The 57671-nt window shown below is 46.9% G+C and carries 46 protein-coding genes (2 of these 46 cut by a window edge); 36 read left to right on the top strand and 10 right to left on the bottom strand.

Going from position 1 to position 57671, the window contains the following annotated elements; translation table 11 throughout:
• The 14 genes from ACE04G_RS19310 to ACE04G_RS19245 form a co-directional block, all read left to right on the top strand.
• Positions 1 to 1520: the end of an SDR family NAD(P)-dependent oxidoreductase gene (locus tag ACE04G_RS19310; RefSeq protein WP_449003991.1), read on the top strand. 2509 nt of this gene lie to the left of the window's left edge; only the last 1520 of its 4029 coding nucleotides appear in the window; its start codon lies off the left edge, out of view; its stop codon occupies positions 1518 to 1520.
• Between the two features lie 14 nt (positions 1521 to 1534).
• On the top strand, positions 1535 to 10642 hold the full coding sequence (locus tag ACE04G_RS19305) for an SDR family NAD(P)-dependent oxidoreductase (protein WP_449003990.1): 9108 nt from the start codon (positions 1535 to 1537) through the stop codon (positions 10640 to 10642).
• Positions 10643 to 10689: 47 nt separating this feature from the next.
• Positions 10690 to 11535 carry a 3-hydroxyacyl-CoA dehydrogenase family protein gene (locus ACE04G_RS19300; RefSeq protein WP_449003989.1) on the top strand — a complete coding sequence of 282 codons (846 nt, stop codon included), beginning with the start codon at positions 10690 to 10692 and terminating at the stop codon, positions 11533 to 11535.
• An 83-nt stretch (positions 11536 to 11618) separates the two neighbouring features.
• Complete coding sequence (locus tag ACE04G_RS19295) at positions 11619 to 11861, top strand: acyl carrier protein (protein WP_076212934.1); 243 nt, start codon at positions 11619 to 11621, stop codon at positions 11859 to 11861.
• A 79-nt stretch (positions 11862 to 11940) separates the two neighbouring features.
• The gene (locus tag ACE04G_RS19290; RefSeq protein ID WP_449004006.1) at positions 11941 to 13098 is read left to right on the top strand and encodes an acyl-CoA dehydrogenase family protein; all 1158 of its coding nucleotides are present in this window, start codon (positions 11941 to 11943) and stop codon (positions 13096 to 13098) included.
• Positions 13095 to 14120: an HAD-IIIC family phosphatase gene (locus ACE04G_RS19285; RefSeq protein ID WP_076212928.1), complete on the top strand. Its 1026-nt coding sequence runs from the start codon at positions 13095 to 13097 to the stop codon at positions 14118 to 14120. Before ACE04G_RS19290 ends, ACE04G_RS19285 begins: the two co-directional genes overlap by 4 nt.
• 30 nt (positions 14121 to 14150) lie before the next feature.
• Positions 14151 to 15410 carry an ACP S-malonyltransferase gene (gene fabD, locus ACE04G_RS19280; RefSeq protein ID WP_449003988.1) on the top strand — a complete coding sequence of 420 codons (1260 nt, stop codon included), beginning with the start codon at positions 14151 to 14153 and terminating at the stop codon, positions 15408 to 15410.
• A gap of 85 nt (positions 15411 to 15495) precedes the next feature.
• Positions 15496 to 19152 (top strand): amino acid adenylation domain-containing protein, encoded by a 3657-nt coding sequence (locus ACE04G_RS19275; RefSeq protein ID WP_486094571.1) that lies wholly within the window; start codon positions 15496 to 15498, stop codon positions 19150 to 19152.
• Positions 19153 to 19422 (top strand): acyl carrier protein, encoded by a 270-nt coding sequence (locus ACE04G_RS19270; protein ID WP_221820660.1) that lies wholly within the window; start codon positions 19153 to 19155, stop codon positions 19420 to 19422. It abuts the gene before it with no gap.
• A complete protein-coding gene (locus ACE04G_RS19265) occupies positions 19409 to 19882 on the top strand; it encodes a hypothetical protein (RefSeq protein WP_076212917.1) in 474 nt (157 codons plus the stop codon). The genes ACE04G_RS19270 and ACE04G_RS19265 overlap by 14 nt, the downstream gene beginning before the upstream one ends.
• 11 nt (positions 19883 to 19893) lie before the next feature.
• Positions 19894 to 21639 (top strand): ABC transporter ATP-binding protein, encoded by a 1746-nt coding sequence (locus tag ACE04G_RS19260; protein ID WP_339305718.1) that lies wholly within the window; start codon positions 19894 to 19896, stop codon positions 21637 to 21639.
• A complete protein-coding gene (locus ACE04G_RS19255) occupies positions 21636 to 23402 on the top strand; it encodes an ABC transporter ATP-binding protein (RefSeq protein WP_339305716.1) in 1767 nt (588 codons plus the stop codon). Before ACE04G_RS19260 ends, ACE04G_RS19255 begins: the two co-directional genes overlap by 4 nt.
• 32 nt (positions 23403 to 23434) lie before the next feature.
• Positions 23435 to 23998 (top strand): hypothetical protein, encoded by a 564-nt coding sequence (locus ACE04G_RS19250; protein WP_449003986.1) that lies wholly within the window; start codon positions 23435 to 23437, stop codon positions 23996 to 23998.
• Positions 23995 to 25017, top strand: coding sequence for a BtrH N-terminal domain-containing protein (locus ACE04G_RS19245; protein WP_221820670.1), 1023 nt, complete (start codon positions 23995 to 23997; stop codon positions 25015 to 25017). The genes ACE04G_RS19250 and ACE04G_RS19245 overlap by 4 nt, the downstream gene beginning before the upstream one ends.
• An 82-nt stretch (positions 25018 to 25099) precedes the next feature.
• On the opposite strand, the gene ACE04G_RS19240 is transcribed toward ACE04G_RS19245, so the two are convergent.
• On the bottom strand, positions 25100 to 26467 hold the full coding sequence (locus tag ACE04G_RS19240; RefSeq protein ID WP_221820672.1) for an MFS transporter: 1368 nt from the start codon (positions 26465 to 26467) through the stop codon (positions 25100 to 25102).
• Positions 26468 to 26672: 205 nt separating this feature from the next.
• On the opposite strand from ACE04G_RS19240, the gene ACE04G_RS19235 reads away from it, so the two are divergent.
• The 6 genes from ACE04G_RS19235 to ACE04G_RS19210 all read left to right on the top strand — a co-directional run bounded on the left by ACE04G_RS19235 (position 26673) and on the right by ACE04G_RS19210 (position 31013).
• Positions 26673 to 26996 (top strand): ArsR/SmtB family transcription factor, encoded by a 324-nt coding sequence (locus ACE04G_RS19235; protein ID WP_221820674.1) that lies wholly within the window; start codon positions 26673 to 26675, stop codon positions 26994 to 26996.
• A 316-nt stretch (positions 26997 to 27312) separates the two neighbouring features.
• Positions 27313 to 27501, top strand: a complete 189-nt coding sequence (locus ACE04G_RS19230) for a hypothetical protein (RefSeq protein ID WP_449003985.1) — start codon at positions 27313 to 27315, stop codon at positions 27499 to 27501.
• A gap of 83 nt (positions 27502 to 27584) precedes the next feature.
• Positions 27585 to 28505 (top strand): helix-turn-helix transcriptional regulator, encoded by a 921-nt coding sequence (locus ACE04G_RS19225; protein WP_221820676.1) that lies wholly within the window; start codon positions 27585 to 27587, stop codon positions 28503 to 28505.
• Positions 28506 to 28533: 28 nt separating this feature from the next.
• On the top strand, positions 28534 to 29532 hold the full coding sequence (locus ACE04G_RS19220) for a hypothetical protein (protein WP_260632708.1): 999 nt from the start codon (positions 28534 to 28536) through the stop codon (positions 29530 to 29532).
• Positions 29533 to 29555: 23 nt separating this feature from the next.
• On the top strand, positions 29556 to 30575 hold the full coding sequence (locus tag ACE04G_RS19215) for a hypothetical protein (protein ID WP_221820678.1): 1020 nt from the start codon (positions 29556 to 29558) through the stop codon (positions 30573 to 30575).
• A 246-nt stretch (positions 30576 to 30821) separates the two neighbouring features.
• Positions 30822 to 31013 carry an aspartyl-phosphate phosphatase Spo0E family protein gene (locus ACE04G_RS19210; protein WP_221820680.1) on the top strand — a complete coding sequence of 64 codons (192 nt, stop codon included), beginning with the start codon at positions 30822 to 30824 and terminating at the stop codon, positions 31011 to 31013.
• A gap of 45 nt (positions 31014 to 31058) precedes the next feature.
• Here ACE04G_RS19210 and ACE04G_RS19205 read toward each other — a convergent pair whose 3' ends face one another.
• Both ACE04G_RS19205 and ACE04G_RS19200 read right to left on the bottom strand, forming a co-directional pair.
• Positions 31059 to 31937, bottom strand: coding sequence for a carbohydrate ABC transporter permease (locus ACE04G_RS19205; protein ID WP_211084928.1), 879 nt, complete (start codon positions 31935 to 31937; stop codon positions 31059 to 31061).
• Positions 31938 to 32069: 132 nt separating this feature from the next.
• Positions 32070 to 33005 carry an ABC transporter permease gene (locus ACE04G_RS19200; RefSeq protein ID WP_260632716.1) on the bottom strand — a complete coding sequence of 312 codons (936 nt, stop codon included), beginning with the start codon at positions 33003 to 33005 and terminating at the stop codon, positions 32070 to 32072.
• 303 nt (positions 33006 to 33308) lie between these two features.
• On the opposite strand from ACE04G_RS19200, the gene ACE04G_RS19195 reads away from it, so the two are divergent.
• From ACE04G_RS19195 to ACE04G_RS19185, 3 genes are all read left to right on the top strand, one after another.
• A complete protein-coding gene (locus tag ACE04G_RS19195) occupies positions 33309 to 35069 on the top strand; it encodes a sensor histidine kinase (protein ID WP_221820682.1) in 1761 nt (586 codons plus the stop codon).
• Positions 35044 to 36636: a response regulator transcription factor gene (locus ACE04G_RS19190; RefSeq protein ID WP_449003984.1), complete on the top strand. Its 1593-nt coding sequence runs from the start codon at positions 35044 to 35046 to the stop codon at positions 36634 to 36636. The genes ACE04G_RS19195 and ACE04G_RS19190 overlap by 26 nt, the downstream gene beginning before the upstream one ends.
• Positions 36637 to 36756: 120 nt before the next feature.
• On the top strand, positions 36757 to 38409 hold the full coding sequence (locus tag ACE04G_RS19185; RefSeq protein WP_036668098.1) for an extracellular solute-binding protein: 1653 nt from the start codon (positions 36757 to 36759) through the stop codon (positions 38407 to 38409).
• Positions 38410 to 38628: 219 nt separating this feature from the next.
• Here the strand turns inward: ACE04G_RS19185 and ACE04G_RS19180 are convergent, their stop codons facing one another.
• Positions 38629 to 38874 carry a DUF7662 domain-containing protein gene (locus ACE04G_RS19180; protein ID WP_221820689.1) on the bottom strand — a complete coding sequence of 82 codons (246 nt, stop codon included), beginning with the start codon at positions 38872 to 38874 and terminating at the stop codon, positions 38629 to 38631.
• A 290-nt stretch (positions 38875 to 39164) separates the two neighbouring features.
• Between ACE04G_RS19180 and ACE04G_RS19175 the strand changes: the two genes are divergently transcribed.
• From ACE04G_RS19175 to ACE04G_RS19165, 3 genes are all read left to right on the top strand, one after another.
• Positions 39165 to 40880, top strand: a complete 1716-nt coding sequence (locus ACE04G_RS19175) for a DUF6138 family protein (RefSeq protein WP_221820691.1) — start codon at positions 39165 to 39167, stop codon at positions 40878 to 40880.
• 85 nt (positions 40881 to 40965) lie between these two features.
• The gene (locus ACE04G_RS19170; RefSeq protein ID WP_221820694.1) at positions 40966 to 42018 is read left to right on the top strand and encodes a hypothetical protein; all 1053 of its coding nucleotides are present in this window, start codon (positions 40966 to 40968) and stop codon (positions 42016 to 42018) included.
• Positions 42019 to 42053: 35 nt separating this feature from the next.
• Positions 42054 to 42710: a hypothetical protein gene (locus ACE04G_RS19165; protein ID WP_221820697.1), complete on the top strand. Its 657-nt coding sequence runs from the start codon at positions 42054 to 42056 to the stop codon at positions 42708 to 42710.
• Positions 42711 to 42830: 120 nt separating this feature from the next.
• On the opposite strand, the gene ACE04G_RS19160 is transcribed toward ACE04G_RS19165, so the two are convergent.
• The gene (locus ACE04G_RS19160; protein WP_449003983.1) at positions 42831 to 43940 is read right to left on the bottom strand and encodes a stalk domain-containing protein; all 1110 of its coding nucleotides are present in this window, start codon (positions 43938 to 43940) and stop codon (positions 42831 to 42833) included.
• Between the two features lie 199 nt (positions 43941 to 44139).
• Entirely contained in the window at positions 44140 to 44346 is a 207-nt protein-coding gene (locus ACE04G_RS19155) for a hypothetical protein (protein WP_017692174.1), read from the bottom strand.
• Positions 44347 to 44682: 336 nt separating this feature from the next.
• On the opposite strand from ACE04G_RS19155, the gene ACE04G_RS19150 reads away from it, so the two are divergent.
• From ACE04G_RS19150 to ACE04G_RS19125, 6 genes are all read left to right on the top strand, one after another.
• Positions 44683 to 46305 (top strand): copper amine oxidase N-terminal domain-containing protein, encoded by a 1623-nt coding sequence (locus ACE04G_RS19150; protein WP_221820844.1) that lies wholly within the window; start codon positions 44683 to 44685, stop codon positions 46303 to 46305.
• Positions 46306 to 46495: 190 nt separating this feature from the next.
• Positions 46496 to 46945 carry a disulfide oxidoreductase gene (locus ACE04G_RS19145; RefSeq protein WP_124118173.1) on the top strand — a complete coding sequence of 150 codons (450 nt, stop codon included), beginning with the start codon at positions 46496 to 46498 and terminating at the stop codon, positions 46943 to 46945.
• 19 nt (positions 46946 to 46964) lie between these two features.
• Positions 46965 to 47408, top strand: a complete 444-nt coding sequence (locus ACE04G_RS19140) for a FixH family protein (RefSeq protein WP_221820699.1) — start codon at positions 46965 to 46967, stop codon at positions 47406 to 47408.
• A 170-nt stretch (positions 47409 to 47578) separates the two neighbouring features.
• Positions 47579 to 49066: an alpha/beta hydrolase family protein gene (locus ACE04G_RS19135; RefSeq protein WP_221820701.1), complete on the top strand. Its 1488-nt coding sequence runs from the start codon at positions 47579 to 47581 to the stop codon at positions 49064 to 49066.
• A 26-nt stretch (positions 49067 to 49092) separates the two neighbouring features.
• Positions 49093 to 49494, top strand: coding sequence for a MerR family transcriptional regulator (locus ACE04G_RS19130; RefSeq protein WP_221820703.1), 402 nt, complete (start codon positions 49093 to 49095; stop codon positions 49492 to 49494).
• Between the two features lie 158 nt (positions 49495 to 49652).
• A complete protein-coding gene (locus ACE04G_RS19125; protein WP_221820705.1) occupies positions 49653 to 50708 on the top strand; it encodes a serine hydrolase domain-containing protein in 1056 nt (351 codons plus the stop codon).
• A gap of 88 nt (positions 50709 to 50796) precedes the next feature.
• Here the strand turns inward: ACE04G_RS19125 and ACE04G_RS19120 are convergent, their stop codons facing one another.
• From ACE04G_RS19120 to ACE04G_RS19105, 4 genes are all read right to left on the bottom strand, one after another.
• Positions 50797 to 51474, bottom strand: a complete 678-nt coding sequence (locus tag ACE04G_RS19120; protein WP_076212848.1) for a succinylglutamate desuccinylase/aspartoacylase family protein — start codon at positions 51472 to 51474, stop codon at positions 50797 to 50799.
• Between the two features lie 96 nt (positions 51475 to 51570).
• Positions 51571 to 52539 carry an ABC transporter ATP-binding protein gene (locus ACE04G_RS19115; protein ID WP_221820845.1) on the bottom strand — a complete coding sequence of 323 codons (969 nt, stop codon included), beginning with the start codon at positions 52537 to 52539 and terminating at the stop codon, positions 51571 to 51573.
• 22 nt (positions 52540 to 52561) lie between these two features.
• The gene (locus ACE04G_RS19110) at positions 52562 to 53362 is read right to left on the bottom strand and encodes an ABC transporter permease (protein ID WP_221820707.1); all 801 of its coding nucleotides are present in this window, start codon (positions 53360 to 53362) and stop codon (positions 52562 to 52564) included.
• On the bottom strand, positions 53359 to 54135 hold the full coding sequence (locus ACE04G_RS19105) for an ABC transporter permease (protein WP_036606839.1): 777 nt from the start codon (positions 54133 to 54135) through the stop codon (positions 53359 to 53361). The genes ACE04G_RS19110 and ACE04G_RS19105 overlap by 4 nt, the downstream gene beginning before the upstream one ends.
• Before the next feature lie 304 nt (positions 54136 to 54439).
• On the opposite strand from ACE04G_RS19105, the gene ACE04G_RS19100 reads away from it, so the two are divergent.
• The 4 genes from ACE04G_RS19100 to ACE04G_RS19085 form a co-directional block, all read left to right on the top strand.
• Entirely contained in the window at positions 54440 to 55291 is an 852-nt protein-coding gene (locus ACE04G_RS19100) for a DegV family protein (RefSeq protein ID WP_076212843.1), read from the top strand.
• A 203-nt stretch (positions 55292 to 55494) separates the two neighbouring features.
• Entirely contained in the window at positions 55495 to 56160 is a 666-nt protein-coding gene (locus tag ACE04G_RS19095) for a winged helix-turn-helix domain-containing protein (protein ID WP_397376254.1), read from the top strand.
• On the top strand, positions 56157 to 57089 hold the full coding sequence (locus tag ACE04G_RS19090; protein WP_221820708.1) for a sensor histidine kinase: 933 nt from the start codon (positions 56157 to 56159) through the stop codon (positions 57087 to 57089). The genes ACE04G_RS19095 and ACE04G_RS19090 overlap by 4 nt, the downstream gene beginning before the upstream one ends.
• A 126-nt stretch (positions 57090 to 57215) precedes the next feature.
• A protein-coding gene (locus tag ACE04G_RS19085) for an ABC transporter ATP-binding protein (protein ID WP_221820711.1) crosses the window boundary here: on the top strand, positions 57216 to 57671 show its start. It continues 468 nt past the right edge of the window; the window shows 456 of its 924 coding nt (coding positions 1–456); its start codon is at positions 57216 to 57218; its stop codon lies beyond the right edge, outside the window.

Below are 57671 nucleotides of genomic sequence, written 5' to 3'. Positions count from 1 at the left end.
TCTACGAAGTTACAACGGATGAGAGTCGACTTTCTCCTGAAGCAGCCTCGTTATACGGTTTGGGTAAAGTGCTCGCCTTGGAATATCCGCATATTACCTGTCGAAGCATTGATCTGGACGAAAGCGCAGGGGCAGATGAACTGTTTCAGGAAATGGGTTCCCAAGATCAGAGTTATACCTCTGCCTATCGTAGTGGGGTCCGTTATATCGAGGAATTGGGTGAGGTTCAAGCCGATGAGCTGACAGATTCTCCTGTCCATATTCAACAGGGTGGTGTGTATGTCATTACTGGAGGTACAGGCGGGATTGGTCAGGAAATGGCAAAATTTTTCGCTTCCCAAGCAGAGGTCAAACTTGTGTTAATTGGGCGTACCCCAGTGCCTGCAAGATCGGAATGGGAGACACTGCTTAATGACCCTGAGCTTGAATCCAAGACGGCTGCTCGTCTCCGCAATTTCCTGGAGATTGAACAACAGGGTTCAGAAGTATCCTGTTATGCAGCGGATGTATCGGATTATGAAGCGATGCAGGATGTACTGGCCGATGTCAGGGAAAAGCATGGGTCCATCACAGGAGTGATCCACGGTGCAGGTGTACCGGCGGTTGGATATTTGATCCGCAAAACGCAGGAAACGTTTGACGAAGTCCTTCATCCAAAAGTGCAGGGAGCCTGGATACTGGACCAACTGACCCGTCAGGATGAGCTTGATTTCCTGGTCTTTTTCTCTTCCGGTCTGTCGCTGTCAAGTGAGGTTGGACAAGGAGATTATTCAGCGGCCAATGCATATCTGGATGCTTTGTCTTACTCGCGCAGCAAAAGCGGCCTGAAGACCTTGTCTATTAACTGGTCTTCGTGGAAAGAAGCGGGCATGTCTGTGGATTATGGTTTTAATGTGGACGCCATTACAAAAGCCCTTCCGACCGAACAGGCAACGGCCGGATTTTTTGCAGCATTGAACAAAGAGGTGCCGCGTGTGTTGATCGGGGAATTTACATACCACCCACGGTTTGCCAAAGCACTGTTGACCAAATTTCCATTCCGATTCTCCGAAGAGATGACGAACAGACTGAAAGAAGCCGAGAAGTTGGAAGAGTCGCGTCAGGTGGCTCCTGCTGCAGCTAAACGAAACAAATCGGCGAATGCACATGTTGAACTCAAAGGAAAAGACGGCGAGGATTACAACAGCATCGAAAGGCAGATTGCAGGCATGTATAACGAAGTGCTTGGTTTTGAAGAGCTGGATATCCACGATAGCTTTTTTGATCTGGGCGGAGATTCTATTCTGTTAAATCGGTTATTCTCTCTGCTCGAAGAAGTCTATCCAGGCAAAATGAAACTAATCCATCTGTTTTCGTACACCAGTGTACATGCACTATCCCAATTTGTCATGACCAAGCTGGATATAAAACCGGCTGCTGAGCCAGCCCCACCGGTGGATGATTTTGAACAACTGTTTAAGGATATTGAAGCTGGTAACCTGAGCATTGACGATGCAGTCAAGAGCTTCGAGGATCGTTGAGGAAGGAGAACCCGATGAACCAAACAAGCCAGATGCTGAGAATCATTATTGAGAATGCAGCTGCGGGCAAGATTGATAAGCAAGTTGCCGCCCAACTGCTCAAAGGATTGAAATCGGAGGGGAAGCGAAGCGACTCTGAGGGAATCGCCATTGTTGGCATATCGGCCATGCTTCCGTCTGCGGATAATATCGGCGAGTTTTGGGACAACATCCGTGATCGCTGTGATTCCATTGCCAATTTTCCAGACTCTCGTCGTCAAAATATTGATGCGTACCTCCGATATGCGGGCTATGGAGAGGACATCAAATATAGTGATGGTTCCTATCTGAAAGACATCGATCAATTTGATTACAAATTATTTCGGATACCCCCACGGGACGCGGCACTAATGGATCCTTTTCAGAGGCTGTTCCTGCGAACGGCCTGGAGTGCTCTTGAGGATGCGGGATATGGTGGGAAAAGCCTGGCTGGCAGCCGGACAGGTGTGTACCTGGGATTTGCCAGCAATATTAAGGACAGCTACTTGCGAATGATCCAGGATATTGATATCCAGTTAACTTCGGATGCGGCCGTGGGCAATATTTCTGCCATGATGCCTGCACGAATCTCGTATCTTCTGGATCTGAAAGGCCCTTCGATGGTGGTGGACACCGCCTGTTCATCCTCATTGGTGGCCGTGCATCTTGCCTGCCAGTCCATTCGGAATGGTGACTGTGATATGGCACTTGCTGGTGGATTGCGTGTGAACCTGATGCCTCTGGATACGGAATATTACCGCGGGGGACTTGAAGCATCGGATGGACGGACCAGAGCCTTTGATCATTCATCGGATGGGGCTGGAATCAGTGAAGGGGTTGCTACCGTATTACTGAAACCGTTGAGTAAAGCGCTCAAGGACAAGGACCAGATCTATGCAGTCATCAAAGGCAGCGCCATTAATCAGGACGGAGCTTCCATTGGAATCACTGCTCCCAATCCGGAGGCCCAGGCTGATGTGATATCTAGAGCATGGGATCAGGCGGGAATTCACCCCGAGACCTTGTCCTACATTGAGACCCATGGAACGGGTACTAAACTGGGAGATCCGCTGGAACTTGAAGGCTTGGAGCTTGCTTTTCAGAAGTACACGGATAAGAAGCAGTTTTGTCCGATTGGTACTGTGAAATCGAATATGGGTCATCCCTATGAAGCGGCAGGTCTGGTCAGTCTGATCAAGGCGGCACTGGTTATCAAAAACCGTGAAATCCCGCCGTCACTTCATTTTGACAGGCCCAATGGACAGATCGATTTCAAGACATCGCCCGTGTATGTCAACACCAGGCTCCGCAAATGGGAAGGAAAAGAGTCTCCGATGCGCTGTGCGGTCAGTAGTTTTGGTTTTAGCGGAACGAACTGCCATCTGGTGCTGGAAGAAGCACCGGTTGCCACGGTTGCTGACGCTTCTTATGCGAAAATAGGTCTGGTCGTGTTGTCCGCCAAGTCTGAGCCAGCTCTGCGGGACCTTGTCACAACATATAGCCGTTTAATACAGGAAAAACCGCCCGCATGCCATCTGCAGGATCTGTGTTATACCGCGAGTGTTGGCAGAGGACACTATAACTTCAGATTGGCTATAGTGGCAGCGAATCTTGCGGATCTTGGACTGAAGCTGCAAGTGCTATCCTTGGCGGAAACGTGGAATGAACCTGAGTCATGGTTCAGTTATGGGGAGCACAAGATTGTACCTGCCAGCAAATCACAGCTGGAACCTGGTGACATGACAGCAGCGTCACGGAAGAAGCTCGATCGACGGGTACAGGAGATTACACAAGGCATTAACCTTTCCGAGTGGAATGATGAGGCAGGCGTATCCGAACTTGGTTCGTTATACGTCCAAGGGGCCGATGTGGATTGGGTGGAACTGTACAAAGGTACGGAGGTGCGTAGGGTCAGTCTACCTGTGTACCCTTTCGAATCTCATCGCTGCTGGATTGATCTCCCTGACGAATTGGTATCCAGACGTATCGACAGAGGCGCGGCAGTGTCTGAACAAGACACAGAAGAATTTCATTATACGATGCAATGGAGAACTGATGAGTGGAAACGTACAGGTAGCGGGATCTCCGTTTTACCGGGAACGGTATTGTTGATGGAAGGCAGGTCCGGTGCAGCTGATTCTGTAGCCCATGTGCTTGCACGTACTGGAGTGAAGGTGATCCGGGCAGCCCTGGGCTCTGTTTATGCAGACTTGAGTGATAATCGATATACACTTGGTGATCAGGAGTCAGATTATGACCTTCTCTTTGCAAGCCTTCGGGGCAAGTCGGTGGATCACATCATTCATGTTGGCTGTTCTCTGGATACCGGGCAGTCGGGTATTCAAAGTCTGAATGAATTGCAGAACAGTCAGCGCCGAGGTGTGTACAGTGTGTATTATTTGGTACGTGCTCTGATGAGAAGTGACTTTGCCGAGATTGCTGGTATGACACTGATTGCAATGAATGCTCACCATATTACGGGAGATGAATACGCTCAGCGGCCAGAACATGCGCCATTCCTGAGCTTAAGCAAGGTGTTGAACCGTGAGCATCCGTCCATTTCTTTCCGCTCCTTTGACATAGATGCTGATACCCCTGCAGATGTCTGGATCGAGGAAGCACTGGGGACAGAAGATCAGGGGGACTATCTGATCGCGTATCGTGGTGGACAACGTTACGTTGAAGAATTTACGCGTGTGCAGGTTGCAGGGGATACCCCAATATCTGTACGCCCTCAGGGCGTGTACCTGATTACAGGTGGTGGCGGTGGTATTGGTCTGGAAACAGCGCGTTTCCTGGCTTCCAAAGCTCCCGTGCGTCTGGCTCTGATCAATCGCACCCCGATACCGGAGCGTGTACATTGGGATAACCTGATGAATCAGCCCGGTCAAGCCAAGCTTTGCCGTTTCATTACAGCTGTTACGGAGCTGGAGGCCGCAGGTTCGGAAGTCTCCTGGTACAGTGCGGATGTGGCTGACCGGGAAGCGATGGATCGGGTAATTCGGGATATGCGTACACGTTATGGTGCTATTCATGGAATCATTCATGGTGCGGGTGTTGGTGGAGATCAACTTCTGGTAGATCGAAGTGAAGAACGATTCAGCGAAGTGCTGGCATCCAAAATATATGGTACCTGGAATCTGGACGAACTGACTCACAGTGACGATCTGGATTTCTTTGTGATGTATTCTTCTGTAGCGACGATGTTCAGTGGCGTAACGCAAGCAGACTACGTGGCGGCTAATGCCTACCTGGATGCCTTCGCCGATGAACGTTCCTTGAGAGGAAAACGAACACTCACCGTGAACTGGACAACATGGAAAGAGACTGGCATGTCGGTGGATGCTGGTTTCACCGCAGATACCATCTTCAAAACAGTCCTTACAGCACAGGCGATAAGAGGTTTGGAACAAGCCATGAACTCCTCCATTCGCAGGGTGCTGATCGGGCAACTGAACTTCAGTGGCGGCGGCGTTCGTTTGCTGGATAAAATGCAGGTTCGATTGTCCACAGAACTCAGTGGCAAAGTGGCTGAATATCTGCAAAGTGCTGCTTCCAAAACGAGGTCGACCAAGAAGGCTGGAAGTACTTCAAGCGGTGAAGTGAAATTATCAGGCAAGATCGAGGGAGGATATACGGCTACTGAACGGCATGTTGCCAGCGTATGCAAAGAAGTTCTGGGATTTGACGAGATCGATATCTATGAGAACTTTTTCGAGCTTGGTGCTGATTCCATTCTGCTGTTGAAAATTCACGCGGGACTTTCCAAAAGATACCCTGGCGTTCTTGCCGTAACGGACTTGTTTGAATTTTCGACGATTCACAAGCTGGCTGAATATATATTCAAGGAACATGGTGAATCGGAAGAAGATACGGTTACTGTACTGGGCGACATGGATGCTTCTGCAACCAGTGAAGAACAGACATCACCGGAAAATGCGAAGCAAGCAGAGACGTGTCCTCAAGATCAGCAGCATACAGGGCAGACGGCTTCTGGGCCATTGTCCGGGGATTTAGCCATTGTAGGGATGGCTCTGAATGTGGCTTCCACAACCGATGTATTCGAATTCTGGGAGCATATTCAAGGCAAGGTGGATCATATCCGTCCTCTCCCGGAACGACGACAACAAGATCTGGACTGGTATTTGCAAAATACAAGGCTGGACCTCCCGGAACTGGATTCCAAAGCGGGAGCTTTTATAGAAGACATTGACTTATTCGATTATTCATTCTTTAAATTATCACCGAAAGAAGCGAGTCTGACAGATCCCAATCAGCGTCTCTTCCTGGAGACCGTGTGGAGGGCCATTGAGGACGCGGGTTACGGCGGCGGGAAACTGGCTGGTTCGGATACCGGGGTCTATTTGGGTTATTCAACAAACACGGTTGATATGTATTCACGATTTATATATGAGACGGATTTGGGCGCTCTGCCGGATGCCGTGGTGGGTAACACACCATCCATCATTCCTGCTCGCATATCGTATTTACTGAACTTGAAAGGGCCAAGCATGTTGGTGGATACGGCCTGTTCTTCATCCCTTACAGCGGTGCATATTGCTTCGCGTGCCCTGTTAAGCGGAGAGTGCAGCATGGCCGCAGTGGGTGGAATCAAAATCTCAACCATGCCGATCACCAAAAAGAACGAAAACATGCTCCAGGGTCTGGAGTCTGGTGACGGAAAGACCAGAGCATTTGATGATGACTCTGATGGTGCCGGGCTTGGTGAAGGCATCGGAGTAGTCATGCTAAAAAGACTGGAGGACGCGCTTAGGGATGGGGATCAGGTGTACGCTGTTCTCAAAGGCACTGCCATGAATCAGGATGGCAGTTCAGCCGGCATTACGGCTCCCAATCCAGCGGCTCAACAGGAAGTCATTACGAAGGCCTGGAAACAGGCAGGTATTCATCCCGAAACGATCACGTACATGGAAACGCATGGCACAGGAACCGCACTGGGTGACCCAATTGAAATTAAAGGCATCCAAAATGCGTTCCGACAATTCACGGATCGACGTCAATTCTGTGCGGTCGGTTCCATTAAAACCAATCTGGGTCATACCTCTGAGGCAGCAGGTATGATCAGCCTGATCAAGGCGGCACTTGCTGTCAGGCATGGTGTGATTCCGCCGAATCTTCATTTTAACCGTCCAAACCGAAATATTGATTTTCATGCTTCGCCTGTATATGTGAATACACGATTACGACCGTGGAAGGTGAAGGACGGACCTCGTCGCTGCGGTGTCAGCGCATTTGGCATCAGTGGAACGAATTGTCATGTCATCCTGGAAGAACCACCAGTGATTAAACCTGTATCTGCACCAGCACGTCCTCATTTGCTGGTATTGTCTGCTCGATCCGAAGAGGCACTTCAGCGGCTGGTTGCTGAATATGTTCGTCTGCTGGACCGAAACGAGCGATATGAACTCGTAGATATGTGCAGTACAGCAAGCACAGGACGGGGGCATTACCCGTTCCGGTTATCACTTATGGTACGGGATACGGAAGGTTTGCTGAATACGCTAAGACAGCTGGAGAACAGATCATTCCAATCCATTGCACTGCCGGGAGTTGAGTTCGGTGAACATCGTACTGTTCCCAAGAGTAAGAAGGATAGGGCAGCTGGTGAAATGACCGAATCGGAAAAATTGGGTCTGAGCCAATTAATGCGTTCGGCCATTCAGAGCTTTGTACAGGATGGACGCGAGTCGGAGTATTTGTTAAAGCAGATTGCCCATCTGTATGTACAGGGAGCAGATGCGGACTGGGAAGAACTGTACGCAGGTGAACATGCTCGCAAAGTCAGCTTGCCCGCGTATCCGCTGGAACGGAAGCGCTGCTGGATCCATATTCCCGAACGTCCACAGCTGCGCGAGGTCTCTATAGAAGAGGCCGCGGCTCCACTGCATTATGCGGCTATGTGGAAAGAAATGAATCGAATATCAATGGATCAGCATGGAGGCAGTACAGAGCCAGTTGTGATATTGATGGATAGAAGTGGTATTGCCTCATCCGTAGCCGGGAAACTGGAAGCGGAAGGGCGGCTCGTGATCAAGGTTTACCGCGGAGAGTCCTATACCAATCAAGCCAACGCCGAATTTACCATTCGATCATGTGAAGAAGATTATGAACGGTTCATTCGAGCGGTGGAGCCTTATAAAATCTCGCAGCTCCTTCATTTCTTTGCACTGGATCAGCATGCGGATGAAGGTACTGTGGGCGAATTGGAGGAGTCGCTTGATCGCGGCGTGTATAGTCTGTTTTATCTGTCCAAAGCGATGTCCAAGATTCATTTCAAACGACCAGTCGATCTGGTACTGGTGACATCTTGTACACAAAGCGTTACAGGCAGTGAGCCGTACATTCGTCCAGAGCATGCACCCATGGTTGGGCTTGGCAAGACTATCTGCCATGAGATGAATCAATTCCGCTGTCGAAGCATTGATATCGATGACGAGACACCACTAGATCAATGGTTGCAGGAAATTCGTGATCCTGACACGTTATATCTTGCCGCTTATCGTAAGGGGCGTCGATATGTCCAGGAGATGGGTGAAATCCCAATTTCCTTGCTGCCCGACCAACCGATACACATGCGTGAAGGTGGTGTGTACCTCATCACTGGAGGGACAGGCGGGATTGGACTGGAGACGGCGAGTGCATTATCTTTAGCGCCGGAGAAAATCAAACTTGTGTTGATGAATCGTTCACCGTTTCCAGAACGGGCAACATGGGAAGATGTGCTGTCCTCAGGTGAGGAAATCAAGTTAACTGCTCAGATTGGGCGGATCAAAGAGATGGAAGCTCGGGGCGCAGAAGTACATCTATACAGCGTAGATATTGCTGATCCTCTTCAGCTCGCATCGGTGCTAAGCAAGATCAGACAGCAGCACGGACCCGTGTCTGGTATCATTCACGGTGCTGGTGTGGCTGGAGAAGGTTTCCTGATGAACAAAGAACGTGAAGCCTTTGAACGTGTCATGCGGCCTAAAGTGCTGGGGACATGGAGTTTGGATCAACTGACACGTGCGGACCATCCGGACTTCTTTGTCATGTTCTCAACGGCTACAACGTTCTTTAGTGAACCTGGACAAGGAGACTATACTGCTGCCAATGCCTATATGGATTCGTTTGCGGCACATCGCAGGCAGGCAGGTCTGTCCACCCTTGCCGTGAACTGGACCGCGTGGAAAGAAACCGGCATGGCCCGGGATTTTCATGCCAATTCAGATGGGGGATTCAAGGCGATTACGACGGCCAGAGGTATACAGGGACTGCAAGAAGCCATGGGCAAGGATGTAACCCAGGTTCTGATCGGGGAACTTAACCGGGAGGGAATCTATCAGCATGTCTCTGATGACATGCCGCTCATGCTGTTCTCTTCTGACATTAGCGAAGCTATTGAAACCGGAAGCAAGGGGAATGCCAGTCGTGCACAGGAAGAATCGGGCGACATGAAGTTGTTGGGCAGGACAGACGAAGATTATTCCATCATTGAGAGCGCCTTAGGTCGATTATGGAGTAAGTCACTTGGGGTCAATGAACTCAGTATTTATGATGATTTCTATGAGCTGGGTGGAGACTCCATCTTGGGTCTCAAGATCGCCAATGGTCTCACCAAAGAGTTGTCGATCCTGGTGAATACAGCAGAGATCCTGATGTATCCAACCATTGCGGAATCGGCTGCTTATCTGGAAGAGTCTTATGGTGTCTCCATCAGCGGAGATTCCGAGGGAACACTGCCTGTGCTGACTCGTGTGGAGCCCCAACCGTATTACCCGGTTTCTTCTGCGCAGAAGAGATTCGTAGTTCTGGACCGGCTTGAGGGTCAAAATACCAATGCAAACATCCCAAGAGCCTCCATCATGGAGGGAGATTTTGAGCACGGGGCATTTGAACAGATCATTCGCAAGCTGATTCAACGTCATGAATCTTTCCGGACTTCCTTTGAATTTCTGGACGGAATTCCATATCAGAAGGTGTGGGACCAGGTCGACTTCAACGTCGGTTACTCGGAGTCCACTCGGGAACAACTCACCGAGAAGCTCCTTGGTTTCGTGAAACCTTTTGAGCTGGATCAGGCGCCTTTGTTCCGCTTTGAGGTGGTTAAGCTTGATGATCGTGTACACGCCGTATTTTTTGACATGCACCACATTATTACGGATGGCATGTCGATGGACATCATTATGCAGGAGATCATAGATCTGTATGAAGGGCGTGAGCTGAAACCACTCACCATCCAGTACAAAGATTATGCGGTGTGGCATAATGCCTTGCTCTCTTCCGGTGCTCTGCTCAAACAGGAAGAGTATTGGCTGAATCTGTATGAGGATTCTATCCCGCAGCTCAAATTGCCTACCGATTATCCTCGTCCTTTGGCTAATGAATTCGAAGGAGATCAGGTTGTATTTATCGGCAATGAAACATTGACTATGGATCTGGATCGCATGGCTGCCAAGACAGGAACAACCTTGTTCATGTTGCTGCTTGCAGCGTACAACGTGTTGCTTTCTAAATATGCAGATCAGGATGATATCGTTGTAGGCTCTCCCATTGCGGGCAGATCTCACGCTGATCTGGAGGATGTTGTTGGTGTGTTTATTAACATCATCACGATTCGTACCAAACCAAAATTCGGGAAAACATTCCTGGAACTGCTGGCTGAAGTTAGGGAAGCTGCCTTGAAATCTTACGAGAATCAACAGTTTCAGTTCGAGGATCTGGTGCGGAAGCTTAACCTGAACAGAGACAGACACCGCAATCCTTTATTTGATGCGATGTTTGCACTTCAGAATGTAGGTACAGTGGACGTTACAGTCGGCAAATTCACCACAACTCCGTATGAGTTTGGAGCTGCGGAAAGCCGTTATGACGTGTATCTCGAAATCATCGAGAAACATGACAAGCTGCGATTTAATCTGGAGTATCGGACCAAGCTCTTCAAACGGGAAACGGCGGAGAAGATGCTTCACGATTATGTAGCGCTGCTGCAACAGTTATTGCTTCATCCGGAACAGAAGCTTGGTGAGATTGAACTGGAAAGCAGCAAGCATATGCTGGTTTCTTACGATTCAGCCGCAGAAGATCTTGATTTTAATTTCTGATCAGGGAGAGCACGGCTTCTCCCCCACAAACAGGAGGAACAGGGACGATGAAGAAGATCGGGGTAATTGGAGCAGGGGTGATGGGCCGCGGTGTAGCCCAGAGTTTTGCACAGACAGGTCATGAAGTTGTCTTGGTGGACATCAAGGATGAAGTGCTGGAGATCGCCGGAGAAGAGATCTATAACAATATCCGAATGCTGAAGTTATTCAAGAAAGTAGAGGGACTGGAAGACCCGGAGATTATTATGGAGCGCATCCATATGACGACGGAACTGGAGATGCTTCGTGAAGCGGATATCATCGTTGAAAATGTGAATGAACAGTGGGACATCAAAAAGGAAGTGTACGGCCGGATCGACTCGATCTGTCATGAGGCATGCATATTTCTGGTGAACACTTCATGTATCTCGATTACCAAAATTGCGGCATTAACCAAACGGCCTGATCGGGTCATTGGTACCCATTTTATGAATCCGGTTCCCTTGAAATCAGCCGTTGAAGTGATTAAGGGGATGCATACCTCGGAACGTACCATTGAAGAAGTAACTGAACTATTGTCATCGATCGGTAAAGAGACGATTCTGGTTAACGACTATCCCGGATTTGTCTCAAACCGCATTTCCCATCTGTTTATGAATGAAGCTGCTTTTGTTCTTCAGGATCAGGTGGCTACAGCACGTGAGGTGGATGATATTTTTGTTAAATGTTACGGCCATACGATGGGACCTTTGGAGACTGCGGATTTAATTGGCTTGGATACCGTTGTGGATTCTCTTGATGTGCTGTATCAGAGCTACCAGGACCCAAAATTCCGTTGTTGTCCTTTACTGAGAAAGATGGTGCACGCCGGACAGATCGGAAGAAAATCAGGGGAAGGTTTCTATAGTTACTAATCAACGACATGAATAATTCATGGCATAAACAAGCTTTATTGCGTATTCAAAACCATTTTAATGAGGGAAAGGGAGTTATACACATGGAAGAAGTTAAAGGTAGAGTTCGCAAGTTTTTGGGTCGTTTTTTCAAAAAGCATGAGCTTCAGGACGACGAGGACATCTTTGCCCTTGGTTTTGTGAATTCGTTGTTTGCGATGCAGCTGGTTATGTTTCTGGAGAAGGAATTCTCCATTCGTGTCGACAATAAAGATCTGGATTTGCAGAACTTCAAGTCCATTAATGCCATCGTTGAGCTTATTGAGAGCAAGACGGTCAGTTCCTAAAACCGCCGATTCTCTCCCCAGTACAGTGTGAAAAATGTGCATTCATCCGGTCCCATTATAGGAGGTTAACGTGTTGAAAATGGAATTGAGCGAACAGCAGTTACACTGCAAGCAGGATGCTGCATCATTTACCAATCAATATATCGTCCCGTACGCAGGCTTGCACGATAGAGAAGAACGGCTTCATCCAGAGGTGATCGACTCGCTGAAATCCTCAGGTTATCTGGGTTCTATGATTCCTCGGGAATATGGAGGTATGGGGCTTGATCCGATATCAGTTGGGGTGCTGAACGAGGAGATCGGAAGAGGATGTTCATCCGTACGAAGTCTGCTTACGGTTCACGGTATGGTTGCCATAGCCATTCAGAAGTTTGGTTCTGAAGAGATGCGTTCCTATTGGTTGCCACGTCTGGCCTCGGGTGAAGTCATTGGAGCCTTTGGTTTGAGCGAACCCGGAGTCGGTAGTGATGCCAAAAGCATCGAGACCGTAGCCGAATTCAATGGCGAAGGATATGTGTTGAACGGGAAGAAAAAGTGGATCACGATGGGTCAGCTTGCTGACCTATTTCTCATCTTTGCCCAGGTGAATGATAAACCAACCGCGTTCCTGGTGGAACGGAACAACCCAGGATTGAAGTTACAGCCGATCAACGGGATGTTGGGGGTTAAAGGCTCGATGCTGGCGGAACTGCATCTGGAGCATGTTTACGTTGAATCCGATCGTATGGTGGGGAGTTCAGGTATAGGTGTCTCTATGGTGGCCTTGCATTGCTTGGATTATGGTCGTTATACCGTAGCTTGGGGCTGTGTTGGACTGGGACAAGCCTGTCTGGATGCTTCGCTGAGTTATGCAGGCAGCCGCCGTCAGTTCGGAGTCCTCCTGCAGGAAAATCAGTTAATTCAGAAAATGCTGACGGAGATCATAGTGGATGTGAAAGCGGCGCGGCTTTTATGTTATCAATCCGGATATCTGAAAGAAGTGATGGACCCGGATTCCATTATGGAAACCTGGACGGCGAAATACTATGCGGCAGATATGGTCAACAAGGTAGCGCACCGTGCGGTACAGATTCATGGAGCCAAGGGCTGTAGTGCGGAGTATCCGGTGGAGCGATTTTACCGGGATGCTCGTGTGAATGAGATTATCGAGGGCACCACACAAATGCATGAGATGGTTATTGCTTCATATGCTGCGAGTACCTATGAATCCGTACAAGAGGAGGCTGTTCTGTCATGAAAAAAATAAAATGTGTAATCTGGGACTTGGACCATACGATTTGGAACGGAATTTTGCTGGAGGATGAACAGGTCACGCTGAAAGAAAATATTGTGGAAGTTATCTGTACTCTGGATGAACGAGGAATTCTGCAATCGATTGCCAGCCGTAACGATCATGAACTGGCGATGGCCAAGTTGGAAGAATTCGGTCTACGCGAATATTTTATCTATCCACAAATCAATTGGAATGCCAAATCCCGATCGGTGAAAACCATCGTGGAATCCATCAATATCGGAATGGACACGATTGCTTTTATCGATGATCAGCCTTTCGAACGTGAGGAAGTATTATTTACTCACCCCGACGTCCTCTGTATCGATGCGATGGCCTATCTTGAATTAACAGATATGGATGAGATGAAGCCACGTTTCATTACCGAGGATTCTGCCTTACGCAGAAAGATGTATATGAATGATATTGCCCGCAATGAGAAGGAGGAGGAGTTCGAAGGTACTCAGGATGAATTCCTGGCCTCCCTTGGCATGATCTTCACGATCTCTGAAGTGAAGGAAGGGGATCTACAGCGTGCAGAAGAACTGACGGTCAGAACACATCAACTGAACGCCACAGGTTATACCTACTCTTACGAGGAACTCGATCAATTCCGGTATTCTCCACGCCACAAACTGCTGATTGCGGGACTGGAAGACAAGTACGGTACGTATGGCAAAATCGGCCTGGCGTTGCTCGAATTAAATGACGAAGTGTGGACACTGAAACTGCTGTTGGTGTCCTGCCGCGTCATGTCCAGAGGAGCAGGTACATTGCTGCTGCATCATGTGATGCGTATGGCTAAGGAAGCGAATGTCCGTTTGCAGGCCGAGTTTGTATCAACAGATCGCAATCGTACGATGATGATCACTTACAAATTTGCCGGATTCCGTGAGATTGAGCAGAACGGAGATTTTTATTTGTTTGAGAGTGATCTAAGCATGATCCAGGATCAGCCTGCGTATGTGTCCATGGAAGTTATCGCGTAAACCCAATCTAAGAGGCGAGGTGTTTAATCAATGGAAAAAATAGCATTTCTGTTTCCAGGGCAAGGTTCTCAATATGTAGGGATGATGAAAAACTTCTATGATCAGTACGAGATTGCAAGACAAACGTATGAAGAAGCCAACCATATTCTGGGCTTTGATTTGGCCAAATTGAGTTTTGAAGGCAGCCTTTTTGATCTGAACAAACCTTCCAATATGCAGCCGGCATTGTTGACAGCGAGTGTGGTTGCCTATCGTGTCTACATGGAGGAGATCGGGATCAACCCGCAATTCTGCGTAGGCCACAGCCTGGGTGAGTATGCAGCTCTAGCGTGCTCCGGTGCTATGACATTTGGTGATGCTGTGCGGATCACCAAGCGACGCGGGGAATTGACGGAACTTATCGCAGATGAAGCAGATGGAGCCATGACCATCATTGATGGCGCCGATGAGGAGATGATCCGCAGAGCCTGCGAGCAAGTGTCAACCGATACGGCTTGGTCTGCGATTTCCTGTTACAATGCTTCGAGCCAGTATGCCATATCCGGTCATCAGGATTCGATTGAACAAGTGGAATCCATCCTGCTGGACCAGGATGCCCAGACAACCCCGTTGATGATGAGTGCGCCGTTCCATAGCCGCTTGATGGAGTCGGCTGGTGAACAGCTTGGGGTGGAACTTGCCAATTATCGTTTCCATCCATTCAAGTGGCCTGTCGTATCCAATGTTACCGCCACGCCATACACCGAAGCCGGGCGAATTACGGGACTTCTCCAAAGGCAGCTGTCCCAGCCGGTCAAGTGGGCACAGACGATGCAATATCTCAAGAAGCATGGAGTTACGCTGACGATTGAACTTGGACCCAAAAATGTCCTGAGCGGACTGGTAGAAATGGATAAGCTCGGTATGAAGTCTTTTGCCTACGGACAGAAAGAGGATCGTAAAGCACTGAAAGAGTTACTGGATCAGGCTGTTGTATCCAGACCGAGACCAACGGTAGTAACGAAATGTATGGCTGCGGCTGTAGCTACACCTAATCGGAATTGGGATCAGGAGGAATATCAAAAAGGAGTCGTTGAGCCATATAAACAGATTCAACAGCTTCAAGAGGAGCTTGAGGCGGCGGATCAGGCCCCGACTACGGAGCAGATGAAACAGTCGCTGGGATGGCTCGGAACGATATTCGAAACCAAACAAGTAGAGCAGGAAGAACGGGATGACTGGTTCCACCAGATCCTGGACGAGACGGGGCAGTATTATTTGTGGAGTGACCTGAAAGTTACTACGGCATAAACAAGCACGTGTACAACAATCAACCGGCAGGACAGGTGTGATCAACACTTGTTGTGCCGGTTTACTATGTATTCGGGGTGAGATCATGGATATCCATCTACTTAATGTTATGATGTCGAGTGATAAATTTAAGGAAGAACGAGCGTATTGGCAGAAACAACTAGATGGCGATATTCATATTGGAACGTTGTTTGATGGAATTCTGCAACCTTCGATACAGACTGGAGAACCCAACGTACAGATCCTTTCCTTATCCTTTCCAGATGAATTGTCCGCAAGATTGATCCGCATGAGTGGGGGGTCAAATTTGGCGTTGTATATATTGCTCTTATCGGGATTTCAACATCTGTTGTATCGTTATTATGGACATCAAGATATGTTGCTGGGTATGCCCCTGACTCCAGAACAAGTCGAAGATTTTCGAAGTTCCCACTTGCTCGCAATTCGTGGAAAAGTAGACGAGACAGCATCGTTCAGACAATTGGTATTACATACCAAATCTGAAGTCATGTCCGCCCGAACGTACTGGCATTTTCCTTACGATAAGATGGCAGAGAAGCTGGGGCGGCTTCCCGAGGAGTGCGAGTTGAAGACGGTCCTGTATATGAAAGGAATCCATGAGGAACCTATTCTGGATGAAGGAGCCCATTGTTCACTGGCGTTTGACCGGGTAGATCAACGACTTCAGATGACTCTCCGTTATGGTGCCATATCCCTTGAATCCAGCCAACCTGAGCGTTTATGTTCCCACTACATACGATTGCTGGAACAGACAACAGCCTTACCAGACCAACCGCTATCCATGAGTCAGCTCCTTTCTCTGGAAGAGGAGAATGAAATCATGGAAAGATGGAACAGGAGTCCACGTTTGTTCCTGCCGGAGGCACGTTCTGTCTGTGCTCTATTTCTTGAACAAGTAAACAGAACACCCAACCAGACTGCGGTTATAGAGGGAGATCGCCAGATTTCGTATCAGTCTCTGGAGGAGCAATCCAATCAGCTTGCCCGTCTCCTGATTGCTTCTGGGGTGACTGCGGAGAGTCCAGTCCCCGTTATGATGGCAGGCTCCATGGAGTTAATCATTACAATCCTGGCGGTGTTCAAAGCAGGAGGAACCTATATTCCTCTTCATCCTGAATATCCCATGGAGCGTATACGCCATATTTTAATGGAATTGGATGCCCGCATTATTCTTACGGGACTGTTGGAAACGAATGTACATCGAGCTTTAGAGGAGATGACATTGGCTATGCCTTCAGGCTCAGGCATAGAAATGATTGAGCTGGATGCTGCCCCATGGAGAATAGAAGATGGAAGTGGTTTAAGTTTCGTACCCGACATGAATGGTCTAGCCTACATTCTGTATACGTCCGGCTCAACGGGTGAGCCCAAAGGGGTCGGAGTAGAGCAACGAAATCTGAGTGCATACGTGAACGCTTTTCAAGCCGAGTTTCAACTAAATTCAACAGACAAGGTGCTTCAACAAGCAGCGAGTACCTTTGATACTTATATGGAAGAAGTGTTTCCTGCATTAACTGCCGGGGCAACACTGGTTATAGTTCAACGAGAACAACTGCTGGATATCCACGGACTGGTGCAGTTACTGGACAGACACAAGGTCACCCTTGTCAGCACTACACCTCATATCCTGAGGGAACTTAACCGGATGCCCAATCTTGCGAGTGTTCGCACCATTATCAGCGGTGGAGATGTATTGAAGATGGCGGATATTGGACATCTGCTCACCTATACCAATGTATACAATACGTACGGCCCCACCGAGACGACGGTATGTGCACTCTATGAGAAGCTGTCATCAGAGACTGTTGATCCGATTCCAGTGGGGCGCCCTATTCAAGGTTATTTTGTGTACATTGGAGATCGTCATGGACGAATGTTGCCCGTAGGCGTACCCGGAGAAATATGTATTTCGGGCAACGGGGTGTCTCGCGGGTACATAGGATTGCAGGAATTGACAGATCAGAAGTTTGTCGAGTCACCGTTTGTTGAAGGAGAGCGGATGTTTCGCACAGGGGATATAGGAATGTGGACAGCGGAAGGCCGCATGTTGTTTCTGGGAAGGATGGACAAGCAGGTTAAGGTCAGGGGTCATCGGATTGAATTGGCAGAAGTAGAGCGACATCTGAACCGTTACGGTCCAATTGACGAATGTGTTGTACTGACGACCGGAGTCGAAGGTGAGAAGGTGCTGACCGCTTATATTGTGGCCGATACGGAACTGTATGTCATGGATATTCGCCAATATCTGATGTCATTGTTGCCCGAATATATGCTGCCTTCAAGATATATTCAAATATCACATATGCCGCGAATGATCCATGGGAAGATAGATACACGAGAGTTATTGAACCAGAAGCAGTCATTACATTTTGGCATGAACTATGCACCGTCTACGAATGAGCTGGAACACCAACTGGTGCAAGTTTGGCGTACATTGCTGGAGATGGAACGGATCGGTATTGACGACGACTTCTTTCAGCTTGGCGGGCACTCCCTGCTTGTGATCCGAATGGAGGTTGAACTGGAGAATCTCGGTATTCGGGTCCTGCCTTCCATTTTGTATGACAATCCCACCATAAGGATGCTTGCAGCAGTTCTGGAAGAGAATCCCGGGCTTGCCGATTCATATGAAAGTGAAAATAACGGACAGCCATCTGGCGTTGTAAAGGTTAACAAGACGTCATCATCATTGGGTATGGAGCATTCACAGCTAGCCCATTCCGGTGGATATCAGCCTTTTAACGAAGTCTTTTTCAAATTATGCTTCTATAACTCTCTATTTCCCATTGTATTGCAACAGAACAAAAGCATACATCCGTTTTTCATCCATCATGTGGATGAGTATCTATGGTCTGAGAATAAGCAATTTCTTGTGAATGGTTTCTTCTCCTGTCGCAAGGATACAGACATTCTGGACGATCTGGGCATTGGTTATGAAATGGTAAAAGCTAGCGAGGACATTATACAGGATGTCAGTCGAGCGGTTCTGAATGACAAACCGGTTATTGTCTGGGTTGACGTCTACTACACATCCATACGCAATGATACGTATCTCAAAAAGCATATTCCACATACCTGGCTTGTATACGGTGCTGATCCGATCAACCAGACGTTTACCGTGATGGAGCATAAGCATCATGATAACTTGTCGTATGAAGAACGAATTGTTAGTTACCAGGATCTGTCGGATAGCTATCATGGCTATATCGAGCATTTTAATATGGAGAATCACACCTTCTATACGTTCTACAATAAGCATTATCCGGTGATACATCAAAGAGATGCCAGTTCGAAACAGTTGGAGGCTTACTGGAAGATCTATGTGGATCATATTGAAGAGCAACAGGAGCGGATAGAGAACAGTCTGGCAAGACTGGAGGAGAGTATGCCACAGTTTGAGGCCGTTGTTCAGGATCAACATGTAGTGTCTTCCATAGCAGAGGATTGGGTCATTTCGCTTCATAAATTGATTAGTGCCAAAAAGGCCGAGGTGTATCGTTGTGCCAATCTAACTGGCGCGGATTCCAGATTGACACATATTCGTGAGCGCATTGTCATGGAGTGGAGTGACATTCGCGCAGTTCTGGCCAAGTATGTGCTTACTTCTTCATATAAACCAACATCATTTCATAAACTCCCTGAGATATACAGAAATATAAGTGTGCTTGAACGGGAGTATTACGATGAGTTGGTTAAATCTCACATGATGGGGAGGATCTGAATGAGTGAAATCATGACATTGGAGACTCAAATAATACAGGTCATCGACAAGGTTATGGAGTATGGAACGGATATTCAGATGGATCAAGCCTGGGGGGAACTTGGAACGAATTCACTCGATTACATTAAAATTGTGGTGGAGATGGAGAAAGTATTCAACATTGAGATAGACGATGATCAATTGGCATTTGTGCAAACCGACACCATAGCCGATTTCAGGGATTACCTGGTCAGCCTCATTGAAGGAGATTCGGAACATGAGCCGGACTAAACGAATAGGACAGATCTGGTTCCGGCTTTCGATTCAATTACCCGTGGCTGCACTTATCATTATTGGATTAACTGTGACAGCATTAGTGACGTTAGCCATGCAATTCCATACGACCTCCTATCTGCGCAGTGAGACGGCAACGGCAACTGCAGGGTCTGAATCACTGCAAGGGGAGGATGTCAAAGTACACATTATAGCTGAATTTACAGAAGAGCCTATTACGGGGTTTCAGAAGGGTGACTCCTTGATCTGGTACACAGAGGAACAAGGTAAACGTTACGCTGCCCAGATCCTTGAGGTTAACCAGGACCCCACATCATCTACGACTCGAATTACAGCTGAAGGTGTATGGAATGAAGAGCTGGCGGAGCGGATGAAGTTATCCCATACAACCGAGTTCCCGATTGTTACCGAGGTACAATCCCAGAGCCAGACCGTACTTGAGAGCTGGATATCCTAGAGGAGGATGGCATGGAGAATATTTCACTGAGCAAACGAATCCGTACATTCGCCAAACCCTACCGAATCAGCTTGATTACCATGTTGTTCTGCGAGCTAATCATGGTGGTGGTGGATCTGATTGGACCGCTTATTTTTGCCATCTTGATCGACGAAGTATTCTATCACCGTAATCTTCATTTCTTCGGCTATGTTATTTTGACTTATATTGCTTTGTATGTAGGTGTAAGGGCTCTAAGTTGGATCATTAAATCCATCTGGATCTACCTGAATGTTAAATTTCTATTTGATATTCGAAAAAGTTTATTTGATCGCATTCTTCATTTTAAAGCATCTTATTTTCAAAAAGCCCAGACCGGTGATCTGGTCACACGTCTAACAAGAGACACGGATTCTGTCATGCAGTTAATAGAGTTAATCATTTTTCAGATGGCAGCTCCATTTACGAAATTGCTGGTTTCGTTTGTTTTTTTATTTTATCTCAATCCGTATATCGCCCTGGCCATGATGGTGCTGGTTCCGGTTTCGGTCTGGGTATCACAGTATTTTAATCGTAAGATGACCAAGCAGCAGACCATTTTGCGTGGGAAATACGGCCATTTTGTCAGCTGGATGCTGGAGATGCTTCAAGGCATGAGAGATATTCGTTTGTTGGGGAGTGGCAGAAGGGTCACTACACTGTTCACGGGACAGAGCGCAGACGTTATTCGTCTCGACAATCAGACAGAAGTCATGAAATGGATGTCTACCCGCTCTAATGCATTTATTTTTTTGCTATCAGATCTGTGTATCTATGCCATTGCGGGTGTGCTTATTGTTCAGGGACAGCTTACGGCAGGAGCCTTTGTTGCCATTATGTCGTATCTGACCAAGAATAATCAATCCATGATGATGATCTACGAGGCGGTTGTGAATCTGCCCAAGCTGACGGTACAGTCCCGCAAAGTCTTTGATCTTCTGGATGAAGAGACGGAGAGGAGCGGTGGTCAATCTGAAGTTGAGATGGAAAATGGGGAGACGTCATTCGAGCAAGTGAGATTTCGGTATGATGAACAGGGTCCCTATGTGCTGGACGGTCTCACGTTGGAGATCGGTGCTCATGAATCTGTTGCGCTTGTAGGTAAGAGTGGCTCGGGCAAAACAACGATTGTGAACATGCTGCTCGGTTTCTACACCCCGGAGGAAGGGGAGATTCGAATTGGTGGCAGGCATATAGATGACTATTCTCTGTCTCGACTGCGCAAGAGAGTAGGAATTGTGCAGCAGGAGGCCATTCTGTTCCATGAAACCATCCGTTACAATTTGATGCTTGGCAGCGCTCACGCGGATGATGATCAATTGCTGGAGGCATGTGATCAGGCCTATATTGGAGACTTTATCCGTTCTCTTCCTCAGGGTCTGGACACCGTTATTGGTGCAGGGGAAATGGAGTTCTCCGGTGGACAAAAGCAGCGTCTGTCTATCGCCCGCATTTTTCTGAAACAACCCAAATTAATTATATTCGACGAAGCCACTTCCGCTTTGGACTATGAAGCTGAACAAGCGGTCCAGCATTCCTGGCAGAAATTGAGCAAGGATCGTGCTTCGATTGTCATCGCCCATCGTTTATCCTCCATCCTGAATGCTGATCGGGTTGCTGTTGTACATCAGGGACGCATTGTGGCTACAGGCACGCATGGATATCTGCTGGAGAATAGCGAGCACTACCGTGAGTTATTTGCAGAAGATTTCATCCGGAAGGAGGGACTGATGTCGTGACGAAGACACCGTCAACTTCCCGGTATGCACTCTTTAAACAGATTAAGCCGTTTATCAAAAATGCGAACCGTCAAATCTTCATTCTAGGTACACTGAAATTGGCCTTGACTGCTATTGCGCTCATGATCCCTTATCTGTACAAGCTGCTCATTGATCATGTCATGGTTGGACGGGAGCTTGGAATGTTACCCTATATCCTTGCTGGATACCTGGGCTTATTTGCGTTGGAGACAACCGCTCTGGGTTTACAAACGCTGTTCAGTAACCGGTTATTAGGTCGGACCAAGCTCGATTTGCAGCTGAACATGTGGAAAAAATTAGTGCGCATGAAGCCAACTTTATATGAGCGCTATAGTGCGGGAGATCTGAAGAATAGGCTGGATGGAGACGTCACACTGGTTAAAGACTTTATCTTTTTGCATTTGATTGATTATACGTTCAAATGGATCAGCGTAGGGGCGTATGTGGTTATTCTGTTATCGCTGAATTGGAAGATGGCTTTGCTGGGTTTTGTTATGCTTCCCATTTCCTTTGTCATCAGTTCCCGATTGGGCAAAAAAGCCAAAGTACTGGTCTCTGAATTCCGCCAGACTACCGGAGAATATGAGACATGGATATCGAACAGCTTCAGACACTGGAAGGAAATCAAGGCGCTGAATATGCAACGCAAAGAATCCATCAAGTTTGTGGGATATTGGAAACGTTTTGGCAAAATCAAATTCCGACATCTGGCATATACGTATGCCAATGAGCTGTACTACACCTTTCAGGATGACTTTATTAATAAGATGAATCTTTATTTTATCGGCGGGTTGCTGATTTTTCAGGGAGAATTAACAATCGGGGGACTGCTTGTTTTTCTGACATACTATCAACAGATGATTAACAACATTAATGAAATTAATGCCTCCAATGTTCAACTTCATGATGTGACACCTTCCATTGAACGGATCGTTGAATTGCTGGAACTACCCGTTGTACCACAGAGAAAGCTCGGACTACAGCCAGAGTTCCAAGGGCATCTCGAATTCAAGGATGTCTCCTTTCGTTATCAGGAGAATCAAAGTGATGTCTTGCATGAGATTAATCTGAACATCCAGCCTGGTGATTATACAGCGATCGTAGGCAGAAGTGGTTCGGGTAAGAGCACGTTAATCAAACTTATTCTAGGGCAGAATGAAACACAGCAAGGGGCTATTCTCGTTGACGGGCAGCCCATTGGTGACTTGGGATCAGACTACCTTTATCAACATATAGGGGTGGTTATGCAGGAGAATACCTTGTTCAGTATGTCCATCATGGATAATCTCAGACTCGTACAGCCACGGGCTACAGAAGAAGAGATACGAGAGGTTTGCCGCATGGCTTTGCTGGATGACTTCATTGAAGAATTGCCTGACAAGTATAATACGGTTCTGGGTGAGTCAAGTATTAAGCTGTCCGGAGGCCAGAAGCAGCGTTTGGCGCTTGCGAGGGTGCTGTTAACAAGACCCCGAATGCTTATTCTGGATGAAGCAACCTCTGCACTGGATAATGACTCGGAACGGAAAATAAATGAGGTGATCCGTAGGATCGCACAGCATATGACGGTGCTTGTGATCGCCCACCGGTATTCAGCTATTCAGGATGCCGAGCAAGTCATTGTGCTCGATCAGGGAGAGATTGTTGCTACGGGCACTCATCTGGAACTGGCCGGGCGGCATGAGGTGTATGACACGTTGTTCAAGGAGCAGCGGCAAGGTGTCGGGTCAACTGTCACCTGACGTAAATAGAATGATTCTAGGAGGTTAATGACATGACCATCTATTGTCCACTACCTTTGGAAGAGCACTATAATAACAATGGTTTTAGCTATCTGGATATAAACCAGATAGGGAATTTCACGACCTTTGGTTCCTCATACCCTGGAGACGAACTTCCTGATCAGGAGAATGTGCAATGGCGGGATGTTCCGTTTCATTTTCCTTTACGCAGACATGCATTTAATAATATAGAACTGGATAGGCAGCGCATTCCAGTACCATTGGATCTATATTCGACATTATATATTCTGGGTGCGGCAGATAATGGTTCATACCATGAATTCATTGATTTTGAACGAGCCGGAGAGCGGATGGGAAGAGCGTCATTGGATCTGACAAACTGGACCGAGACGAGCCCACATTATAATGAAGAAATTATGTTTCAATGTAGCGGGATGTGTACACAAAAGGGTATCTTACTGACATCCAAACAGCCTATTATTTGGTTCCAGCAGATTACGCTGGAAGAACCCATTTCATTTGACAAGATCCTATTGCCAGACAATCCATGCATGCATATCTTTGCACTAACCTTAGGGAAGGAGTGGAGTATATGAATATTCAGTCAAGAGAAGCACATACAGAAGGTGAAGATTGCTTTACCCTATGTGTAAGCAGCATTCTCAACTATAAAGAAATCACGAACTTCCTGGCGGTATGGAAGCAATGCGGGATGATGTACCATGAAGACCCGGAGAGAGGCACCCCGAAACTTGTCCCTACTTATATGACTGTTGAAAATGAGTTTCAACGCATTCATCATATTGATTTGAATATCGTCAGAACAAACGAACGGATCGAGGTTATCCAGGAAATCATGACGTTGCTTCAGCAAAACGAAGCAGTCATTGTATGGGTTGATGTATATTACATGAAATACAATTCACTTTATCAATTACTTCATTCGTCGCATTGTATTGTCTTGTCCGACTATGCAGATGGACAGTTTGAGTTTATTGATGATTTTTATCATTTGAAAGGTAATATGGATGAACAGACGTTATTTGAAGCGCTTGATCTAGGTCAGACGCCATTAATTCGTGAGGGTACGCGTTATCGTTATGCTACATTAGATGTTGGGAATGCCGTTGAGCAGGTGAAAGAGAGAGAGTTCTACGAAATGCTTCAACAAAATCATGAAATCATGGATGGAATATCCGGGCAGCTAACCAAACAGGTTGAGTGGTATGAATTGGTTAATCCGCATGTTGGTTTGCCTGCCATTGAAAGGTATATCGACGCTACACGTCAGCATATGCAAGATTCATCCGCATTGACGGAAGAATATCTGGACAATATGTATGGCGACTTGGCGGGCATAAGTAATAACAGATATTTGTATGGCCATTTCCTAAGAGAAGGAATACCGTACAATCCGGATATTTCTCAACTGGTGGAGACGTATGAATATGCTGCGCAACGATGGAATCTCGCGGCTAATATGACATTGAAAAGTCAATACCTGGATCTGGATCGTCGATATCATATGTTAGATCGAGTGCTGGGTAAAATCGGAGAAATTATAGCTCTGGAACAAGAGGCCCATGACTTGGTCAAACATCTTGTTGCCAGTTAAGGGTATCACTAATCTTACGAAAATCAAAAAGGCCCGTAAAGCAAACGTCGCTTTACGGGCCTTTTTGATGATTTGCTTCATATTAAGCAGCAACTTTTTTTCGTGACTGCATTCTTAGATACACTTGAGAGAAAATAACCGATGCGATTGCAACTACAGTCATGCCCCAGAAAATATTAGTATACGCTGAGGATAGCGGCATGTTTTGCATCGCAGTCAACGCTACACCAGTGACAGCAACGCTGAAAGCACCGCTGAAGAACTGACTAAGTTGGAACAATCCCATACCTGCACCAACCTGATCCATGGTCAGATTGCCAGACAATTCATTGGACACGCTGGTGGTTAGGGAAGAGAAGCCTACGCTGAGCAGGACATAGACAGCCATAATGGCGTAGATGTTATTGTCTGCAAATAAGGCGAATAGCCCGGCAGCTGCCAGTAGCAACCATGGTGCAAACTTCAGCAGCAACGTATTGCCATGTCGGTCAATCATGCGGCCGATTCGGTTGGACAGCAGCATGGACACGACTGCACCCGGGAAGATGACAAGTCCCGATTGAGCAGGTGTGAGTCCATATAGATGTGCCAAAATTTGCGGTAACAGAAACAACGTTGAGAAGTTATTAATGTACGATACAATCCCCAACGAGCTGAGCATCATATATTTTTTGTCTTTGAACAAAGCAGGTTGAACAAACGGGTCTGCCGCGCGCCGAATTCGGAGCCAGAACAGAAGCAGTGCCGCAGCACCGATAACAAGCGTGTACCACTGACGGGAAGTCAGGAATAACAACACACCTGTAGTACCGATGGCAAGAAGCACGGCACCGAGCAGGTCAAATGAACCTTTTTGCGGTGTTTCCCGAGGAAGCAGTTTAAAGAATACAGGAATCAAGAATAACGTTAATCCCGTAACGATAAACAGATCATGCCATCCCAAAAACTGAGTAATACTTCCGCCGATGACGGGACCAAGTCCAAGCCCCAGTGAACTCGCGGACATGATGACAGCCATCGATTTACCCCGGCGATCATTGGGAATATATCGGGTAATCAGTACAATAGCGAGCCCGGGAACCGAAGCAGCACCCGCAGCCTGGATCAGACGTGCAATGAGCAAAATGATGAAATGATTACTGAAGAACCCGAGAACGGATGCCGCACCAAGTAACGTAAGCCCGGTCGTGAATAATGTACGAATAGGTATGAAATCCGATAGACGTGAGAACGTAATCGAGGAAATGGCAAATACAATGGAATATCCTGTAACAATCCATGAGGAAGCGACGGATGTAAGCATAAATTCGGCAGCAATTTTGGGCAGGGCCAGATTAAACATCATTGTATTCATAACAACGAGTACAACGGTGAAGCCAAGCAAGCTTACAATTAATCCTTCCTGTATTCCGGTCCGTTCCCCTGATGATGCGGTTGCGGTGTTGTTCATAAAAACCTCCTAAAGTGATGTGTATTTCGCAACATTTCAGAAACGGTGTGTAACATTTGCAAAATGTAATATGATGTCAATCCCGTGCCTGACAGCAGGGGTTACATAACGAAATCATTAAAGTTCGATTGGTGTCGAACATTAGAAATATATCATGGATCTGTGTTAAAATACAATGGATAGTCTGAGAAAAGGAGACTACAGTATGAAAATTTTACATCATCCACAGGTATCAGATATTGAACTTTCCTCCGTATTGTATGCGTTAAGCGACCCGACCCGTCTTGGGATTGTTGCGGAAGCAGCGAGAAGCGGGGAGCAGCCGTGCAGTCATTTTCATGCACCTGTTGTGAAGTCAACGATGTCGCATCACATTCGTACCTTGCGGGAAGCTGGAGTTATTCGGGTCAGAGTGCAGGGCACTCAGCATTTTCTCACCCTGCGATCCGATGATCTGGAAACGCGCTTTCCAGGACTCCTGCAACCGTTATTGCAGGCCGCAGCTCAGACGAGCACAGATCCTTCCTAAATGTTGTCCTTTCTTCAGGTCGAAGAGGGGACATTTTTTATTTTCTGCTACTGCATGTTCAAAAAGTTAACGATTCAGCACCGAGAAGGTTGCGAGAACCTGAAGGAGGAGGAGCGGAGTGTAGGCAAACCTACATGAGCACCGGACTCCGAAGGTGAACGCAAGATTCGATGTCGAGTTCGCTTCTTGGGCTACTTCGTGATCAATTGGGGACTTTTTGAACAACCTTTAAAACTGATGCGACATTCTGTGTCGTACCTTGCCCTATATAATAACGGTGAACACACAAACCATATCGAAAAGAGGTTCACAACCATTGGCAAAAACGAAAAGAGGACGCGTCTTGTGGAGTCTTCCTTCCAGGGGCCGGGGAACATGTCCGGTGTGTAGCAGTACCCGAATTAAATTGTTGTATACGCAAACAAAAACAGACGGTACAAGTCTGAAAGTATGCAAGAAATGCTTCAAAGCTGTGCAATCCAGAGTGGATAAGGCACAAGTGTAACATAACCGGCCTGTTCTTCGGAACGGGCCATGTCTTTTGATATAATCGAATATATTAGGAATGGATGAGATGGGGGCGGGAAGATGAGTAACATGCATCGGATTCACTGGTTTGACGAACAGATTCGGGGTGGACGTTTTCCGAATAGCAGCTGGCTTGCCCGTGAATTTGAAATCTCCCGTCGTCAGGCTCAGCGTGATATTGAATATATGGCAAGTTCCCTGCGAGCCCCTTTGGTGTATATGGCAAAATATCGGGGCTATTGTTATGAGGATCAGACTTTTCGATTGCCCCATTTGTATATGACTGAAGAAGAGCAGCGTGTGCTGAAATATCTGGCACATCGCTATCGACATTACGATTATGATCAATCGGACGCGGTGAAACGTGTAGCACATTTGCTGGAGCGTTTTACGTTGGAGGAACAACCGATGGGAAGTAGTGAGCTTCCGGTATTTTCGGCGCAACCGAAACAACTGCAATTCTTTGAATTGTTGTCCCATGCCATAACTGACTTGCGCAGAGTACATATTCATTACAGGGATCACGATGGAGAACGGCAGTTTTCCTTGTGTCCATTAAAGATGATATCCCAGTTTAACGCCGATTACGTGGTGGGTTATGAAGCAGACCCTGTACAGCAAGTGGCCATTCGCTTGGAGGGTATTGTTCATGTATCAATCTTGGATGAGAGATTTGAGTACAGGTCAGATGCGCTCCTAGGTGGATGGGAAGAACCACTGCCTGTGCGTAAACCGTTTGTAGCTGAGATTCGCTTGAAAGAACTACAGCAAATGGACCTATGGCAAGGGTATCGTATCCAGTCTAGGCAAGATCAGATTTATTCGATTGAATTTTATGACACGGACGCTTTCTTGCAGCACTTGTTTATTAGCGAATGGGAGGAACTATTGTCTCCTGGGTGGCTTAGGCGCAAGCTTCAGCAAAGCGCGGAAGGATTAATGGACAGGCTCTCGATACAACGTAAGCAAAACGTGGAATAAAGCAGCATAGAGAGGAGAAGATCGGTCCTTGGCTGAGAATATTTTAGATAACCTCATCATGAAGCGGGAGTCCAAATCGTACGTCGATAGTCTGCATGCGATACTAACCCATACGGGCCAGTTTCAAGGTTCCAAGGTTGTACTTGCCGGATATACGGGCATGGCTTTCAAGCTGTCGGTGCATCGCAGACTACTTCCCATGTCGGTTACAGCGTATGGACAGTGGGGGGAAGCACATCGTCCCGGAGTCGATAACCTGGGGATATTCACGATCTGGGATGGGGGACGTACACGTCATTCCACGTTTGGTTATTACCAGCAGGATGCAGTGAACTGGGTGAGACGGAGTATTGATGAAGGCACTGGTGTAATTTACTGGATTCCTGAGTTCGGTGTTATTCATGGATATGATAACAGTGACCGCATCTTTTATGTGCAAGACGGATGGAGCGAGGAACCGCAGATTTTGTTGTATGACAATTTCGGCTTAAACTTTACCGGATTTTGGTATTGTCAGGTGTTTGGTGATCAGGTCCGCATCCCTGAACAACAGATGCTGCTGGAATCCCTGAGACTGGCGATTGAGGATTGGGATATTCCCTATCGTCTGTTACCTAATCAGAATATTGCTTCAGGTAAAAAGGCATATGATGTGTGGGTGGAGGCCCTGCGGAGTGGGGATTTCGATGAATCCGGTGCAGGTTATATTTTGGAATCCTTCTGCCATTCGCGATCCGAAATACGAATGTATTTGCAGGGTGTTCGAGGGATATGGAACGAACTGGACCACGCTTGTGCATGCTATGAACAGCTTGGGACGTTAATTGACCAAATGAAAGGATATATGGTTCAGCAGGAGAATAGCCGTGTCTTGCGACCAGACACCACAGAAGATCTAGCACAGGTACTAGTGAAGGCAAAAGCACTGGAAGAGCAGGCTATTGATTATTTTCGATTGATATCCAGGAAGTATCCTGACCGTAAAAGATCCACTATACCACGGTGGGGAGCACACTCCGCACGATAGAATGAGGGAGGAAGGAGTGACGGATGATGGCAGCCAAAGTATTGCAGGATTTGATTCGCTTCCCGCGAGCCCCAACCTCTGCTGATGCACACCTATCACGGAACGGTGTGGGTTCGTATACAGATGCGATGTACCTCATTTTATTGCACACACAGTGGATGGATTTCCCGCGTCACATGATTGCAGGTATGACGGCAAGTGCATTCCGATTAGTGGTGGATCGGCGTCTGACCGCAGAATCAATCTCGGCATACAACTGGATGGCAGAGAACTTTGTGGCGGCTGATTTTCTTGGCGTAACAACGGGACAACATGGTGGATTTTCATTTGAACCGACTTTTCCGCTCTATCAGAAGCAGGCAGTGCTTGACATAAAGGCGTCCATTGACCGGGGAATAGGTGCGATTCTCTGGCATGATCAATTTGTCATTGCTGCCGGATATGATGATGAGGAGCAGGTGCTGTTTATTGGAGAAAGTGAAGGACATGAAGTCATTCGTCTGCCCTATGATTCATTTGGCAGGAACAGTACGCCATACTGGTACTATCAGGTGCTGGAATCTCATGAATCTGTGGATCTATGGGAAGTTTGCAAGGAGTCATTAATTCAGGCCGTATACAAATGGGAAACCCATGACTACATGCTGCCGTCCCAGGATTATGCCTGTGGATCAGCTGCGTATACGGTTATGGCAGCTACTTTGCAGTCTGGAACATATGACACAGAACAAGCGGCAACTGTACTGCGCTATTATGCCAGATCAAGACTGGACATTGCCTCTTATGTTGCAGAGCTGGAGTACCTATCAGCTCGGATGGTTCATGTCATGCGTGAGTATACATTGCTCGCAGAACTGTATTCGGAGATTGTTGATGTAGTTAATGATTCAATCTCATGGAATACGAAGGAACCAGATTGTGTACAAAGGATAATTAAGCTTATAGGGAAGGCAGGGGCTACGGAACAACGTGCCATTGATGCCATTAAACGTGTCTTTCCAGAGACGATAGGCAATCGTTTTAAGGATGTTGGATTAAGATAATTGGAGCATGACAGAGAAAATTGAAAAACTCAGCAGGAATAAAACCGGACAGGCTACAGCCCATCCGGTTTATTTATATTGAACATATACATATCAGCCCATGTGATCCACGCTAATCATAACTTTTACAAGAAAAAATAACCAAAATTTTAATTTTGGGGTAATCCAAATCCCCTCTTGTTCCGAATATTATATTAGATGGTCTTTTTTGGATGATGATATTTAAGGACAACAGGGGGCGGGAGTATGGTACATAATCCGGAAACCATTCAGGAATGTATCGAACATGCACGGCAAAGGCTCTACCAGGTTGCAGCTCAATACCCGGAACTATGGCATCCGGAGGTTATTCGCCAATCCATGGTATTGGATGAGTTAATTAATGAATATAACAACGCAACTCGTGGGAGAACGATTACGAATCAGCTGAAATCATAACCTTTCTGAACAAAGAATTCCAAGAAGGAATTCCATGTGTTTGCCTTACTCTTTTACCGCCCCGAGCACAATTCCCTTAACGAAGAAACGCTGCAAGAACGGATATACGAGCAGAATCGGCAAAGCGCCAATAAAGATCTGAGCTGCGTTCACCGTACGTTGAGACATATTCTGGAGCTGCGTTGCATCCACGTTCATGTTGGAGAAATCCTGCTGTACGATTATAGTCTGCATTAACGTGGCGAGTGGATATTTGGAAGCATCATTCATATAGATCAGCCCGTCGAACCAGGAATTCCACTGACCTACCATCGTGAATAAAGAAATCGTGGCAATGGCGGGCATGGATACAGGCAGATAGATTTTGAACAGAGTTGTGATATGGTTGGCCCCATCAATAAATGCGGCTTCTTCCAGCTCTTTTGGCACGTTACGGAAAAAGTTCATCATCAGAATCAGGTTCCAGACAGCCACCGCTCCCGGCAAAATCAGAGCCCACATCGTATTCATCAGCCCAAGCTTCTGGATCAAAATGTAGGATGGAATCAATCCCCCGCTAAACAGCATCGTGAAGATGAAAAACCACGCATATAACGAACGTCCTTTAAAGTGCAGACTCTCCTTGGATAACGGATAAGCTGTCAGGAAGACAAGTGTCATACTGAGCAGTGTGCCAAGAATGGTACGTTGAACTGAAATCCAAAGCGCGCTGAGAAAGTTACTGTTACCAAATGTTTTGGTATAGGCGTCCACCGTAAAATCAATCGGCCACAGTGTTACCAGATTGGCGGATGCTGCCGCTTTACCACTGAAGGAAACCGCCAGAATATGGACCAGCGGCAGGATGCACAGGATCGAGACGGCCGCGATGAATATGAGGTTAAAACCATTGAATATACGGTACCCGGTTGTTTTGTGATACACCTTGATTCCTCCTCTACATTTTGCATAATTCGATTTGAATCGCTCGCGTGTACAAGATATAGACGAACTGAACCATTTCGATCTCTATCTTTCTTATTGAAAGTCGCTGTCTGGATTTATGCAAAATGCTTCTTAAAAAATACGGTAATTGGCGATTTTGTACGCCATCCGGTACGCAGAGATGACCAGGAACATCGCGACAAATGATTTGAATAGTCCAACGGCGGTCGCAAAGCTCATTTTGCCATTCAGAATTCCCATCCGGTAGACAAAGGTATCGATAATATCGCCTTTCTCATATACCAGCGGATTGTACAGGTTAAAGATCTGGTCAAAACCTGCATTCAGGATATTGCCCAGCGATAACGTACCTACCACGATAATCATCGGCACGAGCGCAGGCAGGGTAATATGTAATGTCTGTCTAAGCCGTGTTGCCCCATCCACCTCCGAAGCCTCATACAATGCCGGGTTAATACCTGCAAGTGCTGCCAGAAATACAATCGTACCGAATCCAAATTCCTTCCACACATCACTGACAACCACCGTTACACGGAACCAGTCGCCATCTCCCAAAAAGAAGATTGGTTCAACACCAGCCGCGGCTAACACCTGGTTTACCAGCCCACCTTCCGGTGATAACATATCGAGCAGAATACCACCAAGGACAACCCAGGACAGGAAATGGGGCAGATACACCAAGGTCTGTGAGAAACGTTTGAACGTAGAGTTCCGAACCTCATTCAGCAAAATGGCAAACACCACAGGGGCTACAAGTCCTGCCACAATCTTCATTGAAGCGATCAGTACCGTGTTCCAGATGACCTGAACGCTGTCGGGATATTCGAACATGAACCGGAAGTTGTCCCAGCCCACCCATTTGGAGCCAGTGAATCCCAGCCACGGTTTGAAGTCTTGAAAAGCAATAATAATGCCGCCCATGGGCACATAGGCGAACAGTAATGTGAGCAGTACAGCAGGCAGCAGCATTAGATGCAGCGGCCATGTACGTTTGAAATTCCAGCGGGTACGTTTGCGTGGATGGGGTGTCATTTTTCGCACCGGCATATTGGTTGTTAACGGTTGTTCCATAGCCATCAGGGTCCCTCCTTTATCTCGTCCAGCCCGGGCAACATGAGGCGAGCAAACCTCTGCACAGAGTGGAGCAACTGAATTATAGCAACGGAAAAGGGTGGACTATAGAACAACATTTCAATGCGGATGTTGAAATATTAACTTGTTGATGGAAACATAGGATTTCAAGTCACAGGAAAGCCGGAGAACATAAAATCATATAGAAATGTAAGGGTTTTCAATATAAAATAGGACTTCGGTGTAGAACGACTTCAAATTCAGGAACAGGGTGAAACGATGAAATTCACAGTATTTGCGAAGACGGTCATTCTCTTAATTTGCCTGCTCGTACCCATTCTGCTGCTGTATACATACGCGAACCAGGCAAATGTGGACATGGTGGTGGAGGAGAAACAGCAGTCGAGTCTGAACCAGTTCAATTATTTCAGTTCCCAGGTGGATAAAAATATCGAGCAGCTCTCACTATATGGCCTGACATTGCTGCGAGATCCGAGTATCCTGCATTACCGTTACATGACGGACTCAACCAGCCAATATGAGAAGAACAGTATCTATCTGGATATTCTCGACAAATTATCATTGTACCAGTCCACCAGCCGCTGGAAGAACGATATTACCATTGTGCTGCCACAAGCGGAACTTGTGTTATCCACGATGTCCAGCCGGACGGTCTACGATGAGAAGATGTTGACGTTCCCGCAACCTGGACAATGGCAGCTGGAGCAGGGGAGTTTCACCTACTTTTTCACGGACAACTACGAGTGGAATGAAAAACCGGTAAACACAGGTGTACGAACGGTGATGGAGATTAATTTTGACCCGATGAACGTGGTTGCCATGTTGGATGATTTCAAAGAAACGCAGGGCGGAGATCCCTTCTTGCTGGTACCAGGTAACGATCCGTTGCTGAACCGTACGGCGGACCCCGAACTGGTCGAAGCGATTATGCGTGATATGCCTTTTAACGGGCCGGAGAGGGAAGGCAATCATCAATTGGAGGTGGGCGGTAAACAATATCTGGTCAGTTACGTGCACTCCAAACAACTGCAAGCGGTATACGTGAACCCGGTGGTATTGGATGATTTGTTAACCCCGATGGACAAGAGTCGAAATATGTTTATTACCTCCATTTTGTTACTGCTCGTGTTGAGTATCGGGGCTGCACTGCTTTTGTATCGAAAAGTTCAGGTGCCCATCCATCGTTTGATGAGAGGGCTGCAACAGATTCGCAAAGGGCAGCTGTCCACACGGATTCCGGTCGATCACTCCCGTGATGAATTCGCGTATCTCACCCAGAGCTTCAACCATATGGCAGAGCAGATTCAGGAACTGATCGAGAAGGTATACGAGGAACGGATCCGTTCACGGGAAGCGACATTGAAACATCTGCAATCACAGATCAATCCACATTTCCTGTACAACTGCCTGTTTTATATTAAAAATATGACCCAGCTCGGCAACCGTGAAGCGGTTATTGCCATGTCGCTAAGCCTGGGTGACTACTATCGCTACATTACGCGAGGCGAGAATGACATGACAACAGTGGAAGAAGAGATTCGGCTGCTGGACCATTATCTGTCCATTCAACAGATGCGGACCAACCGGCTGACCTACGAGATTGCCGTACCGCAGCAACTGATGTTGCTTCATATACCGCGACTGCTTATTCAACCGATCGTAGAGAATGCGGTGATCCACGGCATTGAGCCGATGGAGGGCAGTGGGCATGTCGTCGTAACGGGGATGGCGGTACCCGAACATATAGAGGGTCGGAAATATACAAGATATAGCCTGTTTGTTGATAACGATGGTGTCACGCTGACAGCGGAAGAGATTGCCGAATTGGAACGGGAGATCAATGAACCAATGGGTGAAGAGATTGGAACAGGCACGTGGAATGTGCACCAGCGTCTCGTTACGCGATATGGGCTGTCGTCGGGGCTTCATTTTGGAGCGATTCCCTATGGTGGACTTAGTGTAGAAATTCGATGGTTTGAGGAGGAACAACCGCATGATGAATCTGATGGTCGTGGATGATGAACATTCGGCAGTAGAGTCGATCGCGGTCTCAATACCGTGGAGAGAACACGGGATTGGTCAGGTATTCAAAGCCTATTCGGTCAAAGAAGCCTTGGAACATATGGCATCACATCAGGTCCATATTATTATCACGGATATCCGCATGCCGGGTCTGTCCGGTCTGGATCTGGTCAGTCACATCAGGCAAAAGTGGGAACAGACGAAATGTATTATTTTATCGGGTCATGCCTCCTTCGATTATGCGAAGCAGGCGCTCAAACACGGGACGGTTAGTTATCTGCTCAAGCCGGTCCGAGATGAGGAACTGATCGAATCCGTGCAGCAGGCCGCCGTGCAGATTCGTCTAGAGGGTGAGAAACAAATGCTGCATCAGCGGGCCATGTATTCGGTGAGGGAACATCTGCCCGAGAAGCGGGCGGAGCTGATGAAGGATGTATTATTAGGGCATAAATTTGCGGATGCAGAACTCCAAGGCAAGCTGGAGCAACTGGAGATCGGGTTCCGTCCACAGGATAAAATGCAACTGTTGCTCATCCGGTATGATGACCATCAACCCACACATAAAGCGTTTCGACTGATGAAGTATGCCATCTCCAATGTGGTGGAAGAGATCTACGGCAGTACTTATCATCTCTGTCATACGGATGACGCCTATGATGATCTGGTCTTCATGGCCAGTCCCAAACAAACCCAAGCTGAACCGGAAATGCTAATGGGACGGCTTGGAGAACGGTTAATCCACAGTGTGAGGCAATATCTGAACGCGACCATTTCCCTGTCTGTTAGTCGTATGGGGCGTTTCCCAGATCAGGTGCCGCAACTATATCATCAAGCTGTGAGTGCGCTTCGCAAGCAAGCCGAGGCTGGCAAAGGATTACATCTGAATGCGGCGGCAGGAACCAATGGGGCTACCTTGAAATCACTTGCAGCGCTGTATGAACCGCCAGGTCTGACGACGTTACTGGAAGCCGGGCGCATGGAGGATGCACACCGTAAGATTGATCAGATCTTTGCCGAACTGTCGAACAGTGTGTTCCCGGAGCATGTGTATGTGGCCTTTCATTATTTGGCGGCAGCATTCTCATATATGGCTCATCGGGAAGGAAGACAGTTAGCCGAAGTGCTTGGCGAGCAGTACCAGCAGTTGCTCAAGGATGGTTATGGCATCTCGCTGCGTAGTCTGGAAACGTGGACTCGGTCTGTGATGCAGCAGTGGGCAGAGAACATCAGCGATGCGGGACAGGATGCCGGATCAACGCTGATTCGGCAGGTGCAGCAATGGATTGACCATCATCTAGGTGAGGATCTATCATTGCAAGTCATTGCCGGAGAGGTGCATTTGCACCCGGTATATCTGTCGAAAATGTACAAACAATCCACAGGTGAAGGCATTAGTGATTATATTATCCGTTCCAGAATGGAACGTGCGGTTCATTTGCTGAAGCATACGGCGATGAAGATCTATGAAGTCGGTCAGGAAGTGGGGTACAATAACACGCCTTATTTCATTCAGGTGTTCCGCAAACATTATGGACTGACCCCGCAGGATTTTCGGAACGGTTAACAAATCAATATGAACATTGAAATTGTGATATATGTTTGCCTCCCTGGCTGCACTATCCTTTTCATGTAAGGTGCATTTGGCACATAAGGGTATCCAAGTTACCTGAGGAGGGGTTAGTTCATGTATAGAAAAATGATGACGGCATTGCTCGCAATCACGATGGTTGCTGTAACGGCATGTAGTTCGGGGGCCAAGGAAGAACCGGCGAAGGAAGCCGCTGCACCACTTGCTCTGCAAGATGGGAAGTATGAACCGGCGGTACAGATGAGTTATCTGCGGGCCTGGAATGATGATACGAAATTCAAGAACGGGGAAACGGCACAGAACAATGTGCATACCAAATGGGCCAAGGAACGACTTGGCATCGATCTGACCACGCCTTGGGCCGTATCGGTGACCAATGATGCATTTTACACGAAATTGCGCTTGTCCCTGTCCGCTAACGAAGAACTGCCGGATATTGTCTCCATTCGGGGGGACTACAATCTGGTACGGGAATTAATTGAGTCCGGCAAGTTTGCCAATGCAGGCGAGTTGTTTGACAAGTATGCTTCGGACACATGGAAACAGGCATCCGAATCGGCACCCGAGGAATGGTATCCATACATGTATGAGGGCGAGCGTTACGGTATTCCGATCTTCGATTATGCGTACAACGGCGATTCGGTCATGTTCATTCGGGAAGACTGGCTGAAGAAGCTGGGATTGGAAGAACCAAAAACCATGGATGAGCTGGTTACGGTCATGGATGCTTTTACGAATCAGGATCCGGATGGGAACGGCAAGAAAGATACGTATGGTCTGACCGTGGGCATGAAAAATGCGCTCAATACCTGGATGACGGAATCCGGCTGGATCTTCGGCATGTACAACACGATGCCTGGTCAATGGAATGATGCTGGAGACGGCACACTGCAATATGGCTCCATTCAGCCAGGTGTGAAGGAAGGTCTTGCAACGATGAAAGATTGGTTGTCCAAAGGTTATCTGCCCAAAGAAGCGGGTGTCTATGACGAGATCAAGGCAGCAGAATTGTTCACCGCAGGTAAAGCAGGCATTATTGTGGGACCACACTGGATGCCAAACTGGCCGATTGATGATGTGAAGAAAAATGTGGACGGTGCCACGTACAAGGCCATTGCCTTACCTACAGGGCCAACAGGCGAGAGCCATCAACATGGTTCTGGTGCAAGTAACGGGGTGGTGCTGATTAATAAGGATATGGCGAACCCGGAGATTTTCTTCACGTATCAAAATTATCTGTTCGACAACTTTGCTAATCCGGAAGTGGGCAGCGAGTTCGAACATGGCTTCGCGCAAGGATACGACTATGACATCGTGGACGGCAAAGTGGTTGGTGAAGCTGAAGTGAAGGACGGCGTATCCCCACTCAAATATACGATTACGTATGACGGTGCACGGATTCCGAACCTCATGATGGATACGCTGGCGGAACTTGCGAAGGGCAAAGAGCCGGAGACCCCTTTTGAGAAAAATACCAAGATTGCCAACAAACCCGAAGTGTTTGTAGCCGCTGAAGTCGTCGTTGCAAATAAAGATAATGCGATCAAAAACAAGTTCACCGGGGCACCAACCGAGACGATGAAAATGAAGAAGGACGCGATCGACAAGCTGGAGAAGGATACGTTCAGCAAGATCATCTATGGTCAGGTGGGCATTGAGGAATTTGATGCGTTTGTGACAAAGTGGAAATCCATGGGCGGGGATGATATTACCGCCGAAGTGAACGAGTGGTATAAGACAGTTAATTAATTTACAAAGCAGGGGAGAACTGATGAATTCATCAGTTCTCCCCTGCTTTTTTATTGGGCATTTTAATGATAAAAAACAACAAGGATAAGAAAAATAGAGCCTTTGAAGTCGTAACCAATAATCGGATTCCTTCACCCGAATCTTTTATACCGAACAAAATATCTATTAAGCACACTGAACCTGAAATGACGAGTACCATCAGTGCAAGTAAGTACATAATCAATTAGACTCGCAGCGGACAAAAGTAACGTTTTTTCCTAAAATCACATTTTCCACCTTCCATCCGGCATTTAACCAGGATAGTGCTTGTGTATGATTATTGGAATTATTCACCCACCATTGTTCGCGATTATACGCTGTAGGGGGTAACGTAAATCCGAGAATCTCCTCAAGCTCTGCATATGTAAGGGTGATTGAAACTTGATTCAAATAGTTTTCCAAGGGGAAGTATTTGCTGTAGCTCATTTCGTCAGACCTCCTGAAAAGGAATACAATGATTATACAACGTGGGGATGATGATAGCGAGGGCATGTCAAGAGCGTACATAGTTATGAAAGGAATCCGTAGATCTCTTTGACTAGCGAACAACCGTGCGTAAGCCTTATTGTTCCGGGTGTACTTGAGAGAGTAAAATAATAGGTAATATACGAACATCAATACGTATGTATAACATAGATACCTCGGACTAATCCGGGATGAATAGAGGTTCAAGTGTAGTTGGTGAACTTTAGATGCATGGGAAGGCAGGAGATCAGATGAGTACACTTTATGATCAGGCTATAGAAGAGATGATAACGACGATTCATGAATGGTTTGATGAACAGGAAAAGCGGGATGACTTGGAAAGTGTTGTGAAGCGAACTACACTGCAAATGGGTATTTTTAATGATATTGTACTTGATTACAGACCTGGACGGACCACGATAGACAGCCTGGATCTGGGTTTGGATGATGATGTGAAATCAAAGCAGGCAGGAGCCTTTACCGAGGAACAGGTACGGAACGAGATCGGGCCTAAGCTTGTTGAGGTTGTTCAGGGCAGATTGGACAAGCTGGCAGATACTCCGTTGATTGACTACCGCTTCACTTTCCGCGGGAAATTTCCAACAACCGAAGGCAAGCTGCAATTGACTTTATTGGAATGGATAAACGAAGAGAAAAGACAGCTGCTCCTTGAGCGTATTCATACCTACGTAGACAAGAAGCTGGAACACGGTACATACCCAACGAAGCCATTGGAATCCTTCTTTTTGACGAGTCATCTGCTCGATCCCAAGCTGTTCCCGGAGTTGGATGTAGCATGGACGATCAAGCAGTATGACCGGATACAAGAGTTGAATCAGGGTCGTCCGGAGGCACTTGCGGAACATCGTGGTGAGATTACTCGTGCGGTGACGGCATGGACGGAGAATCAGTTTTTGCCACAGTATTATGATGTACAATCTTCGCCTTATCGTACCAATGAATATTCGCTTAAGCACGGAGCAACGCTTCAATCGAACATTGAAACACAGACTGGCCAACATTCGGACGAGCACGGGAAGCAGCAAACATCCGAGGCTCAACCAATCGAACTGCTGTTATACGCAGCGGTCATGATTCTACGTTTTGAGCCGAGTTATAGCAAACCCAAAGGTGTGACTTTTCTGGAACTCGCGAAGCAGCTTGGTAGCAAACGTGCGGCACGGATGATGACAGAAGGTAGCGGAACGTATGCGAAGGACGATATTCATGTGAAAACGGAAGAAGTAGAATGCAAAGCAAATGATGTATTTGCTCTGATGACCATTCACATTCGTAAGGAAGAGCCAATTGCCTATCAACAGGCACTAACTTTTATCACTCATTTATTGAAACAGGGCTTTCCGAAAGGTTATAAGATCAAGCTCAAGTCCAGCGTAAAGCAGTATTTGCCGATCAAAGGACTCGCGAAGTCGGATACCCACCGATTCTTTGCCAATGCACTGGAGTACCCGGAGCTGCATCCACTTCTGGAAGAGTATGCGCGTGAGGCTATCCAGGAGTTTGAGTTCTACGAGGATACCGAGGGAGAGAAAAGCTGTATGCCGGGCAGTTATGCAACCTTTGGACTGGGGCTTGTGGATGAGCAGTATTTCCCGCTGGTTGAATATTACATGGGCGAAGTGGATGATGAGCATCAGTTGATTCAGGATAAGTTCATTGCGGCGTTAGTAGAAAAACAGGGTGTACAGGCTCAATCCATACCTGCGTTAGTCGCCAGCTTGCGTCGTTCCACCGATAGTTTGAAGCTAAAGATTCAGCCCGAACTGGAGAATGAGGAAATACTCGAACTGTTGGTTAGACAGATTCAAAAACTTGAGCATTATGAAGCGGAACGTGTAATCTATCCGATCTTTGGCAAGGTGGAGAAGCTCTCAACGCTCGCTCGCAAAGCGGAGGGAAGACGGAAGGAATTATTGCTGGAACTGTTGCAGGCCGCAGGGAAATAAAAATGTGAACAAGTTAGATTGTACTGTGTCACCCAGTAAAGCATTTTAGAGAAGTGAGAGTGTATAAGGAAGGGTGGGGAGAGTTATGGAAACATGGAGTCGAGACATGTGGCAGGCGTTGAATGCTCAGGACAAAGAGGCTTCGATGCGTAAGCTTGTTCGTCAGTTACCAGACGGTATGGTATATGGGGGTCTCGAGACATTTGAACGATTTGGTCAGCGGATGGAGACAGGTGTATTTACGGAGGAAGGGCTAAGATTTGTGTTTGTGCCTGGGGATCGGGTAACGCTCGGCTGGGATCGTTGGCGGCATGGTATGAACGAAGAGACCTCAGCCGACCTGCATGAAACGGTCAGTGAGTATGGTGTGGAGGACGTGGATTCTTTTCTGGCGAGTCAAATGTCACCTGTAAGAACGGTCAACATTGCGCCGATGCTTGTTGAATGCGAACTGATCTCACTTGGCTGGATTGAAGTGTCTGAGGAGGAAGCACACGCGCAAGAAGATCCTGATTTTCCCTCAGCACTGGAGCAGTTTAAGCAATCGGAGATCCGTGAATATGAATTGCATCAACAATTTCGTCTGATTCGCCAAAGTGAGAATGAAGTCCGAATCCTGTGGTTCAACGAAGGAATAGAGTTGGAAGATGTTGTGAGGGAGGAAGCTGCAGCGGGTTTTGGTTTACTAACCGAAGACGAATGGGAGTATATCTATGGCGGCGGTTGTCGCACGTTATTTCCCTGGGGTGACAGCTTCGACTATACGATGAGATTAAAGCACTTTGGAAGTTTGGAAGGCGTGGATGAGATTGTGGGTGGATCGGCAGAGATGGCCTCTTCACGGGGTGAAGAAAAGGATGATCGTCCTTATGATCTGGAAATGCCAAATTTCTTCGGAGTGCAATTTGCCGGAGACCCCTACAAGTATGAGCTTACACTCGATTCGGGTGGAGATGTGATGCCCAAAGGCGGAGACGGCGGTAGCCTGATATGTGGTGGAACAGGCCCGTTGGTTGGTTCCTTGCCTGCTGCTGCCGTGTATTATCGAGACGTTAATGCCAGTGAACTCGACTGGGAGGATGTGATGGATGCGATGGTCTATCGCAGGGTTATTCGTTTAACGGAAATGGCATTGTAGTCATGACAAAATGAATCTATCAAGGAAGAGTTATAATGGTGAATAATAAACGTTCAAAACCTTATGAAGATTCACCTTATGTCGTCTATGCGGTAGATGGTATTCGGCTGAGTGCAGGCATACTTGTCCTGTTTTTTCTTAACGTATTTCTGCTTATTCCCGTGTTCAGTGTCCCGTTCCAATCGCTGTATGCGTATATTCTCGTGCCACCGCTGGGCTTTATGAATATATGGGCTATTGCCCTGATTGCGGCCCCGCGCAGACTTCAACTGAATTATGTATTGTTCCGAGGCGTATTTGGCATCGTTTGTTCTGTGGGATTTATGGTGATTGTTCAGAAGTTTGCCTACGGGACACTTGGTCTGTCGACACCTTGGTACGGCATTGGATCATTTGTGGTATATGGTTTTGCCTTGTTCCAGTACATGAAGTTTCATTTGCGTAAGCTGAAGCAGCCCCCTCAGCGTAAAAAAGGGGATAAAAGCACGGGTGTGCCTGTTGCCACAATAACGATGATTACGAGCGGAGCATATCTTCTGGCCAATATTTCACTGGCCTTTGTTACACAGCAAACTGTGGCTGTTGTGCTAATGTGTGTATACATTATGCTGGCTTTTGTGGTATTTCATTTTATCATGGACTTGCATCGGTATTACTGGCTTCGCCAGGTCATGAACAAGGCAGAGAGTTAATTGCAGGATAGGGAGGGACGAACAGGAAGAGGTCTTTGTGCAGAGTTTGAGCATACGTTACACACATCAAATCAGCCCCAACTCATAGAGTGGGACCGAAATGATGTGTGTTTATTTTGTTTATTTCACTTTTTGTACAGATACCGCCATTTGCTCCAGTTGAGTGTGAGTCAATTGGTTATTCGGCGAGCTGAGTGTTACATAACGATCATCCAGCTTGAACGTGAGCATATCCGTTTGATCTGGTGTATACCATTTGGATGATACGCCATTAGGCAGTTTTACCGTTTTGCCATCATAGCTGAACGAGTAGTCTTTAGGGGATACCGTGACATTCATACGATTGAAAACAAAGTTTACACCATCACCGCCTGCACCTACGCTTTTGAACGTATCTCCAGCAACCATATGTTGTGGGGCATAGGCTGTTGTGAACCCGTCAAACTTCGCAAATGCTTTGCGAATGTTATCCAATTGTTGTTTGCTATAGTTCACGTCAGCAAATGCAGTGGTCCCTTGATCGTTGTTGCCAGTTGCCTTCTGAACAGAGACAGCGACTTGTTGCAACTGAGCTTGGCTCAGCTTATGATCCGGGGAGCTAAGCGTAACGTAGCGATCATCCAGTTGGAACGTGAGCATGCCCGTTTGATCTGGTGTGTACCATTTGGCGATCACGCCATTGGACAGTTTCACGTCTTTGCTCGTATAACCGTCCGAATAATCTCTTGGAGACACATCCACTTTCATATGGTTGAAGACAAAACTGACGCCGTCGCCACCCGCACCTACACTTTTGAACGTGTCACCTGCGATCATCTGCTGAGGTGCATAAGCGGTCTCGAACCCATCGAATTGTGCAAAAGCTTTTTGAATCGCCTCTTTTTGTGCTGCACTATACGTTACATTCGTTAAGGCTGATGGATTGCTGGTAGCTTGGCCGATCATGACCTGTCCTTTTTTGCCGTCATAGGATACAGGCACATGCAGTGCATCAGCAAGCGCTCGTACGGGCAGATAAGTAGAGTTGTTATAAGTAATTGGCGCAAGTTTGTTGCCATTGCCATCCGTTGGTGAGTAAGCCGCGCCATCGACATTAAAGCTAATTCCATGGTTAAGGTATGCGGAGATTTTCTCCAGTTGTGTTCCGGCGAATACACCCGTTGCTCCTGTTAGTGTCATGCCCAGTACCATCATCGTTGCTACGGATTTCTTCATGTTTTTTTTCATCATATATCTCTCCTTCAAGTTGGGGGTTAGTTTTATTTAATGGGCTCGCTGTCCCTTATGGCTTTATATTAAACCCCGAACATATCCAGAATAATTCTGAATTATCTCCAACTTGTAAACATGTGTATATATACGGAGAATGTAGAACGAACACTGAAACTGCTTGGTGTGTTGAACGTATTCTTTGCCGAATCGTAACATTTTAGTTAAAAAGATAGAGGATGAGTCCGCCAAAACCAAGGACAATCGCACCAACGTATACATAGGAAAGTTTGCTTAGGTTTTGCTTTGTGCGGCGGTCATATTCGGGGTTGCTGGTCTGATTGGCTTTGGAATTTCCGATGATCATGGTAGCAATACCTCCAAACAAGGCGATACCCACAATTAAAACATAAGGCAACCAGGTCATGAATGGACCTCCTTCGCGAATAATATGATATGTCCTTATTGTACTTCAGGATAACCTTTGATGTAAGCTTTAGTTGAGAAATAAAGGAAAACGAAGTATCTATATTACAGTATGTATGTGATCTTGGATCGGAAAGATCACTACAATTTTATATTTTTTTAATTCAAAAAAACCTTGATACAACAGGCATTCGCAGCTTTCTTTACTGAAGGCTGTGAATTTTTTTTGCCCACAGAGTGATCCAGAAGAGAGAACCCTGCGTTACACCCTATGAAGACGACGACGAGGAAAGAAATTATACACAAAACATAATCGAGGAGTGAACACGTAATGAAAATGAAGATGAAGAAGTTTATCGCACCTGTACTTAGCTTAACACTGTTGATGCCGGGGATCGCTGGAGCAGCTTCCGCACCACAAACACCAATGACCATGATGAAAGCATCCGTGAACACACCGGCGGCTGACCTGAGAGCGAACCTGGATCACCTGCTGTCCGAGCACTTTGCACTCGCAGTAACCGCAATGGCCAAAGCATATGACGGAGCAAAAGACGCAGACGCAGCCTACAAAGCACTCGACCAGAATGCACTGGATATGCAACCGGCAATCGCCTCCCTATATGGTGACGCAGGTGCCAAAGAATTCGAACGCATCTTCCGCTCTCATAACAAATATACAGATGATCTGGTGAAAGCAACCAAAATGGGCAACCAGGCTGGAATCAAACAAGCACAGGCAAACATCAACGGTTTCGTGGATGAGTTCTCCACATTCCTGAGCACAGCAACCGAAGGCAAATTGCCAAAAGCAGCAGCCAAACAGGCGTTGAAAGTACATGAAGATCTCGTGCAAAAAGTATTTGATGAGTATGTAGCTGGAGATTACGCTGATGCATACAAGGCTTACCGTGAAGGTTTCAAAGAAATGTTCGACGTAAGTAAAGCACTCTCCACAGCAATTACGACACAAATGCCTGAGAAATTCGAAAATACCAAAGCGGATACAAAAGCAGCTGATCTGAGATCTGCACTCAACCACTTGGCTTCCGAGCACTTTGCACTTTCGGCTCTGCAAATGCAAGAGGAATTTGATGGACGTACAGCAGCTTCCAACGCACTGATTACAGCTGAAGCTGGAAACACAGCTGACTTCAAAGCAGCGATTGCTTCCGTTTACGGTAACGATGGTGCCAATGCTTTCGAGAAAATTTGGGTAACGAACCATGTTAATGCACAAAGCGATTATGTAAAAGCTGTTAAAAACAACGATGCTGCGGCTCGAGCGGCAGTAGAGAAACGTATTGATGGATTTACAACAGAATTCGCTACATTCCTGGATTCAGCAACAGCTGGCAATCTGCCAAAAGCAGCAGGACAACAAGCGCTGACAACACATGAAAATCAAGTGCAAAACGTATTGAATCAATATGCAGCAGGTAACTATGATGCTTCTTACACAACAAATCGTGAAGGTTTCAAAGTGATGTTTGGTGTAGGTCAAGCCCTTGGTAATGCCATCGTGACTCAATTCAACGACAAATTCCAAGAGCCAGCAACACCTGCACCAGCGCCAGAAATGACAACGGTGTGGATGCAACTGAACAGCAAAATGCTGAAAATTAACGACAAAACAACCAACATGGATACTACACCAGTGCTTTGGAAAAACACAACCTACATTCCATTGCGTTTCCTGAGTGAAGGTATTGGTGCAACGGTTAAATGGGACAAAAAAGCACAACAAGTAACGGTAATGGCTGGCGATGATACTCTTGAATTCTGGGTGAACAACAACGTTATGGAAGTAAACGGCGTGAAGAAAAATGTGGGTGCTACTGTATTTGTAAACAAAGATGGACGTACGCAAGTACCTCTGCGCTTCATTGCTGAACTTCTGAACTGGGACGTGAAATGGGCACAAAAAGATGGTTCCATTACGCTGACTAAATCGATGTAATCCAACGTTTTATATATGAATCAAACAAAAGGGCTGCCCCATACGGCAGCTTTTTTGTATTCACCCAAAAGTTCAAATATTTGGTATAATTATCGAGAGTAATGACCTACATAACAGCTTGAATAGCCGATGGAGTCTAGAATGATGTATGATAATTTGGTATAAGCAAAATGAAGAGGGGGACAGAGGAATGAGTACATCATCAAAATCGGAGCGTCCAGCGAGAAATGTGGATACCCGGTTATTTGTTGCTTGGGCCGTTTCCGTTATTGCAACAGGGGGGAGTCTCTATTTCAGTGAGATTAAGGGATATCTTCCATGTGATCTATGCTGGTACCAGCGTATATTCATGTATCCACTAACCATCTTGCTGGGCATTGCCTACTTCAAGGATGACGTGGGCATCACCAAATACGTACTCCCACTTAGTTTCGTCGGTGGCGGCATTTCGTTGTATCATGTAACGATCCAGCGTATTTTTTCGGCTACAGGTAATGCCGTCGCGTGCGGTAAGGTTCCATGTTATACCGACTATTTGAACTGGTTTGGTTTCATCACGATTCCATTACTGGCACTGATCGCCTTTATTATCATCATCGTGATGCTGTGGGGCATCGGCAAAACACCAAAATCTTCTTAATAAGAAAGGATAGATGGTGATGAGCGGACAAGCTCGGTGGTTCATGCCCTTCATTATTCTGCTCCTCCTGACGGTGGGATGCTCTTATGAGGAACAGTCACAATCGGGCGAGATGCCAGAGATGATCAAAGTGAAACTTATGATTCCGGATAAGGTATCTGCCAAGGAAGAAGTCGCTTTGCAGATCAAGCTGACACAGGGAGAACAGCCTGTAAATGATGCGGATCATGTACAGTTTCAGGTATGGAATGAGCAGGATGAGCCTGAAGCCCCTTCATTCGATCAAGGAATGATGAGTGCCGAAGAACTTGAATCTCGGGGAGCGACGAAAGCTGTATCTATAGGCGATGGTATATATGAAGTAAAACATGCATTTCAGGAATCCGGAGTGTATGTCGTTCAGGCGCATGTAACCTCAGGAGCGATGCATACCATGCCTAGAACAAAGGTAACCGTGGAGTAATCGTTGTAGTTCACCCGATGAATATACCGTGCAAGCTCTTCCAAGCCGGTATGGCATATTTACCGGGTGTTTCAGTGTGTCTACGATTTTTCGTCATATATTCAGCCTTGACCTTGAAGTATACTTCAAGGTTTATTCTTTTTTTATCAAGAAATATTGGAGGCTGAATAATGAGAATTTTAGAATGGGTTTTAGTATTGGTAACCGTAGCTGCTACGGTACTCATGCTAGTGTTTCCGAAGCGCCGGGCAATAACAGTGGGCATACTCACAGCTCTGGTTCTGTCAGTACTTCTGCATGGCTTGATCAATTCATTTCGCGTGCAGATGATACCAACCTATATCGTTACACTTGTATTATTCATTACGTTAATCATTCAACTCATGAAATCATACCGCGGTGATCGTTATGTTCAGAGCGTGCGGAGACCCAACCGTCTTTCAAGAATAAAGATGACGCTGATATCGATTCTGGTTCCGGCCTTCAGTGCAGGTTCAATCATTCTGACCTGGCTGTTACCTGCTTTTACGATGCCTGAACCAACCGGTACCTTTGCCATTGGCACGTTCTCTCAACACCTGGTGGATGAATCTCGTGAAGAGACCAAAACACCCGAGGCCGGAGACAAGCGTGAACTTATGATTAATGTGTGGTACCCGGTAGATCAGAAGGCCGCCCAAGGGTTGCCGCTGGAGCATTACCCTAGTGAACTGGGAGAAGCGATCAGTCTGGTGTTTGGCATTCCGTCTCAGGTGTTCAGTTATCTGGATACCATTCCAACACATGTGGCGCAAGGAGCTGAGATGTCCGCCGACCAAAGCAAGTATCCGGTTTTGCTATTCTCGCCGGGTATCCGCTCAGCCCGTTTTCAGAGCATGACGATGATTGAGGAGCTGGTTAGCCACGGTTACATTGTCGTGGGGATAGATCACCCTTATACGTCAGCACAAGTGACATTTCCCGATGGACGTGCAGTTTCCTATCAGGCTGATCCTGAATTTGCAACGTCAGCGGAATTATATCAATATAATGTAGAAGGCATAGGCATACGTGCAGATGATGCAAGCTTTGTTCTCAATACGCTTACTCAGTGGAATTCACATGATCCGAATCAACTGCTGCAAGGCAAGCTTGATCTCGATCACGTCGGCATCATGGGTCACTCTTATGGTGGAGCTACGACAGCGGAAGCCTTGGCACAAGATGACCGTTTCAAAGCAGGACTTAGCCTGGAAGGCGGTTTCTGGGGTAAAGTATCCACAACAGACTTGAAACAGCCGTTTATGTATATCATGTCGGGTGGGACAGCCAAAAGTCTGGACCCGGACGCCACTGCCAAGGATAAAGTATTTTATCCCGAGTTTGAGCCTGATTTGGATCGGGTGATGTCAAACAGTCTTAATGATACCTATTATCTGACAGTGGAGAATTTATTTCATCAAAGCTTTACGGATATTTCGTTAATTTCACCAAAAATGTTTGCCAGAGGCATGACGCCAGAACATAATGTGGATATAACAAGATCCTATGCGCTGGCATTCTTTGACCGTTATCTGAAAGGGGAAGAGCAGCCAGTGCTGCAAGAATCTTCAGTGCAATTTCCCGAGGCCACCTATGATGCCACATATACTAAGATACGCAACGAAGAAACACAATAAATCTGCAGAAGAATGGAGGCGTAGGCATGGAAACCATGACAAGAGGAGAGCTGGCTAAGCGTACCGGTGTAAGTATGGCAACCCTCCGTTATTACGAAGATAGTGGAATTCTGCCTGCTCCCCGTCGTTCCTCCAACGGATATCGGGTGTATACCGAGGATTATCTGGTCAAAATTAAGTTCATTAAGGATGCCCAGTTGCTGGGTTACTCCTTAAAGGAGATACAAGAGACCCTGCAACTGCTCAGCCAGGAAGACATGGAAAAGGATACGTTAAAAACCCTTGTACGCGAACGCATCGCTGACATTCAGACACATATTGACCATCTGGAACAGATGCAGATTCATCTGGCACGACTGTTGCATACACCGGAGGACGATATCGATAATTATATTCAATCGTTCAGGGTGCAGAAGAAAGAGCCGTAATCGCGGCTCTTTTCCTGTTTAAGAGAAAACAGGCGTGGACTATTGAGCAGGGAATCGGAGATTTAGAAAGAATACATAGTGTAGTTTGCCAATACATAATGGTGGTTAACGTGGTTTCAATAATGAAATTCACACCAACAAAAGGAGTAACATTTTCTATGAGGGATTTACAAGGTTTTGTATCCGATTACATCAAAGGAAAGAAACATCTGCATCTTGAGATTGGCGTTATTACAAAGGAAGATATCGAATATCATTCATTGGGCAATCCCAAAAAGAAGAGCGTTGCTACTGCTGAACATAGGTTGTTCGAAATCGGCTCTGTCACCAAACTTTTTACATCTATCCTTCTATTAGAATTGGAACGTCAACAGCAGCTTTCCACGGATGACACGGTTGGCAGGTACATACACAATGGTAAAAACGATTATTTGAATAAGGTTACCTTAAAAAGTCTTGCGACGCATACCTCTGGATTACCTAGACTTGCCACAAATCTCAACCCCACGAAAAACCGATTGAATCCGTATTCAGATTATACCGAGGATGATTTACTTGCTTTTTTAGCGGATGCTGACTTTACGGATCAGATGGGTTCATTTGAGTATTCTAATACCGGCGTGGGCTTACTGGGTTATATCCTATGTAAAGTATCAGGAAGTACATATGAAGATCTGCTGAAAAAATATATCACAGGTCCATTAAACATGACGGAGACAGCTGTTATGCTGAATGCAGAACAGAATGACAGATTTGTGGATGGACATACGTCAACGGGGAAAAAAGTCCCTCACTGGGATCTTAGTGTACATGCAGGGGCTGGGGCGATCAAGTCATCGGTTCACGATATGAGTTTATTTGTTCAGGCCAACCTTAATGATGATCATCCGATAGCCTCTGCAATACAAAAAAGTCATGTTCCTATAATGATTGGAGACTCGGACTTATATTTAGGATGGCATAAGGAGAAGCTGTTAGATCAGAATATTCTCTGGCATAACGGTGGCACATTTGGTTTCTCCAGTTATTTGGCTATAAATAAGGAACAGAGTATAGGGGTCGTATTATTGTCCAATTATTGTTTTGGATCAGCCTCTATTGTGGATGAGTATCTGGATACGATATTCAAGTTTATAACTAAAAAAGACCTTTATCCACTCATGCCGCTAGACCCTGTGGGTAATAAAATACTGGAAGCCATGATGCAGAGATAAAAAAACACCTCGAACAGAGAACACCTGGGGATGTACTTCGGGCGCTTTCTGTTCGAGGTTTCTTTTAGTTCTATCTTAATCGTCTTGATCATGACATACCCGCTTCACGCAGAAAATGGTGCACAATCTTCGTCTGATACTTGATACGGGTTGAGCGTTTCAGACTCCAACAGGTCTCCACCGTGACGGAACGGGCTTGTAATAGTCTTGAAGCCGCTGTACGGGCAGATCCCGGCAATTCATGCTGTTTGAGGTTAAAATGACGATTACGAATGGCAATCGACCGATTCATCCGTTCGATAACTCTTCTGCAAGCTGGAATTGTCCGACTGCCGGGATTGGTGATCAACGTCTGTCCAAGCACTCGTGAACTCAGTTGAGACAGGCCGTTGGCTTCATGCAGATCAAGCCACCAGTCGGCCCGATGTTCACGCGCCAGCTGAAAAACTGCCGCAGCGAGCGGATGCTTGGCCTTGCCTGACATACGACGTGGAAACGTACGATTCAAATCTGGCTTGCCTCTGATTTTCTTAGCGTAGGCTTGCTGGTTCACGCGTGGCACGATAATTAACAGCCCTCGCTGAATGGCGTGACGACCTGTCGCAATATCATCTGCGAGTTTTTGCGCAGCGGCCATACTCGCCGTTTCATTCCCGTGAACCCCGGATGTAATGAACATCACGGGTCCCGGCATCATGCCACGTACGATGAAGTAGGGAGTAGCGTGTGCGCTGGATGCTGCAAGGACATGTTTGGTTACAAGCATGACACTTCACCTCCGTTATTACAGTACGCCATGTCCCTCTTTCATGTAACGGCGTAAGAACAGGTCTTCATCCTATTTCCTCACAAAATGGGCCGACTAATACACCCGATGAATGATATCTTCGAAATCCGGTTCTTTCATCTCTACATCTTCGATCTGACCCCAGTGCTCCAACTGTTTCAGAATGTCCATTGTGCTCCATTCCTTCCGGTTCACTTCGACGGTGACAATCTGTCCTTCCACTCCAGTAATATGTATCGCGGACGACACAACATCCGGGATATGAAACGCTCCCCGGAATGTTACCCGAATCAGCGTAGGTAGTCCGATGGTTTCGCGAAGTGACGAGATCGTGCCGTCATATGTTAGTTGACCATGGTTAATTACCATGACCCGGCTGCATAACTGTTCAATGTCGTCCATGTCATGGGTGGTCAGCAAAATCGTTTTGCCAAACGTTTCATTTAGTGTACGTAGAAATTGACGAATATTCCGCTTTGCGTTCACATCCAGTCCAATTGTTGGTTCATCGAGAAAAAGCAGTTCGGGATCATGCAGCATGGAAGCTGCGAGATCTGCACGCATGCGTTGTCCAAGCGAGAGCTTGCGGACAGGCGTGGCCCAGAACGATTCAAGGTCCAGCAGCTCAGCGAACTGGGACAGCCGTCTCTTTTTGTCCTCGGCACGGACGCCGTACATCTCGGCCAGAATATCATATGAATCTTTCACAGGCAGATCCCACCAGAGCTGACTGCGCTGTCCAAACACAACGCCCAGTCGACCAACGGTTCTGCGTCTGTCTTGATGCGGGTTCATACCACCAAGTCGTACCTCACCCGAGGTTGGGTGAAGGATACCTGTCAGCATTTTGATCGTGGTAGACTTGCCAGCTCCGTTCGGACCGATGTAGCCCACAAATTCCCCTGGGCCGATATCAAAACTGATATCGCGTACCGCTTCCTTGAACACATATTCACGTGAAAATAACGTACGTAGACCGGAGAAACGTCCTTCGCGAATAACAGGAGTTTTGAATTCCTTTTGCAGATGCCTTGCTGTGATCATGTTCATGATTCGTACCGCCTCCTTAGCTACCTGTACTTTGATATTTGGTCATGCCGAATTGCCAGAAACGCAGACTTGCAGCCAAGCTCAGTGCGGCAACCGCCGCAACAGCAACAAGAATCCACGCTCCTCCTTCACCCCGTAGCAGGTAAAGTGATGGAATGTAGTTGACGAATCCTACCGGAATGACCGTTAGCAGAATGCCAGACATCCATTTGGGATATAACGTTAGCGGATATTGGGCAGCCGTTCGTGCTGCATCTTCAGTGATCGTCTGTAATTCCTCAATACGTGTGGTCCAGAATCCGAGTGTGGCGGTAGCAAGTCCGATGGAAAACAGAATGACTGCACCCGTCAGGATAATGAAAAGGGAGAAGGGAATGGCTATCCAGCCAATCTGTCCGCTATGCATCATGCCTGCCATTGACCAGCAGAGAATGAATCCGCCTTGCAGGACTTCCCCAGCCATGATGCGGAAGTTTTGCGGCAGCAGTGCGAGCAATACGGGCATGGGACGAGTTAACAGTTGGTCAAGCTCGCCATTAACCAGATATTTTTCCAGATGGTGAACCTCATTGCCGAATGTGCGATACAGTGTTTTGGATAACGTCATGATGGCAAAGAGATAACCGATCTCATGGAGGGACCAGCCTTTAATTGCTCCGAATTTGTGCAGCACGAGAGCAACCATCAGAAACTCGGAGATTTGAATTAAAGCGGCGAGTACGGATGCCATGATGAAATTAAACTTGTATTGCATCCGGCTGCGGATGCTTGTTCGAATGAGCATTTTATATAAATTGAACCAGGAAGTCCGTTTCATCCGCCCTGCACCTCCACTTTACGACGTAACACTTGAGTGATCGCAAGACAGATCAACGTCATGAAGACACACCAAAGCAAGGTTCCCCATAACAAGGAGCCATCTTCGAAACCAAGATAGATCCGGGTTGGTACATAGAGCAGGAAAGGGTAGGGTGATATCCAGGCAAGTTGTTCAAGCCAGTTCGGTAGCCACTCCAGCGGAATGAAAAAACCAGCCAGCAGATTCATCATCGCGTGATTGCCCCAGTGAAGCCAGGAGGACTCCGTGGTCCACATCGACGTGGCACCAATGATGTAGTTCATGCAGATGGATAGGTATGCAGCGCCGGCTAGACCAAGTGCGGCATAGAATAGTGTTGAAACGTCTGAGGGCCAATGCAGGGAAAAGACAATGGAGAAGAGCAGGTAGATCGGAATGCTTTTGTACACAAACTGGTAGGCAATCTGCCCCCATTCGCGTGCCATCAGGTGGGTGAATAGATGAACAGGCCTCATCAGATCCAGTGCGATCTGCCCTGTCCTGACGGATAAGGGAATACCCAATCCGTTCGTGAGAAAACCCGAGATCCAGAGAGAGGATTGCGTGAACGCAATGTAACTGATCATCCCCTGTGTCCCGTATTCTCCGAGAGTATGGTCGGCCCCGATGCCGATCCAGAGACAGGCATACATGTAACCAAACATGGCGCTTGCCAAGTTATGTACCATGTGTGCCCCGCGGTATTGCAGATTCCGGGAGTAGGCTTTGGAAGCCAGAGTGAAATAAAGCATGTGACACCTCCGATAAGTGGATTGAACGGCGTTTCCGTTCACTTCAGTCAAGGCGAAAAAGAGAGAAGGACAACAGCATACCAATTTATTCCTTCACAGGCAAGACATTTTTTTAGCTAATAATGGTATTAACAGGGGTGTTCATGATTGCGCCACAAGACAACGGTCTGTCCGTTCCTTTATAATTGAGAGGTAATATCGCAAACGTTTACAATGTGAAATATTCAAATTTTAAATAAACCGCCGGGCTTGTTCTTGACGATTAGGATACAGAATGAACAATCCGGCAAGAGAGAAGGATGTCATGAAGAAAATTGCATGGGTCACCGATAGTACCAGTACACTGGATCCCGTTTTTGCGGAGCAAAATCATATCTATATCGTACCGCTGCGCATCGTATTTGGAGAGGAATGTTACCGGGAGACCGATGACATTACATCTGAAATGTTCTATGAGAAACTTGCGGAGGCTTCACGTGCGAGCAGTTCGCAGCCACCTATTGGCGAATTCATTGAACTGTATGAGTCGCTCAAAGACAAGTACGATGAGATTATTACGATTCATTGCTCTACAGAGCTTAGCGGAACGCTGCATACGTCCATGCAGGCTGCAGAGATTGCAGGAGTGACGGTGACCGCAATTGATTCAAAAGCAGGTGCCTATCCTCACCGTGAGATGATTATGCAAGGACTGGAATGGCAGAAGCAGGGATGTTCAGCTGCCGAGATCAAAGTAAACATTGAACAGATGATTGATAACATGTCCTTTTACCTCATACCTGCCAGTCTTCAGCATCTTCATCGCAGTGGACGGGTGTCGGGTACACAGCTGATCATCAGTCAACTGCTCAAGATCCATCTGCTGCTTCGATTTGAAGAGGGCAAAGTGGTTGTGAATGAGAAGATCCGCACGTTCAAGCGGACAAAAGAGCGCATGCTCGATATGCTCAAGCTGGATATGGAGAAAGTAAAGCATGTGTGCATTATGCATGCCAACAATCAGGAAGAAGCTGTTACAATCAAAAAACAGATTGCAGCTCTGCTGCCTAGATTAAAGACCGAAATCATGCCGTTTATCCCTGTGGTAAGTATCCATGCAGGTGCAGGAACCATTGGACTGTGCTGGATACACAGCGAGAACGGATACAGAGATTAGACGCACAGCATTCATCTATAGACTCTCATAGACCTGGCAGGAAACACACTTGATGTCAAAGTGTTGATCCTGTCAGGTTTTTTCGTATGTCATTGCCAATTCAAACAAACTGTGAGGTAATAAAGAAAACTGTTCTTGTTGGAGGGAAACATGTGTTAAGTCACCGCTTGTTGCTTGTTGAAGATGATCGTTCAATTAGTGAGATGGTCGGGCCATACTTGGAAAAAGAGGGCTACGACGTCACTTATGCATATGACGGCTTAGAGGCAGAACGTCAGTTCAGCCAGTCACAGCCCGGGTATGATCTGGTTATTCTGGATCTGATGCTGCCCCTCAAAAATGGGATGGATGTGCTGCAAACCATTCGGGCAGCCAGTCTGGTACCTGTGCTCATTCTGTCTGCAAAGGATGGGGAGGTGGACAAAGCGTTAGGCCTGGGCTTCGGCGCAGATGATTACTTGAGCAAACCGTTCTCATTAATCGAACTGACTGCCCGCATCAAAGCTGCGATTCGCCGCGCCAATTATACGACTCCGTCTGTGGCTGAAGTGGCTACAGATCAGCGTATTCACATAGGAGGACTCGTAGTTGACATGGAGACGTACGAGGTGGAGCGTGATGGTACACCCGTCAAGCTGACATCCAAGGAATTTGGAATTCTGAAGCTGTTGGTTACCCATCCTGGCAAAGTGTTCACCAAGGCACAGATCTACGCTTCCGTCTGGAACGATCATTATTATGGAGACGAAAATATCATTAACGTACATATGCGTCGTCTGCGTGAGAAACTGGAGGCAGATCCTTCGGCTCCCCAGTATATCAAGACACTCTGGGGCATCGGGTATAAGCTGGAGGCGGAGCAGGGATGACACTGATTTTTGCCATCACGACGGGTATTCTGGCCATTGCCTTCATTGTATTGTGGTTGAAATTCCGGAAAAGAAACCAACACCTGTCCTATATTCATCAGAAAATATCCGCAATTCTGGACCAAGGCACCTTTGAGCGCTTGCTCGTATTCAATAGTGATGATCAAGTCAGTGAGCTTCTGAAAGACATGAACCAGCTGCTGGATCATGCGCACCGCGCCAAAGCAGGGTATGCGAACCAGGAGAAGGAGATGCGTAATATGCTCTCCAACATTTCGCATGATCTGAAAACGCCACTCACGGTAGTGCTGGGTTATAGTGAGACCTTGCTGCACAGCCCATCATTGACCGATCAGGAACGGAAGATGATGACGGAGAAAATACAGGATAAGGCGCAGGAAGTGCTGCGTTTGATCCATTCCTTTTTTGATCTGGCGAAGCTGGAATCTGGAGATACGGAACTGGTGCTTAGTCGAGTGAATATCAGCGAATTATGCCGGTTGAAGATGCTTTCCTTTTATGAAATGTTGACGAATCTTGGGTTGCACGTGGAGCTGGAGATACCTGATGGGGATATCTTCGTGCAAGCGAATGAAGAAGCATTGGACCGTGTGCTGGATAATCTCATCACCAATGGAATGAAATACGGGGCAGAGGGTAAGGTACTGGGGCTTTCACTGGATCATTCGATAGGTGGACCTGTGACGGTACAGATCTGGGACCAGGGAAAAGGGATTCCGGAGAGCGAGCATAGTCGTGTGTTTGAACGCATGTATACACTGGAGGATTCCCGCAATCGACTCTATCAAGGCAGCGGCCTGGGTCTGACCATTACGAAACGGCTAATTGAGCGGATGGGTGGAAGTATTCACTTGCATAGTGTGCCACATCAACGGACTGTATTTTCGGTTAATTTAAAGGCTCGGTAGACCCTGCGTTGGCGTGTCCGGTCAGACTTAAGGTTTTTGTAAGATTTGATTAATAAAAAAGAAGACTTTTCTCTTTACAATATAGATATAGGAACCCGGACAGGGGACGTAAAGGAGAACAAGACGATGAATTATATCGCAAGAACAATAGATGTGACGAAAGTATATGAAGGGGTGGAGGTTGTATCCAACGTCAATATGAATATTAAGCAAGGTGAGATCTATGGATTCCTCGGTCCGAATGGTGCAGGTAAAACAACCATCATGAAGATGCTCACCAATCTCGTCAAACCAACCACAGGAGAGATTGAACTGTTTGGGGAGAAGCTTACGCCGACCTCCTATGAAGTGCTGAAGCGAATGGGCAGTATTATTGAATATCCTTTTTTCTACGATAGGTTGTCTGCTCGCGAGAATCTGGAGCTTCACTGTGAATACATGGGATTCTACAACAAAAAGATCATCGACAACACGATGGAAATGGTAGGGCTGAAGGATACGGGCAAGAAACCGATCAAAGACTTCTCCTTGGGCATGAAGCAAAGGCTGGGATTGGCTCGTGCACTCATAACCACACCTGAA

This window comes from Paenibacillus sp. AGC31 (assembly GCF_057334655.1).
The sequence above is the reverse complement of the archived record's forward strand: the minus strand, read 5'-3'. Positions and strand labels throughout refer to the sequence as shown.

Coding starts and splice junctions, on each gene's coding strand:
- ACE04G_RS19190 (WP_449003984.1), top strand. CDS start 35,044: ATGATGAATCTGATGGTCGTGGATGATGAACATTCGGCAGTAGAGTCG.
- ACE04G_RS19095 (WP_397376254.1), top strand. CDS start 55,495: ATGGTCGGGCCATACTTGGAAAAAGAGGGCTACGACGTCACTTATGCA.
- ACE04G_RS19130 (WP_221820703.1), top strand. CDS start 49,093: ATGGAAACCATGACAAGAGGAGAGCTGGCTAAGCGTACCGGTGTAAGT.
- ACE04G_RS19200 (WP_260632716.1), bottom strand. CDS start 33,005: ATGCCGGTGCGAAAAATGACACCCCATCCACGCAAACGTACCCGCTGG.
- ACE04G_RS19165 (WP_221820697.1), top strand. CDS start 42,054: ATGGTGAATAATAAACGTTCAAAACCTTATGAAGATTCACCTTATGTC.
- ACE04G_RS19145 (WP_124118173.1), top strand. CDS start 46,496: ATGAGTACATCATCAAAATCGGAGCGTCCAGCGAGAAATGTGGATACC.
- ACE04G_RS19225 (WP_221820676.1), top strand. CDS start 27,585: ATGAGTAACATGCATCGGATTCACTGGTTTGACGAACAGATTCGGGGT.
- ACE04G_RS19175 (WP_221820691.1), top strand. CDS start 39,165: ATGAGTACACTTTATGATCAGGCTATAGAAGAGATGATAACGACGATT.
- ACE04G_RS19285 (WP_076212928.1), top strand. CDS start 13,095: ATGAAAAAAATAAAATGTGTAATCTGGGACTTGGACCATACGATTTGG.
- ACE04G_RS19235 (WP_221820674.1), top strand. CDS start 26,673: ATGAAAATTTTACATCATCCACAGGTATCAGATATTGAACTTTCCTCC.
- ACE04G_RS19195 (WP_221820682.1), top strand. CDS start 33,309: ATGAAATTCACAGTATTTGCGAAGACGGTCATTCTCTTAATTTGCCTG.
- ACE04G_RS19295 (WP_076212934.1), top strand. CDS start 11,619: ATGGAAGAAGTTAAAGGTAGAGTTCGCAAGTTTTTGGGTCGTTTTTTC.
- ACE04G_RS19260 (WP_339305718.1), top strand. CDS start 19,894: ATGGAGAATATTTCACTGAGCAAACGAATCCGTACATTCGCCAAACCC.
- ACE04G_RS19105 (WP_036606839.1), bottom strand. CDS start 54,135: ATGCTTTATTTCACTCTGGCTTCCAAAGCCTACTCCCGGAATCTGCAA.
- ACE04G_RS19140 (WP_221820699.1), top strand. CDS start 46,965: ATGAGCGGACAAGCTCGGTGGTTCATGCCCTTCATTATTCTGCTCCTC.
- ACE04G_RS19210 (WP_221820680.1), top strand. CDS start 30,822: ATGGTACATAATCCGGAAACCATTCAGGAATGTATCGAACATGCACGG.
- ACE04G_RS19290 (WP_449004006.1), top strand. CDS start 11,941: ATGGAATTGAGCGAACAGCAGTTACACTGCAAGCAGGATGCTGCATCA.
- ACE04G_RS19115 (WP_221820845.1), bottom strand. CDS start 52,539: ATGATCACAGCAAGGCATCTGCAAAAGGAATTCAAAACTCCTGTTATT.
- ACE04G_RS19180 (WP_221820689.1), bottom strand. CDS start 38,874: ATGAGCTACAGCAAATACTTCCCCTTGGAAAACTATTTGAATCAAGTT.
- fabD (WP_449003988.1), top strand. CDS start 14,151: ATGGAAAAAATAGCATTTCTGTTTCCAGGGCAAGGTTCTCAATATGTA.
- ACE04G_RS19275 (WP_486094571.1), top strand. CDS start 15,496: ATGGATATCCATCTACTTAATGTTATGATGTCGAGTGATAAATTTAAG.
- ACE04G_RS19265 (WP_076212917.1), top strand. CDS start 19,409: ATGAGCCGGACTAAACGAATAGGACAGATCTGGTTCCGGCTTTCGATT.
- ACE04G_RS19135 (WP_221820701.1), top strand. CDS start 47,579: ATGAGAATTTTAGAATGGGTTTTAGTATTGGTAACCGTAGCTGCTACG.
- ACE04G_RS19305 (WP_449003990.1), top strand. CDS start 1,535: ATGAACCAAACAAGCCAGATGCTGAGAATCATTATTGAGAATGCAGCT.
- ACE04G_RS19250 (WP_449003986.1), top strand. CDS start 23,435: ATGACCATCTATTGTCCACTACCTTTGGAAGAGCACTATAATAACAAT.
- ACE04G_RS19215 (WP_221820678.1), top strand. CDS start 29,556: ATGATGGCAGCCAAAGTATTGCAGGATTTGATTCGCTTCCCGCGAGCC.
- ACE04G_RS19090 (WP_221820708.1), top strand. CDS start 56,157: ATGACACTGATTTTTGCCATCACGACGGGTATTCTGGCCATTGCCTTC.
- ACE04G_RS19160 (WP_449003983.1), bottom strand. CDS start 43,940: ATGATGAAAAAAAACATGAAGAAATCCGTAGCAACGATGATGGTACTG.
- ACE04G_RS19150 (WP_221820844.1), top strand. CDS start 44,683: ATGAAGATGAAGAAGTTTATCGCACCTGTACTTAGCTTAACACTGTTG.
- ACE04G_RS19110 (WP_221820707.1), bottom strand. CDS start 53,362: ATGAAACGGACTTCCTGGTTCAATTTATATAAAATGCTCATTCGAACA.
- ACE04G_RS19245 (WP_221820670.1), top strand. CDS start 23,995: ATGAATATTCAGTCAAGAGAAGCACATACAGAAGGTGAAGATTGCTTT.
- ACE04G_RS19155 (WP_017692174.1), bottom strand. CDS start 44,346: ATGACCTGGTTGCCTTATGTTTTAATTGTGGGTATCGCCTTGTTTGGA.
- ACE04G_RS19270 (WP_221820660.1), top strand. CDS start 19,153: ATGAGTGAAATCATGACATTGGAGACTCAAATAATACAGGTCATCGAC.
- ACE04G_RS19170 (WP_221820694.1), top strand. CDS start 40,966: ATGGAAACATGGAGTCGAGACATGTGGCAGGCGTTGAATGCTCAGGAC.
- ACE04G_RS19185 (WP_036668098.1), top strand. CDS start 36,757: ATGTATAGAAAAATGATGACGGCATTGCTCGCAATCACGATGGTTGCT.
- ACE04G_RS19120 (WP_076212848.1), bottom strand. CDS start 51,474: ATGCTTGTAACCAAACATGTCCTTGCAGCATCCAGCGCACACGCTACT.
- ACE04G_RS19240 (WP_221820672.1), bottom strand. CDS start 26,467: ATGAACAACACCGCAACCGCATCATCAGGGGAACGGACCGGAATACAG.
- ACE04G_RS19100 (WP_076212843.1), top strand. CDS start 54,440: ATGAAGAAAATTGCATGGGTCACCGATAGTACCAGTACACTGGATCCC.
- ACE04G_RS19125 (WP_221820705.1), top strand. CDS start 49,653: ATGAGGGATTTACAAGGTTTTGTATCCGATTACATCAAAGGAAAGAAA.
- ACE04G_RS19300 (WP_449003989.1), top strand. CDS start 10,690: ATGAAGAAGATCGGGGTAATTGGAGCAGGGGTGATGGGCCGCGGTGTA.